The organism is Pseudoalteromonas sp. ABE4_541 (genome assembly GCF_056312285.1).
Map to the genome: position 1 here is coordinate 55,935 of NZ_JBSVEM010000015.1, position 57,671 is coordinate 113,605.

45 protein-coding genes and 1 tRNA gene (1 of these 46 only partly in view) are annotated in these 57,671 nt (G+C 42.3%); 42 read left to right on the plus strand and 4 right to left on the minus strand.

Annotated elements, in window-relative coordinates; genetic code table 11:
• Positions 1–188 precede the first annotated feature (188 nt).
• Positions 189–461, plus strand: a complete 273-nt coding sequence (locus ACW689_RS14815; RefSeq protein WP_476292710.1) for a RebB family R body protein — start codon at positions 189–191, stop codon at positions 459–461.
• Positions 462–547: 86 nt separating this feature from the next.
• The gene (locus ACW689_RS14820) at positions 548–1,108 is read left to right on the plus strand and encodes a hypothetical protein (RefSeq protein ID WP_476292712.1); all 561 of its coding nucleotides are present in this window, start codon (positions 548–550) and stop codon (positions 1,106–1,108) included.
• A 197-nt stretch (positions 1,109–1,305) separates the two neighbouring features.
• Here the strand turns inward: ACW689_RS14820 and ACW689_RS14825 are convergent, their stop codons facing one another.
• Complete coding sequence (locus ACW689_RS14825) at positions 1,306–3,852, minus strand: Ig-like domain-containing protein (protein ID WP_476292714.1); 2,547 nt, start codon at positions 3,850–3,852, stop codon at positions 1,306–1,308.
• Positions 3,853–4,163: 311 nt separating this feature from the next.
• Between ACW689_RS14825 and ACW689_RS14830 the strand changes: the two genes are divergently transcribed.
• The 3 genes from ACW689_RS14830 to ACW689_RS14840 all read left to right on the plus strand — a co-directional run bounded on the left by ACW689_RS14830 (position 4,164) and on the right by ACW689_RS14840 (position 8,767).
• On the plus strand, positions 4,164–5,546 hold the full coding sequence (locus ACW689_RS14830) for a DEAD/DEAH box helicase (protein ID WP_476292716.1): 1,383 nt from the start codon (positions 4,164–4,166) through the stop codon (positions 5,544–5,546).
• Between the two features lie 104 nt (positions 5,547–5,650).
• Positions 5,651–6,838 (plus strand): cation:proton antiporter, encoded by a 1,188-nt coding sequence (locus ACW689_RS14835; protein WP_476292718.1) that lies wholly within the window; start codon positions 5,651–5,653, stop codon positions 6,836–6,838.
• Between the two features lie 237 nt (positions 6,839–7,075).
• The gene (locus ACW689_RS14840; RefSeq protein WP_476292720.1) at positions 7,076–8,767 is read left to right on the plus strand and encodes an alkaline phosphatase; all 1,692 of its coding nucleotides are present in this window, start codon (positions 7,076–7,078) and stop codon (positions 8,765–8,767) included.
• 59 nt (positions 8,768–8,826) lie between these two features.
• On the opposite strand, the gene ACW689_RS14845 is transcribed toward ACW689_RS14840, so the two are convergent.
• Positions 8,827–11,796, minus strand: a complete 2,970-nt coding sequence (locus tag ACW689_RS14845; protein ID WP_476292722.1) for a bifunctional diguanylate cyclase/phosphodiesterase — start codon at positions 11,794–11,796, stop codon at positions 8,827–8,829.
• Between the two features lie 473 nt (positions 11,797–12,269).
• Here ACW689_RS14845 and mraZ point away from each other — a divergent pair, with 473 nt between their 5' ends.
• From mraZ to lpxC, 16 genes are all read left to right on the plus strand, one after another.
• Entirely contained in the window at positions 12,270–12,728 is a 459-nt protein-coding gene (mraZ, locus tag ACW689_RS14850) for a division/cell wall cluster transcriptional repressor MraZ (protein ID WP_476292724.1), read from the plus strand.
• 24 nt (positions 12,729–12,752) lie between these two features.
• Entirely contained in the window at positions 12,753–13,688 is a 936-nt protein-coding gene (gene rsmH, locus ACW689_RS14855) for a 16S rRNA (cytosine(1402)-N(4))-methyltransferase RsmH (RefSeq protein ID WP_476292726.1), read from the plus strand.
• Entirely contained in the window at positions 13,688–14,011 is a 324-nt protein-coding gene (gene ftsL / locus ACW689_RS14860; protein WP_476292728.1) for a cell division protein FtsL, read from the plus strand. The genes rsmH and ftsL overlap by 1 nt, the downstream gene beginning before the upstream one ends.
• Positions 14,008–15,819, plus strand: a complete 1,812-nt coding sequence (locus ACW689_RS14865) for a penicillin-binding transpeptidase domain-containing protein (RefSeq protein WP_476292730.1) — start codon at positions 14,008–14,010, stop codon at positions 15,817–15,819. The genes ftsL and ACW689_RS14865 overlap by 4 nt, the downstream gene beginning before the upstream one ends.
• Positions 15,809–17,275 carry a UDP-N-acetylmuramoyl-L-alanyl-D-glutamate--2,6-diaminopimelate ligase gene (gene murE, locus ACW689_RS14870; protein ID WP_476292732.1) on the plus strand — a complete coding sequence of 489 codons (1,467 nt, stop codon included), beginning with the start codon at positions 15,809–15,811 and terminating at the stop codon, positions 17,273–17,275. The genes ACW689_RS14865 and murE overlap by 11 nt, the downstream gene beginning before the upstream one ends.
• A complete protein-coding gene (locus tag ACW689_RS14875; RefSeq protein WP_476292734.1) occupies positions 17,272–18,663 on the plus strand; it encodes a UDP-N-acetylmuramoyl-tripeptide--D-alanyl-D-alanine ligase in 1,392 nt (463 codons plus the stop codon). Before murE ends, ACW689_RS14875 begins: the two co-directional genes overlap by 4 nt.
• Entirely contained in the window at positions 18,657–19,739 is a 1,083-nt protein-coding gene (gene mraY / locus ACW689_RS14880; protein WP_476292736.1) for a phospho-N-acetylmuramoyl-pentapeptide-transferase, read from the plus strand. The genes ACW689_RS14875 and mraY overlap by 7 nt, the downstream gene beginning before the upstream one ends.
• The gene (murD, locus tag ACW689_RS14885; RefSeq protein ID WP_476292738.1) at positions 19,740–21,065 is read left to right on the plus strand and encodes a UDP-N-acetylmuramoyl-L-alanine--D-glutamate ligase; all 1,326 of its coding nucleotides are present in this window, start codon (positions 19,740–19,742) and stop codon (positions 21,063–21,065) included.
• A complete protein-coding gene (ftsW, locus tag ACW689_RS14890; protein WP_476292740.1) occupies positions 21,065–22,237 on the plus strand; it encodes a cell division protein FtsW in 1,173 nt (390 codons plus the stop codon). Before murD ends, ftsW begins: the two co-directional genes overlap by 1 nt.
• Positions 22,234–23,304 (plus strand): undecaprenyldiphospho-muramoylpentapeptide beta-N-acetylglucosaminyltransferase, encoded by a 1,071-nt coding sequence (gene murG / locus ACW689_RS14895; RefSeq protein ID WP_476292741.1) that lies wholly within the window; start codon positions 22,234–22,236, stop codon positions 23,302–23,304. Before ftsW ends, murG begins: the two co-directional genes overlap by 4 nt.
• A 51-nt stretch (positions 23,305–23,355) precedes the next feature.
• A complete protein-coding gene (murC, locus tag ACW689_RS14900; RefSeq protein WP_476292784.1) occupies positions 23,356–24,765 on the plus strand; it encodes a UDP-N-acetylmuramate--L-alanine ligase in 1,410 nt (469 codons plus the stop codon).
• Entirely contained in the window at positions 24,762–25,670 is a 909-nt protein-coding gene (locus ACW689_RS14905) for a D-alanine--D-alanine ligase (protein WP_476292742.1), read from the plus strand. The genes murC and ACW689_RS14905 overlap by 4 nt, the downstream gene beginning before the upstream one ends.
• A 1-nt stretch (position 25,671) precedes the next feature.
• Complete coding sequence (locus tag ACW689_RS14910) at positions 25,672–26,451, plus strand: cell division protein FtsQ/DivIB (RefSeq protein ID WP_476292743.1); 780 nt, start codon at positions 25,672–25,674, stop codon at positions 26,449–26,451.
• Entirely contained in the window at positions 26,448–27,680 is a 1,233-nt protein-coding gene (gene ftsA / locus ACW689_RS14915) for a cell division protein FtsA (RefSeq protein WP_476292744.1), read from the plus strand. The genes ACW689_RS14910 and ftsA overlap by 4 nt, the downstream gene beginning before the upstream one ends.
• A gap of 20 nt (positions 27,681–27,700) precedes the next feature.
• Complete coding sequence (ftsZ, locus tag ACW689_RS14920; RefSeq protein ID WP_476292745.1) at positions 27,701–28,945, plus strand: cell division protein FtsZ; 1,245 nt, start codon at positions 27,701–27,703, stop codon at positions 28,943–28,945.
• Positions 28,946–29,029: 84 nt separating this feature from the next.
• On the plus strand, positions 29,030–29,941 hold the full coding sequence (gene lpxC, locus ACW689_RS14925) for a UDP-3-O-acyl-N-acetylglucosamine deacetylase (protein ID WP_476292746.1): 912 nt from the start codon (positions 29,030–29,032) through the stop codon (positions 29,939–29,941).
• A 29-nt stretch (positions 29,942–29,970) separates the two neighbouring features.
• Here lpxC and ACW689_RS14930 read toward each other — a convergent pair whose 3' ends face one another.
• Complete coding sequence (locus ACW689_RS14930) at positions 29,971–30,471, minus strand: DUF721 domain-containing protein (RefSeq protein WP_476292747.1); 501 nt, start codon at positions 30,469–30,471, stop codon at positions 29,971–29,973.
• Between the two features lie 394 nt (positions 30,472–30,865).
• Between ACW689_RS14930 and secA the strand changes: the two genes are divergently transcribed.
• The 5 genes from secA to nagP all read left to right on the plus strand — a co-directional run bounded on the left by secA (position 30,866) and on the right by nagP (position 40,526).
• On the plus strand, positions 30,866–33,574 hold the full coding sequence (gene secA / locus ACW689_RS14935) for a preprotein translocase subunit SecA (protein ID WP_476292748.1): 2,709 nt from the start codon (positions 30,866–30,868) through the stop codon (positions 33,572–33,574).
• A 61-nt stretch (positions 33,575–33,635) separates the two neighbouring features.
• A complete protein-coding gene (gene mutT, locus ACW689_RS14940) occupies positions 33,636–34,031 on the plus strand; it encodes an 8-oxo-dGTP diphosphatase MutT (RefSeq protein WP_476292749.1) in 396 nt (131 codons plus the stop codon).
• 112 nt (positions 34,032–34,143) lie between these two features.
• On the plus strand, positions 34,144–36,207 hold the full coding sequence (locus ACW689_RS14945) for a M13 family metallopeptidase (protein WP_476292750.1): 2,064 nt from the start codon (positions 34,144–34,146) through the stop codon (positions 36,205–36,207).
• A 206-nt stretch (positions 36,208–36,413) separates the two neighbouring features.
• A complete protein-coding gene (locus ACW689_RS14950; RefSeq protein ID WP_476292751.1) occupies positions 36,414–38,993 on the plus strand; it encodes a family 20 glycosylhydrolase in 2,580 nt (859 codons plus the stop codon).
• Between the two features lie 231 nt (positions 38,994–39,224).
• A complete protein-coding gene (gene nagP / locus ACW689_RS14955) occupies positions 39,225–40,526 on the plus strand; it encodes an N-acetylglucosamine MFS transporter NagP (RefSeq protein ID WP_476292752.1) in 1,302 nt (433 codons plus the stop codon).
• 395 nt (positions 40,527–40,921) lie between these two features.
• Here nagP and ACW689_RS14960 read toward each other — a convergent pair.
• Positions 40,922–40,997 (minus strand) — tRNA-His (locus ACW689_RS14960).
• Positions 40,998–41,178: 181 nt separating this feature from the next.
• On the opposite strand from ACW689_RS14960, the gene ACW689_RS14965 reads away from it, so the two are divergent.
• From ACW689_RS14965 to ACW689_RS15040, 16 genes are all read left to right on the plus strand, one after another.
• Positions 41,179–41,994, plus strand: a complete 816-nt coding sequence (locus tag ACW689_RS14965; protein WP_476292753.1) for a mechanosensitive ion channel family protein — start codon at positions 41,179–41,181, stop codon at positions 41,992–41,994.
• Between the two features lie 21 nt (positions 41,995–42,015).
• Positions 42,016–42,807, plus strand: coding sequence for a DUF481 domain-containing protein (locus ACW689_RS14970; protein ID WP_476292754.1), 792 nt, complete (start codon positions 42,016–42,018; stop codon positions 42,805–42,807).
• Between the two features lie 106 nt (positions 42,808–42,913).
• Positions 42,914–45,583 (plus strand): polysaccharide biosynthesis/export family protein, encoded by a 2,670-nt coding sequence (locus tag ACW689_RS14975; RefSeq protein WP_476292755.1) that lies wholly within the window; start codon positions 42,914–42,916, stop codon positions 45,581–45,583.
• 102 nt (positions 45,584–45,685) lie between these two features.
• A complete protein-coding gene (gene wecA, locus ACW689_RS14980; RefSeq protein WP_476292785.1) occupies positions 45,686–46,729 on the plus strand; it encodes a UDP-N-acetylglucosamine--undecaprenyl-phosphate N-acetylglucosaminephosphotransferase in 1,044 nt (347 codons plus the stop codon).
• Between the two features lie 16 nt (positions 46,730–46,745).
• Positions 46,746–47,153 carry a type II secretion system major pseudopilin GspG gene (gspG, locus tag ACW689_RS14985; protein WP_476292756.1) on the plus strand — a complete coding sequence of 136 codons (408 nt, stop codon included), beginning with the start codon at positions 46,746–46,748 and terminating at the stop codon, positions 47,151–47,153.
• Positions 47,153–48,790 (plus strand): GspE/PulE family protein, encoded by a 1,638-nt coding sequence (locus ACW689_RS14990; protein WP_476292786.1) that lies wholly within the window; start codon positions 47,153–47,155, stop codon positions 48,788–48,790. Before gspG ends, ACW689_RS14990 begins: the two co-directional genes overlap by 1 nt.
• On the plus strand, positions 48,790–49,989 hold the full coding sequence (locus tag ACW689_RS14995) for a type II secretion system F family protein (protein ID WP_476292757.1): 1,200 nt from the start codon (positions 48,790–48,792) through the stop codon (positions 49,987–49,989). The genes ACW689_RS14990 and ACW689_RS14995 overlap by 1 nt, the downstream gene beginning before the upstream one ends.
• Positions 49,973–50,383, plus strand: coding sequence for a pilus assembly FimT family protein (locus ACW689_RS15000; protein WP_476292758.1), 411 nt, complete (start codon positions 49,973–49,975; stop codon positions 50,381–50,383). Before ACW689_RS14995 ends, ACW689_RS15000 begins: the two co-directional genes overlap by 17 nt.
• Positions 50,373–50,798, plus strand: a complete 426-nt coding sequence (locus ACW689_RS15005) for a type II secretion system protein (RefSeq protein ID WP_476292759.1) — start codon at positions 50,373–50,375, stop codon at positions 50,796–50,798. The genes ACW689_RS15000 and ACW689_RS15005 overlap by 11 nt, the downstream gene beginning before the upstream one ends.
• Positions 50,791–51,462 (plus strand): prepilin-type N-terminal cleavage/methylation domain-containing protein, encoded by a 672-nt coding sequence (locus ACW689_RS15010; RefSeq protein ID WP_476292760.1) that lies wholly within the window; start codon positions 50,791–50,793, stop codon positions 51,460–51,462. Before ACW689_RS15005 ends, ACW689_RS15010 begins: the two co-directional genes overlap by 8 nt.
• A complete protein-coding gene (locus ACW689_RS15015) occupies positions 51,462–52,325 on the plus strand; it encodes a type II secretion system minor pseudopilin (protein ID WP_476292761.1) in 864 nt (287 codons plus the stop codon). The genes ACW689_RS15010 and ACW689_RS15015 overlap by 1 nt, the downstream gene beginning before the upstream one ends.
• On the plus strand, positions 52,322–53,440 hold the full coding sequence (locus tag ACW689_RS15020; protein WP_476292762.1) for a hypothetical protein: 1,119 nt from the start codon (positions 52,322–52,324) through the stop codon (positions 53,438–53,440). Before ACW689_RS15015 ends, ACW689_RS15020 begins: the two co-directional genes overlap by 4 nt.
• Positions 53,430–53,993 carry a hypothetical protein gene (locus ACW689_RS15025; RefSeq protein ID WP_476292763.1) on the plus strand — a complete coding sequence of 188 codons (564 nt, stop codon included), beginning with the start codon at positions 53,430–53,432 and terminating at the stop codon, positions 53,991–53,993. Before ACW689_RS15020 ends, ACW689_RS15025 begins: the two co-directional genes overlap by 11 nt.
• Positions 53,990–54,514 carry a hypothetical protein gene (locus ACW689_RS15030; protein WP_476292764.1) on the plus strand — a complete coding sequence of 175 codons (525 nt, stop codon included), beginning with the start codon at positions 53,990–53,992 and terminating at the stop codon, positions 54,512–54,514. The genes ACW689_RS15025 and ACW689_RS15030 overlap by 4 nt, the downstream gene beginning before the upstream one ends.
• Positions 54,514–56,562 (plus strand): secretin N-terminal domain-containing protein, encoded by a 2,049-nt coding sequence (locus ACW689_RS15035; RefSeq protein WP_476292765.1) that lies wholly within the window; start codon positions 54,514–54,516, stop codon positions 56,560–56,562. The genes ACW689_RS15030 and ACW689_RS15035 overlap by 1 nt, the downstream gene beginning before the upstream one ends.
• A 309-nt stretch (positions 56,563–56,871) precedes the next feature.
• Positions 56,872–57,671 carry the 5' portion of a hypothetical protein gene (locus ACW689_RS15040; RefSeq protein ID WP_476292766.1) on the plus strand. The gene runs 523 nt beyond the window's last position, so only the first 800 of its 1,323 coding nucleotides appear in the window; the start codon lies at positions 56,872–56,874; its stop codon lies off the right edge, out of view.

Genomic DNA, 57,671 nt, shown 5'->3' on the forward strand with positions numbered 1-57,671 from the left:
AACTTGAACTGAGTCCATCGAGTTTAAAGAGGTATTTGATATGTATGAACGTAATAACAGCTGTATTAGTGTAAAAACTATTAACAGTGAATTAAGTGAAGCCATAAACCAATGAGATCTTTTTCATCGGCTTTTGTAACTAACAACAAGCCAAGCTTTTGGTTTTTAAATTTAACAAGGAAAACATTATGCCAAGAACAGTTAATGGCGCAATCACTGACTCAGTGACGCAAGTAAATACTAAAGTTTTAGGTGAAATGCCGGCGACCGCAATGGGCAACTTGATGATGACAACGAGCCAAGCACTAGGTGTGAGCGCTCAAAACCTGACTATAGGTCAGCAACAAGCCAATGTGATGTGGCAAGCCGCAACAGTGCAAGGCATTAATGCTTTAATGAATACGGGTGATGCAGTGACTGGCAAGGTAACAACTCAAATACTTGATGTGCCTAATCGTTAGTACTGAGTACAACTCCAACCAATATGATGCCGAAGCAAAGGTGGAGGTATCATTTTAGATGATCAATTTCATGCAAGGGAAGTCAAATGTCTAAAAACAATAATGAAAACAATCAAACGCAAGCTATTGCTGATAAATCATTGGCACAAACGGGCGCATTAGCCGTGCAAGATGCGGCAACTAATATGCGCGATATGAATACGCTTTTATCCACGGCTTCAGGTGTGGCACTGGCAAAATTTATAGAGCAAGGTGACGTTAAGTACTTAAAAGCACTGGAAGATTTAAACCAACAGGCTAAAACCTCAGCGGACCATTTTATCGATTTATTCAATAGCGTTACAAGTTCACAAAAAAGACAATTAAGTGAAAAAAGTAATGAAAGCAATCAAGACAATCAAGAACAAGCTATTGCTGATAAATCATTAGCACAGACGGGCGCGTTAGTAGTTCAAGATGCAGCCAACAATATGCGTGATATGAATACACTTTTGTCGACGGCCTCAGGTGTGGCATTGGAAAAGTTTATAGAACAAGGTGATATTAAGTACTTAAAAGCATTGGAGGATTTAAATCAACAAGCTAAAATCTCAACGGATCACTTTATCGATTTATTTAATAGCGTCACAAACTCACAAAAAAGTTAGCTGATTAGCGTTGGCAGAACATCCAGGGCTGGATGAAACAAACACGACATCGAATGATGGATACGATCTTAGGGAAGAAACATGTTGGCTGTGAGAATAGCGCCTTATCATTTGTGAAGGTTTAAGGAGTGAGGAAGCTGGCTTGTATCTTTTAAAGTTGGCTTGGCAGCATGTGCCAAGCCGTGGTTTATAGAGTATTAGTTACCTTGGTTAAGCTGCGTTAACTTATCGCCAATTGGTTTGGAGAAGTTATAGCCGTCAAACTTATCCCAGTTAATTGACCAAGTCATCACCCCACCAAAATTAGGGTAGCGTTTAGTCGGTACAATAGAAGAGCACGTGATGCCTTTAATTAAGCAATCTAGCGCAGCTGTTATATTACCAATAGGTGCTTGACCAGAGTTGGCTGATTGGGGTCCTGATGGTAGGCCAATGGCTACTTGGTCATCACGCAGTGGCATAAAGCGTGAGCCGTCTGCTAAATCAAACCCTTCAACGAGCATTTTTGCATGGGCTACCATCATGTTGATAGAGCCTTCTGGTGCACTGCCTGGTTCATAGGGGTTAGGCAAACCGCCGTTGTTGTAAAGTTGAACATGTAGTAAGTCTAAGGTATCCCTTAGTTCATCAATCAGCGGAATATAAGCGCCCCAAATACCAGAGTAGGCTATCATGCCTCCGTGTACATAAGGATGCTCAGGCGCCATAGTGAGCACCATATCACCACCAATGTTTTGCTCAATTTGTTTTAATGCACGTGGTAAACGGGCTTGAATTTGTGAGCCATGTACTAGGTTAGAGCCACTTTCTAAGTCAATATCTAAACCATCAAATCCCCACTCTTTGATTATATCGGTCAGGCTTGATACAAAATTGACTTCGTCACTGTCTGTGTTGAGTGTGATTGTGCCTTCGGCACCACCTAAGCTCAGTACAAACACCTTACCTTGTGCTTGTAAGTTCCTCATATCTTGTTTGAATTGCGCAGGGTCTACTGGCGGACAATTAGAGTGAATGTCTTTTTCAAACAAGTTGAAATGTACAGTACCATTAGAGTTTCTGTCGTTGTCTGCAAAGGCGATATCTATAATGTCCCATGCATCGGAAATTTGGTTTAGTGGAATAGGACAGCCGGCTGGATTAACAAAATTATGCCAGTAACCAATCAGTTTATGAGTTTTACCCAGAGGCTTGTCGATAACTTTAACGCTGATACCTTCGCTTTGTGCTGTGTTGCCTAGGTTATCTGTAGCGGTTGCGATAATCGTCTTGTTCCCTAAGCTGGCAGGTTTGTAAGTAGCAGCATAAGGAGCACTGGTATCTGTCGAAATAACGATACCGTCAACTGCAAAGCTCACTTGCGTTACTTGCCCGAGCAAGGCTGAAGCGTCGGCTTTGATCTGCACTGCATTGCCCAAAGTCAACTGACTGCCAGCGCTTGGTGAAGTGATAGAAGTAACAAGCGGTTTATCCGTCACCGTGACAGTTTGTGCCTTGTTTGTGCTGTTTCCTTCATTGTCTGTCGCAATGGCTGTTAGCGAAATAGCTCCGAGTTGTTGCGCTTGCCAATTGACTGTGTAAGGTGCTTGTGTGAGGTTGGCGAGTAGGGTGTCATTGGCGTATAGCTCAACTTGGCTGATTTGCCCGTCGGCATCTTGTGCTTGCACGGTGATATCGTATTGGTTGCCTTTTAGTAAGGTACTGTTTGGCGCTGGCGTTACAAAGCTAACTTCTGGTGCAATGGCGCAAATACCTTGGTCGCTCCATGCATCCTGCCAGTGTTGCCCAACACCTGGCTCATACGCCCAAAGTGCCGATGAGCTGCACCAAGGGCCAACATCGCACAGGTATTTATGATTATTATGCGATACTAGATCGCCCGCGCTGTAGTTGCCGCCCGCTTGATAGGCAGGAATATTGGTACAGCCACCAGAGCTTGCTTCTATCACATCCACTGAAACGATAGCGCTGGCAGATGCGCCTTTATCATCGGTGGCAACGGCTTTTATTTGTTGCTTACCTACCGTAGCTTGCCAGAGATATTCATAAGGTGCCTGTTCGTCGGTGGCTAGCAGGGTATTGTTGAGCCAAAACTCAACAGACTTCACTTCGCCATCGCGGTCTTTTGCATCGGCACTAACGCGCACAGACTCACCTTTTTTGAATTGCGCATTGTTCGTAGGATTGAGCAGTTCCACGGTGGGTGGCAGATTTTCCATGCCATTGCGAACAGTCAGTTGTGCGAGGGTGCTAGTTTTTGTTGCTCCCTTATCATCGGTTGCTACCGCACTTACCATATACTGTCCTGCAACAGTTAGCCAGGTGACCTTGTATGGCGCTTGAGTAGACACGCCAATAGATTGTGAATCTAAAAAGAACTCCACTTGGCTAACTTGACCGTCTGGATCACTGGCTTGCGCACTAAAAACAGCGCTGTCATTTTCAGGTAAAACAGAACCATCTGCGGGGCTTGTTAGGGTAACTACGGGAGTTTGATTACCACCACAAGCTCCCAAATTTTTCCAAACTGAATAGGGCGCAGAGTTCTCAGATGGTAGTTCATTCAATGTCCACCATTGCGCTTCGAACGCCTCATTGTTTTGCGTTACTTTGTTGCCCTTAAGATAGACTGCACTGCTTGACCAAGCTGTTAAGCCGTCACAGTTATACGCCAGCGCTTGAAGCGGCAACATACTGGCGCCTAATAGGGCGTTCAGTAAGATTGTTTTCTTAGAGATTTTCATGATGTTTCCTTTACAGTTGTATTATTTTTGCACAAGGCAAATTTCAGCATATAGCCTAGGTACATGTTAATCAATTGTGATTTGGTTATAAGCGTCCGTCTTTTGGGCATAATGCGTTGTGGTATATCAGCGATAGGGAGATTGTGAGATATCTGTTATACTCACTAATCTTGTTCGTACAAAGCGCGGTTGTTTTGCTGCGGAATAAGCGCAGTTGGCTTAATAGAAACACCTGTGTTCTATTAGGGCTTATGCCTACTGTAGTTGTCCTATCTTTTGTTGACGATAAGCCCCAACACACGAGAGTTTAAATGACATTTTCTGACTTGGGATTATCACCCTCTATCGTTCAATGTATTACAGAAAAAGGCTACACAGAGCCAACACCTATCCAAGCAAAAGGCATTCCTGCGGTTTTAACTGGCCGTGATGTGATGGCTGCTGCACAAACTGGTACGGGTAAAACAGCAGCATTTACTTTACCGATTATTGAGCAATTACTGCATCATGAGCGGCCTAGGGCGAACCAAGCATTGGCTTTAGTACTCGCTCCCACCAGAGAACTGGCGTTACAAATTGCCGAGAATGTAGAAGCTTATAGTCAAGGCACTCGCTTACGTTCTGCAGTGGTTTACGGTGGTGTTAAAATTAACCCGCAGATGATGCAGTTACGCAAAGGTGTGGATATTCTAATTGCGACTCCTGGCCGTTTACTCGATTTATATAATCAAAATGCCGTTAAGTTTAACCAGTTGACGACTTTAGTGTTGGATGAAGCCGATCGTATGCTAGATATGGGCTTTATTCATGACATTAAAAAGATCATCAAGTTATTGCCTAAGAAACGTCAAAACTTGCTGTTTTCCGCCACCTTCTCGGATCCAATCCAAGAGCTGGCAAAAGGTTTGATTGTAGACCCACTTGAGGTGTCGGTCACTCCTAAAAATACCGCCTCTAAAACAGTCACTCAGTTTGCCTATGGAGTAGATAAATCAAGTAAAACCAAATTACTTAGCCATCTGATCCGCAGTAAAAAGTGGCAACAAGTTTTAGTCTTTTGCCGCACCAAACATGGCGCAAACCGATTAGTGACACAGTTAGAAAGAGACAAAATCTCTGGCGCGGCGATTCATGGTAATAAGTCCCAAGCAGCTCGAGTAAAAGCATTAAATGGTTTTAAATCGGGTGATATTTCGGTGTTGGTTGCCACCGACATTGTGGCGCGAGGTCTAGATATTGCGGAGCTGCCTTATGTGGTGAATTACGACTTACCGAACGTATACGAAGATTATGTACATCGAATTGGCCGAACAGGGCGGGCGGGGAGTGACGGACTCGCCGTGTCATTTGTAACCATTGATGATGCGAATGATCTCTACGGCATTGAACGTTTTATTGGTGCTTTGATCCCAAGGGCCCATGAAGCGGGTTTTGAGCCGACGCATCCAGTTCCTGAAAAAGAGTTGGATACACGGCCAATTAAAGCGAAAAAGCCAAAGAAACCGAAAAAACCAAAAGAAAATCATGATCACCAAGCGGTGGATCAAACTAAACGTCAGCAAAACCCTGCTGCGAAACGAGCAAAACCAAGTAATAGCAAGAGTAAGCCATCTCAGCGTGTACAAAATGCAATTGATAATCCAACCAATGCTAAACCTAAGCGTCGCCGTTTTAGGCCTAAAGCAAAAGCGTAAATAACCACTGCATATTCACCATCAGTTCGTGCTAGAGTAGTGTCAAAGCCGTGCGAATAGCGCGGCTTCACCATAAAAGCAATTTAAGTGAGCAAGGAAACGTCATGACGGACTATGCACTGGCATGTATTGGTATTGCGATTTTTGTTTACTCAATTAGCGTTCGACAACTCAAACGTGCTGAGCTGACGGGCCCCATCTGGTTTGTTTCACTGGGTGGCTTGCTTGGCTGGTGGTTTAATAGCTCGTTATATTTTCAAATCCATGATAGCGGCTTAGTTCTCCCAATCATTGAAGTAACTCTGGCTATTGTATTGTTCAGTGACGCAGCCAAAACACGCCTGCGTGTGTTGCTCCATTCATTTCAACTTCCCTTACTTTTGTTGATAGTTGCATTGCCGCTCACCATGCTACTGGGCACTTTGTTTGCACACTGGATCTTGGGGTTATCGTGGCTTTATGCCGCGTTGCTCGCGGTGATCATCACACCTACGGATGCCGCATTATGCAAAGGTTTTATCACGCAAAAAAAAGTGCCAGAGAAGCTCAGAGAAGCCATTAATATTGAGAGTGGTCTTAATGATGGCCTATGTATTCCCATTTTTATTTTTGTCTTAGCGGTGATAATGGGCAATGCGCAAGCAAGCTGGTTGGAACTGGCAGGCTTATTTAGTAAAGAAGTTGGCGTGGCTTTGGTTGTGAGTGGTTCGATGACATTTACTGCGATAAAGTTAATTAAGCTAGCTCACGCAAAACACTTGTTTGCGCTCAATTCTAGTCCATTTTTATTTGTTGGTATTGCCATTGCTATTTTTTCTTTGACGCAGGCATTACAGGGCAGTGGCTTTATCGCCGTTTTTATCAGCGGACTATTGTTTGATAGGTTTTATCAGCATGCTTTTAAAGATCAGCTGATTGAAGATAGTGAGCACATTGCCGATTTCGCGACTTTTTTGATTTGGATATTTTTTGGCATGGTCGTCAGTCAGATCATAATATTGAGTGATAGCTGGTTACCTTGGTTGTATGCGATGCTTGCGATGTCTGTGACTCGCATTATACCTGTGCTGATTAGTCTGGTAACAACACAACTAAGCCTTAGTGAAAAATTGACTCTGGCTTGGTTTGGGCCTAAAGGACTAGCGTCTGTTATTCTAACTTTAATGTTATTGCAAGCGGGTATTGATGGTACGCAATTGATAGCCGAAGTGGCAGCTTACACTATTTTATTAAGTGTATTTTTACACGGTGTGAGTACACGGCCAATTTCGTTGCGATTTAATCAAGGGTGAGTATTTTGAAATTGCTTTGGTTGTTTTGTTAATCTGAATTAAATTGTTACGATATAACATATTAAGCTGTTGAAATAAAAGGCCTTTAAAATTTCACTCAGAGAATGATTATTTTAGAGCCTGCACTCAAACTGTCATGTTGTTGAAATTAAAAAGTCATAATTCCTCCCTAGACTGTGCCGCGTTTAGTCAGTTGCGATTTTAGCAACTGAAAGTTCACGTTACAGGAAATTAACCATGAATAAGAAGTTGCTGGCTGTTGCCGTATCTGCTGTTTTACTATCAGCATGTAATGATGATGACACTAAAACCGTCCAAGTCATTAAAGAAGTAGAAGTTGTAAAAGAAGTTGAAGTCCCTGCCAAGCCAGTAACTTCAGTGAAAAATGTGATCTTAATGATCGGTGATGGTATGGGGGCTCAGCAGGTGGGCTTGCTTGAAGAGTATGCACGTCGTGCACCCAACTCAACTTACAACTCTCGTGGTAATCAAACGTCCTTATCGAAGTTAGCCAATGAAGGCCATTTAGGTTTGTCATTAAACGCACCTTTTGGTCCTAACGGTAGCCTAGTGACAGATTCAGCTTGTTCTGCCACTCAGCTTGCAACAGGTAAAGCCGCTGGCTCTGAAATGATTGGTTTAGACGAGCAAGGCTATATCGTAGAAACAATTTTAGAAAAAGCGAAAAAAGCGGGTAAAGCAACGGGGTTAGTGTCTGATACTCGTATCACACATGCAACTCCGGCTGCTTTTGCTGCACACCAACCACATCGTTCATACGAGCCTGAAATTGCAGAGCAATTAATTGAAGGGGGCATGGTTGACGTTCTTTTATCTGGTGGTGCACGTGTATTCATGCCTTCAGATATTAAGACAGATGAAGCCGATAGAAAAGTTATGGCTGATTTAGGTGCCCCTTCAAGCGTTTATAAAAAATCTAAACGTAGCGATGACCGTAATTTAGTCGTAGAAGCAAAGGAACAGCATGGTTATGCACTTGCTTTTGATAAAGCGCAATTAGCCAGTAGTGAAGCAACGAAAGTTCTAGGTTTATTTGCCAACTCTGGCATGGATGACGGTATTGCCTATAAAGCGTGTAAAGCGGATAACAGCTGTACACAACCTTCATTGAAAGAAATGACAGTGAAAGCGCTTGATATTTTGTCAAAAGATGAAGATGGTTTCTTCTTGATGATCGAAGGTGGCCAAATTGACTGGGCAGGTCACGCAAACGATGCTGGTTGGATGCTAAACGAACTATTAAAGTTTGATGAAGCGGTTGAAGCGGTATATGATTGGGTGAAAGATCGTAACGATACATTAGTGGTTGTCACTGCTGACCACGAAACGGGTAGTTTCGGCTTCAGTTACTCGCGTAAAAATATGCCTTCAACGGGTGAGCAATTACCAGGCGATGGCATGAATGGTAAAGATTATAAGCCTAATTTCAATTTTGGTTCATTATCTCATCTGGACAAGCTTTACAGCCAGTCTGGTACGTTCTTCGATATGATGGACGCTGCGAATGCCGATTGGGATTTTGCCGCTGCAACACCTGCAGATTGGATGGATGCGGTAAACAAATATAGTTCATACAAGGTTGATATCGATCAGGCTACTGAAATTGGTGAGCGTGAAGTGAATGAGTACTATCAAGCGGATCACAAATATCAAAGTGCTGAAATGGTACCTAAATTCAATGACTTCAAAGAGTTCTATGTATATGCAGATGAAGACTTTACAGCCAAAATTGGTCGTGCATTAGCGGCAGATCAAAACGTTGTTTGGGGTACAGGTACCCACACCGCGGCGCCGGTTCCTGTGTATGCATTTGGTCCTGAAGGGGTTACACAGCAATTTTCTACCATGCAGCACCACGTAGAGATTGGTCAGAAAATGATGAAAGCACTTGGCGTGGCTGAAGAGTAATTAATTTAGTAAGTAAGGTCCCCCAGACTTTATTTTCAAGCCACCCTCGGGTGGCTTTTTTAGTTTTCTAACAACGTTAAAAATTCATCTTTCGGCATTGGTTTGGCATAAAAATAACCTTGACCGAAGTCGCAACCAGCTTGTTTCAAAATTTGATGTTGTACTTCTGTTTCAATCCCTTCAGCAATCACTTGTAACCCCAACTGGTGGGCCATCATGATCATGGCTTCGCATAGGGCAAGATCATCACGGCTGTGGGCAATGCCATCTACAAAGCGCTTATCGATTTTGATGTAATCCGTATCCATCTGCTTTAAATAAGCCAGTGATGAATAGCCAGTACCAAAATCATCCAGTGCCAAAGAAAAACCCTGCTCAGTCAGCGCTTGCAGTCGTTTTTGCGTTCTGGACTGAGCATTCATCATTAAGCCTTCCGTGATCTCAATCACAATATGCTCTGGTGAGAGCTGATAATTTTGCATTTTCTTCTGCCAGCGACTGACATGGCATTGCTTTGAGGTAAACTGTACGGGTGACACGTTGATACTGAGCTGAACTTGTTTACCTAACGCATGTACATCGAGAAGTGTTTTACAAGAACTATCGAAGATAAAGTCACCAATTTTATGAATGAGCTGTGTCTCTTCCGCTAGAGGAATAAAATTATCTGGGCGGATCAACCCTTTGCTTGGATGGCTCCAGCGGATCAAAGCTTCCGCCTTAACGACCTTCTTGTCTTGCAAGCAAACAATAGGTTGGTAGTAAAGGCTAAACTGCCTTTGTTGTACAGCAATACGCAAATCTTTTAGCAAATTCATGCGAATTTCAGCTTGCTCGCGCATTTCACTGCTAAAGAAAGCATAGCCACTGCGGCCTTGTTGTTTGGCCAGATACATGGCTTGATCGGCCGCTTTAAGTAAGTGTTCACTACTCACTCCATCTTTAGGCGAGCGAGATATACCGATACTTGCGCTAATGTGACATTGCTCGTTATCCAGCTCAATGGCAGGTTGCAAATAAGCCAATACTTTGTCTGCTAACTCGCCTAGCGCATCATCATCGGTATGGCTGTCGGTAACCAATACAAATTCATCACCACCAATTCGAGAGATAAGAGTACATTCATCACCTAATCGGTTTAAGCGCGTAGCCACTTCGCTCAACAATTGATCGCCATAGTAATGCCCTAGCGTGTCGTTGATGTCTTTAAAATGATCGAGATCGAGCAACAAAATTGCGATAGGACGATCCGTTTCTTCTAGTTTATTTTGTAAGTGGCCTTTTAGCTGATTGCGGTTCGCCAGTTCCGTTAGCTGATCAAAATGGGCTTGATGCCAGATCAATTCATCTTGTTTTTTCTTTTCGGTGATGTCGGTAAAAATAGCCACTCGACGATAGGCATCGCCATTGGCATCGTAGACACTATTGATCGTGAGCCATTCGGTATAGAGCTCGCCACTTTTGCGGCGATTAATTATTTCACCTTGCCATTTTCCGACGCTTTCGAGTTGGTACCACATATTTTTATAAAAGGCTTGCTCATGTTTACCTGAACCGAGCACTGCGGTGGTTTTACCTATCACTTCCGCACGCTTATAACCGGTAACATGACTGAATGCTGGGTTGGTATCGAGAATGTAGCCATTTGCATCAGTGATCACCATGCCCTCGCTGCTGTTATTATAAACAAGGGCCGCGAGATTAATGGCTTCTTCTTGCTTTTTGCGTTGGCTAATATCCCGAATAACCAGTATTGCTTGTTGGTGATGTGCAATAGGACTAAGTCGGCACTCGAATACCCGTCGCAAATCGTTCTCAGTCATTGAAAACTCAAACTGGCAATGTGACTTTTCATCCAGTGTATTGAGCAGTTTTGCTAGGCGTTTAAAGGTATGCTCAGGAAACAAATCAGATAGAGCGTTGGCTCTTGACGCAAAATCGCCATGACGGGTCAGAATACTCCCTTGCTTATCAATTCGTAAATAACTATCGGGAAGTGAACTCAATAGTGCGCTTAGTTCCGCATGTTTGTGAGCGAGCGCTGACTCTACGCTCAATCGAATGTTCGCCATTTGTTCAAATCGGGCGGCAATTGCTTTAAATTCAGGAGTTTGAGAATGTGCAGACCAACTAACAGGTTGTCCTTGAGACAGGGCATTAATGGCTTCTACTAAGCGTTCAAGCGGCTTTAAAATGATCCTTTTTAGATTCCACTGTGCCTGCCATATTAACACTGCGATGGCCAACACAAATAGTGCAAGTATGATTGCTACTTCTCGGTTTGCATAGCTGATAGCGTGTTCGAAAGGCAACGAGATAAAGATAGTTAGCGTATTTTGCTGATTAACCCTCTCTAGTGGCAGTGAATAATAAAACCGCCTTTCATTTTTTTGATCAGGCAAGATATGTATTGTGTTTTTCGATATTTCTGGCCAACTTTGACTTTTGGAGGTGCCTAACAGTCCTGGGTGATAAGGTGAATGTGCAATAATATTATTATCGATATCACTGATCATCACTTGACTTCCCTTAGGTAAGTCCAGCTCATCCAGCGTTTTACTCCAATGATCAAGTGGCTTAACGGCAACGAGAACAAATTTAAGATTGCGATCTTGTGTAAAAACAGGCATCGCAAAATTGACTGTGGCACGATGTACAGAGCGATCTGTTTGAAATTGGCCAATTGAGAATTGCTGAGTTCTAATTACCGTTTGGAAATACTTTCGATCGCTTATGTTGATATCGTTTTGGTGATTACTCAATGAGCATAGAACGTTTCCATCCAAGGATACGATACCTATATTGGCTATGTTTTCAGAGAGTAAGCGCGCATGGTTTAGTAACGCAGGACAAGGTCCATTATTAAAATTGACAATATCTTGTTGTAATGTCAGCTTACTCAGCTGTTTTTTGGTGTTTTCAATGTCCATCAGTTGCACTGCGGCAACCTGCTTTGCCAATAAAACAGCATGATGTTCGCTTTGCTCTAAGATCTCTGAGCGCTCATCTAATAGCTGAATCAGGATCACGATTAAGCCAGGAAGACAAATAAGAAAAAGCAAACGGTAGAATCGTTGCGGTATTGATAAATTAGAAATAACCACACCCAAGCGCGTTAAATTGAAAGCATTACATAATACTAAACAGTGAGCTGTACCTACAAGTATTTGGGAGTTTTTTCGTAAATTTAACGTTTCTTATAGACGAATTTATATTCATTTTCTTGTGCCTAAATATGGAATTTATTATTTTATGGACTGCTAAATTCCTGTAATTTTTTTGTTAGTTGACATCATGGTTTTTGTCTTCCCACTTTTTTCCACCTAATTCATATACTTTGCGTAAAGCCGCATTTTTTCTGGCTTCAAAAGCCATATCCATGTCCATATTTGCTTGACAAAAAGTGCTGTCAAGCCCTAGACTGTACTATTGTGGTAAAAAGTGGTTTTTAGTGGATCAAATTGGATCTTGAGCGCTAGATGGAGTAAAGGTTGGTTTTTTAATGTTCAAAGGTGCAAGCTCGCTGAGCTTAGATGACAAAGGGCGTTTTGCGGTACCAACCAAGTACCGTCAGCAACTGCTGTCTGAAGAGCAGGGCGCACTGATCTGCACTATTGCTATAAATGAACCATGCTTGTGGTTGTACCCAATGAGCGAATGGTACGAAATCGAAGCTCGCTTACAAAAACTATCCAATATGAACCCAAGGGCAAGGCGGTTACAACGCATGCTTCTGGGCCACGCGACTGAATATCAATTAGACAAAAATGGCCGCATTTTATTAGCACCATCATTACGTACCCATGCTGGGTTGAGTAAAAAGATCATGCTAGTGGGGCTATTAAACAAATTTGAGATCTGGGATGAGGATCGTTGGCACCAACAAATGCAGCTTGATACTGAGCTGGAGCGCAGTGGTGACTTTGAATCGTCCGAGGAACTCGATAATTTTTCGTTGTAGTAAAAGAAAAGGCTAATTTTGAGCATGACTGCACAATTTCAACATGTGTCAGTGCTGATGGCAGAAACGCTAGACGCGCTCGCCATTAAAGAGCAAGGCATATACATAGATGGCACATTTGGCCGAGGTGGTCACTCAGGGCAGATTTTATCACGCTTAGGCGAAGAAGGTCGTTTGCAAGCAATTGACCAAGATCCGCAAGCAATTGAAGCTGCCAAAAAATTCGCTGATGATCAACGTTTTTCGATTGCGCATTCTCGCTTTTCAAACATCAAAGATGTAGCAACCCAAGCGGGTTTATTAGGTAAAGTAGACGGTATTTTGCTGGATATTGGTGTGTCTTCTCCTCAGCTAGATGATGCGCAGCGTGGCTTTAGTTTTATGCACGATGGCCCATTAGACATGCGTATGGACCCTACGTCTGGGCGCAGCGCAGCCGAGTGGTTAGCTGAGGCTGATTTAGAAGATATTACCTTTGTGATTAAAAAGTACGGAGAAGAAAAGTTTGGTCGCCGTATTGCACATAAAATCATTGAAACGCGAGTGCATACACCCATTACGACAACCAAACAATTGGCTGATTTAGTCGATGAGGCAGTACCTGTAAAGGATAAGCATAAACATCCAGCAACGCGCACCTTCCAAGCTATACGCATTTATATCAATAGCGAATTAGAAGAAATTCAAACAGCATTGCAAGCATCACTGGAGGTACTTAAACCTGGTGGTCGTTTGGTGGTGATCTCGTTTCACTCTTTAGAAGATAGAATCGTGAAACAGTTCATCAAAAAACAGAGTAAGGGAGAGGCGATACCCAGAGGTCTGCCTTTAACGGACGCACAACTTAAACAAAATCTGACGTTAAAGGCAGTGGGTAAAGCCATCAAACCTAGCGCTGAAGAAATCACTGAAAACCCAAGAGCAAGAAGCTCAGTACTCAGGGTGGCGCAAAAACTCTGATGAATAAGCCAGTAGATCGACAACCCAAATTATTTGTGGAAATTTTACAAGGTTTGCTTGCTAATAAGCTGACCTTGTTTTTGCTGTTGTTGATTTTTGGTTCCGCGCTGGCGGTTGTGCAGGTGACGCATTTAACAAGGCAGCAATTAATTGCGCAAGATGAGTTGCTACAGCAGCGAGATGAACTAGATCTCGAGTGGCGGTACTTGTTGGTGGAAGAAGAGTTTTACTCACAGCACTCTCGCATTGAAGAGATAGCAAAAACACAATTGAGTATGAAACGCCCAACGAGCAAAGATGAACAAGTGGTGGTGGTGCCATGAGCAAGGTCAAAACAGTAACTAGCTTAATCACTTGGCGTTTTGCTTTGGTATGTACGTTATTGGTGATGGTATTTATCACCTTAATGGCCAGAGCGGCGTATTTGCAAGTCATTGAACCTGATAAAGCGCGAGAAGAAAACGCCAAACGTACGGTGCGGGTAGAAAAGCTCAAAGTCCAGCGAGGGATGATCTTTGATCGAAATGGCAAAGAGTTAGCAGTAAGCGTCCCTGTGGTGAGTGTTTATGCTGATCCGCTTGCTTTGGATAAATCGATTGGCAAAAAAGTTATCAAAGCGGCCCGTAAAAATGGTGAAGATCATAAAACTTTAGCGCAAAACGAATCAGAAATGATCCGCCGTAAGCAAGCTTGGTACGACAACGAGCTACGTTGGCGAGAGCTTGCCGATGTGTTGCAAATAAAAAATGAAGAAGTTGACTCGCGTTTACGAGATGATACAACACGGCGCTTTGTCTATTTAAAACGCCAAGTCACGCCTGCAGTTGCAAATTATATTCGCCAGCTACGTTTGCCGGGAATTCATTTACTAGACGAGTCTAAGCGCTTTTACCCCAGCGGTGAAGTCACAGCACACATTCTTGGCTTTACCAATATTGATGGTCAGGGCATTGAAGGTGTTGAAAGGTTATTTGACAAAGCGCTGACCGGAACTGAAGGCAAACGTACCATCCGTAAAGATGCGCAAGGCCGTGAAATCCAAGTGTTATCAGAAGAGCAACGTGTTGAACCTGAGAATATAGAGCTGAGTATAGATCTGCGTATTCAGGCGATTGCTTATAAAGCACTTAAAAGTGCGGTACTCAGTTATAAAGCGACTTCTGGTTCTGCCATGGTGGTTGATGTCAAAACGGGTGAAGTATTGGCGATGGTCAATAGCCCAAGCTTTAATCCGAACGATATGAGTGATGCAGCGCCTTATAAACGCAGAAATCGAGCTATTACGGACTTGTTTGAGCCGGGATCGACTTTAAAACCATTGGCTGTTTTGGCTGGGCTCGACTTCGGCGCTATCAAGGCTGATGACGTTGTTGATACATATCCCGGTTGGATGCGCTTAGGTGGTAGTTTGGTGCAAGATACACGCAATCACGGTGAAATGAGCCTAAGAGAGATCCTGAAGGTTTCCAGTAATATGGGAGTGGCAAAAATCAGTCAAATGCTACCCAAAGACTATATGGTGGGGTTGTATCAAAAAGTGGGCTTTGGTGAAGAAACCGGCACCATGATGGTCGGTGAAAGTAGTGGCTTGTTTTATCCTAACCGCCGCTGGTCAGACTTTGAAATAGCGACTTTAGCCTATGGTTATGCTGTCTCAGCAAGCACAGCGCAAATTGCTCGCTTTTATGCAACCTTGGGTTCTGGTGGCGTTCAGCGTCCATTGACGATTTTAAAGCAAACATCTGTTCCAGAAGGTGAGCGAGTGTTCAAAGAGGAAGACGTTCGTGCTGTGGTTAAAATGATGGAATCCGTGTTTGAAAAAGGAGGAACCGCAGATAATGTCAAAGTTGATGGCTATCGTGCAGCGGGTAAGACGGGGACCTCCAAAAAAGCGGTCGCGGGTGGCTATGGTGATGAATATGTTGGGTATTTTGCTGGCGTCGCGCCCATAAGCAACCCTCGCTTAGCAGTTGTTGTAATGGTTAATGAACCCGGTGAAGATGTTTATTACGGCGGCCAAACATCGGGCCCTGCTTTTGCAGAAATTATGTCAAACGCACTACGTATTTTAAATGTTGCACCAGATAAAACACGCGTTGCTTATATCTCGGAGCAAAGTAATGACCTGTGATATTAGCCAAGTTTTGGGCAAATATGGCGTAATTTGTGATGCTTTAGAGGTATCAAATTTGCGCTTGGATAGCCGAGTTGTAATGCCTGGGGATGCTTTTGTCGCTTTGCAAGGTCATGTGCAAAATGGTGAGTTGTTTGCAACAAATGCAGCAGAAAAAGGGGCACAATGTATCTTAGTTGACGTTAATAGCACGGTAAGACTTGATTCAGTGCCTGTGATCAAAGTACCAAATTTACAGCAAAATATTGCCGCTATTGCGAATGATTTTTACCAACACCCGAGTGAAAAATTGTCTGTGATAGGCGTGACAGGCACCAATGGTAAGTCGACGACAACCGCAATGATCGCCAATCTAGCGCAGCTGTGCGATACGCCATCAGCGGTGATTGGCACATTGGGCTATGGCCAACCAGAACAGCTGACACCACTTGCCAACACCACACCTTCTAACGTGGATTTACAAAGGATCTTAGCTGAACTTGCGGGTAAAAATGAGCTAGTGGCGATGGAGGTGTCGTCGCATGGTCTGGTACAAGGTCGTTTACATGCGACCAAATTTGATGTTGGCGTATTCACTAACTTATCTCGCGATCACCTTGATTATCACGGTGATATGACTGAGTACGCAAAAGCTAAATTGAAACTGTTTACTGAGCACAAGCCTGCATTTAGCGTACTCAATGTCGATGATAAAGTGGCTCAGCAGTGGTTACAACAGCATGAATTTGATGGTCTAGTAGTGTATGGACAAAAACCAAATTCACACAAGTTCAAGCAATATGTTTGGTTTGATGAGGTACGCTTTGACGCGCAAGGTATTCAGGCCAATATTCTATCGAGCTGGGGGGAGGGGAAGTTAAAAGCACCGCTTTATGGCTTATTCAACCTTTATAATATTGCCGCGGCATTAGCGACCTTGCTTGCGCAAGGTTACTCCCTCTCACGTTTACTAGAGGCAATAGGTCAATTAAAGCCCGTTGCGGGACGCATGCAGCCTTTCAGTGCGCCCAATTTGCCGACTTGTATTGTTGATTATGCCCATACACCGGAAGCTCTGGAGTTGGCATTACAAGCCTTGCAGCAACACGTCCCCGGAAATGTGGTTTGTGTGTTTGGCTGTGGTGGTGACCGGGACAAAGGTAAGCGTCCTTTAATGGCAAGAGCAGCGGAGCAAAATGCCGATAAATTGGTTGTCACCAGTGATAACCCGCGTAGTGAAGATCCACAAGCAATAATCGATGACGTTAAGGCTGGACTCAGCAACCCTGAGTATGCTGTATGTAAAATTGATAGAGCCGATGCTATTCGTTATGCAATTGAGCACGCGCCAAAAAGTGGTGTTGTGCTGATTGCCGGCAAAGGGCACGAAGACTATCAAATAATTGGAGATAAACGTTTACCTTTTTGCGATAGGCAATGGGTTGAAAAAGTTTTGCAGGAGAAAAGTGCATGATCAAAGTAGATTTAGCTTGGCTTGCAGCAGTACTTGATACTCCTCTAAATGGGGAAAATTTGGCTGTCGCCAATATCAACACCGACACTCGAACAATAAAAAACAACGAGGTGTTTTTGGCGTTGAGAGGACCTAATTTTAACGGTCATGAGTTTGTTGAGCAGGCCAAAGAAAAAGGCGCGATTGCGGCGATTGTTGATACACCTGTTGCGTGTGATATTACACAATTTGTGGTGAAAGATACCCGTTTGGCGCTCGGCACATTAGGCAAAGCGGTGATGGATAAAGTAGCGCCTAAAACCATTGCCATCACAGGTAGCGTAGGTAAAACCACTGTTAAAGAAATGTGCGCTGCTATTTTAGCGCGCAAAGGTAAAGTACTGGCAACAAACGGTAACTTCAACAATGATATTGGCGTGCCGCTCACTTTACTTCGCCTGGCCGAAGACGATGAATATGCGGTGATTGAATTGGGAGCAAATCACATTGGTGAAATTGCTTATACCACAGCGCTAACTAGCCCCGATGTGGCTGTTGTGTGTAATGTAGCACCAGCGCATATTGAAGGTTTTGGCTCAATTGAAGGTGTCGGTCAAGCCAAAGGGGAGATTTTCTCTGGTTTGAAAAGTGGGGGGGTTGCAGTACTGAACTGCGACTGTGAATTTGTCGATATGTGGCGTACCAGTTTACATGATGTGCGCAGCAAGTGCTTTTCCATGTCATCAAAGCTCGATGTTTGGGCTGAAGATGTTCGTTTAAGCGAAACCGCACATGCAAACTTCACTTTATGTACAGCAAAAGAGCGAGTATTGGTAAACCTAGCTTTGCCAGGAGAGCACAATGTGACGAATGCGGTTATTGCCGCAGCTTTGACCTCAGAACTCGGCGCATCATTGCAAGATGTTGCGTTAGGCTTGGAAAACATGACTCCGGTCAAAGGGCGTGTGAATCTTGTCAAAGTCAACGCGTCTCTAAATGTCATCGATGATACATACAATGCGAATGTTCGATCGGTGAAGGCGGGTATTGACTTGTTAACGAACATGCCGGGGTATCGAATTTTAGCGTTAGGTGATATGGGCGAGCTGGGTGAACAGGCGAGAGAATATCACATTGAAGTAGGTGAATATGCCAAGCAAAAAGGTATAGATACACTTTTTTCTCTCGGTGTATTAAGCCGAGACGCCAGTGACGTGTTTGGACAAGCAAACAGACACTTTTCAACACGTGAGCATCTATTGAGTGAGCTTAAGCAAATGATTAAAGCGCAGAACGGGGTATGTACTGTGTTAGTAAAGGGCTCCCGCAGCTCACGTATGGAATTAATCGTTCAAGATTTAATAAGCAGTGGCCGTAACTCGGGCACTGATGAGGCCTCAGCATGTTAGTTTGGTTAGCGGAATACTTAACACAGTACTATAGCGGCTTTAATGTTTTTTCGTATCTCACACTCAGGGCGATATTGGGCATATTAACAGCACTGTTTATTTCATTATATTTTGGTCCCAAATTAATTTTGGCATTGCAGCGTATGCAGATAGGGCAAACAGTACGTGACGATGGACCACAATCGCATTTGTCTAAGTCGGGCACGCCAACGATGGGGGGATTATTGATTTTGGCATCAATTTTCACCAGCACACTCATGTGGGGCGACCTTGATAACAAATATGTTTGGGTGACTTTATTTGTTATTGGTAGCTTGGGCATTGTGGGGTTTGTGGATGATTACCGCAAAGTGATCCGTAAAGACAGTAAGGGCCTTATTGCCAGGTGGAAGTACTTTTGGCAATCTGTGATTGCAATCTCGGTTGCAAGCTTTATGTACTTTACTTCTCACTCCGCTGCTGAAACAACGCTTGTGGTGCCATTTTTGAAAGATGTTTTACCACAATTGGGATTATTTTACTTAGTGATGTGTTATTTCGTGATTGTGGGTACCTCAAATGCGGTTAATTTAACCGATGGTTTGGATGGACTCGCAATCGTGCCAACTATTTTGGTTGCATCCGCTTTAGCAATCATTGCTTACCTAACTGGTAACGTGAACTTTTCTAGCTACCTACATATTCCGCATTTACCTTTAGCCAGCGAGTTAGTGGTTGTTTGTACAGCAATAGTTGGTGCAGGACTTGGATTTTTATGGTTTAACACCTATCCAGCGCAAGTTTTCATGGGGGATGTGGGATCACTCGCATTGGGTGGTGCACTTGGCATCATCGCTATCCTTGTACGTCAAGAGCTCGTGCTGTTGATCATGGGTGGTGTCTTTGTGATGGAAGCCTTGTCAGTTATTTTACAAGTAGGTTCATATAAACTGCGTGGGCAGCGAATTTTCAGAATGGCGCCTATTCATCATCACTATGAACTTAAAGGTTGGCCGGAGCCGCGCGTGATTGTGCGTTTTTGGATTATCTCAATTGTCTTGGTGCTTGCAGGGCTCGCGACTTTGAAGATCAGATAAATGCAGTATTTAGATACGCTTAAAAACAAGAAAATAACAGTGCTTGGACTTGGGGTAACCGGTTTGGGCATTGTGCGTTTTTTACTGTCGCATAATATTGTCCCGCGTGTCGTGGATAGTCGCGTTGCGCCGCCGGGCGCACAGTGGCTCGCTGATAATGAACCAAACTGTGAGGCTGTCTTTGGTCCGCTTGCCCAAGCAAGCTTATCTAGCGCCGATATGATCATTATCAGCCCTGGTATTGCGTTGTATGAGGTAACGGTTGCTAAGGCCATTGCGGATGGGGTTGAAGTCATTGGTGACATTGAACTATTTGCCCGTTTAACCGACAAACCAATTGTGGCTGTAACGGGCTCCAACGGCAAGTCGACCGTGGTTACTTTAGCGGCCAACGTACTAAGCGAAGCAGGTATGAAAGTGGGGGTTGGAGGTAATATTGGTACGGCTGCATTGGATTTGCTTGAGCAGGACTATGATGTATTTGTACTTGAGCTATCTAGCTTTCAATTGGAGACGACACACAGTTTACACTGCACCAGCGCAATGATCCTTAATGTGACTGAAGATCATATGGATAGATATCCTGATTTTGCAGCTTACTGTGCTGCAAAGCAGCGTATTTATCGGCATACGGAGCATTTGGTTTATAACGCCCAAGATGAAAATACCTTTCATTGTGATAAAAAAGGCGTGAGCGTAGCGTTAAATAATGCAGATTATCAGTTATTGTCACACAAAGGTGAACACTATTTCAGCGCATTTGGCGTGCCAAAAGTACATGCCTCTTGTATGAGATTGCAAGGAACACATAACCAATTTAATGCGCTTGCGGTGATGGCGCTTTTAGCGCCATTTGACATTGCCAATGCTGTTTTTAAAAAGGCCTTTGAGCAATTTTCTGGTCTTGCGCATCGTTGTCAGCTTGTTGCTGATTATCATGGTATTAAATACTTTAATGACTCCAAAGCGACCAATGTGGGGGCAACGGTTGCTGCATTAGAAAGTTTAGCTTCCACATCAGGTAAAATTATTCTTATCGTCGGGGGGGATGCCAAAGGCGCAGACCTAACACCTCTTGCTGAGCCTATGCGCCAATACTGTAAAGCAATTTATGGCTTTGGTCAGGATGGCTCCCTGTTCTTGTCGCTACACCGTAATAGCCACCTGGTTGCCACGTTGGAAGACGCGTTGAAGCAAGCTCAAGCAATAGCAGATAACGGAGATTGCATTTTGCTTGCGCCAGCGTGTGCCAGTATTGATATGTACCCAAATTACATGGCCCGTGGAGAAGAGTTTTGCCGTTTAGTGAATGAGGTAACTCAGTAATGGCACTATCTCAGCTTCGTTTCAATTTTCGCTTAGAGCAATCAAACGCATTGTATGATGTACCTTTGTTATATGCGATGTTGTGCTTGTTGGGCGTTGGGTTTGTCATGGTGACAAGTGCCTCCATGCCGGTGGCGGAGCGTTTATTTAATAACCCGTACCATATCAGTATTCGACATGCTGCCTTTTTATGTATGGGGTTTGTACTTTTTTGGATAAGTACGAGTGCCCCTATGGCATGGTGGAAGCGTTGCAACCCTTATCTTTTATTACTTGGGCTTGGTTTATTGGTACTTGTACTGCTTATTGGTCGAGAGGTGAATGGTTCAAAGCGTTGGATCCCTGTAGGACCTGTTGGCATCCAAGCTGCTGAGCTAGCAAAGCTGTTTTTCTTTAGCTATATCGCAGGTTACTTGGTTCGAAAACGAGAAGAAGTACAAGAAAACTTGAAAGGCTTTGCTAAACCTATCGCGGTATTCGCGGTTTATGCATTTTTAATTTTAATGCAACCGGATTTAGGCACAGTGGTGGTGATGTTCGTTACTACCGTCGGCCTGTTATTTTTGGCTGGGGCGAAGCTTTGGCAGTTTTTTGCATTGATCTTAACTGGTGCTTTGTTAGTGGTTTTGTTGATTATTTTCGAGCCGTACCGCATGGCTCGGGTTGTGGGTTTTTTGGAGCCTTGGGATGATCCATTCGGCAAAGGCTACCAGCTAGTGCAATCACTGATGGCTTATGGACAAGGGGGTTGGCTAGGTCAAGGTTTGGGTAATAGTGTGCAAAAATTACAATATCTACCAGAAGCGCACAATGATTTTATTTTTGCCGTTATTGCTGAAGAGTTAGGTTTTATTGGTGTTGTGAGCATTATCGTGCTTCTTGCAACCTTGGTATTTAGAGCGTTATTGATTGGCCAAAAAGCACTAAAACATGGCAAAGAGTACGAAGGGTATTTTGCCTTAGCGATTGGTATTTGGTTTGCGTTTCAAACCATGGTTAATATTGGTGCCAGCGCAGGGATATTGCCGACAAAAGGCCTAACCCTCCCGTTTGTATCTTATGGTGGCTCAAGCTTATTGGTTATGGTTGTAGCAGCAGGTGTATTACAAAGGGTTGACTTTGAAACAAAAATGGCAACTAAACAAGCAACATCAAGAGGTGGAAAGCGATGAATAAGCGATTACTTGTGGTTGCTGGAGGCACTGGCGGACATATTTTCCCAGGTATTGCGGTAGCTAATGAGCTAAAAGCGCAAGGCTGGCAGGTTTCATGGGTTGGCACGTCTGACCGTATGGAAGCGCAAGTTGTACCTAAGCATGACATTGAAATCGACTATATCAATGTACAAGGCGTGCGAGGCAATGGCTTAAAGCGTTTATTAAAAGCCCCATTTATGGTGATCCAAGCCATTGTGGATGCGAGAAAGGTGATCAGAGAAAGGCGTCCTAATGTAGTACTTGCGATGGGGGGCTATGTAACTGGCCCCGTCGGCATCGCTGCAAAGTTGATGGGCGTACCTTTGGTGATCCATGAACAAAATGCTGTCGCGGGTTTAAGCAATAAATTATTGGCAAAAATCGCTAATCGCGTGTTGGCAGCATTTCCAAGCGCGTTTGACAATGACAGAGTGCAAGTCGTTGGTAACCCTATCAGGCATTCGGTTGCAGGTATTTTGCCAAAAGAAGCGACACAAACCATCAATTGTTTAGTGGTGGGAGGTTCGTTAGGGGCGAAAGTGCTCAATGACATACTGCCAACTGCTGTTGCTAGATTGCAGCAAGAAGCTGTATTGCCTTTGTTGGTAAAGCATCAAAGTGGAAAGGGACAAAGTGCCACTGTGCAAGAGAGCTATGAAAAGTTAGGGTTCAAAGCTGAAGTGACAGAGTTTATTGACAATATGGATGCGGCCTATGATTGGGCCGATATTGTTATTTGCAGAGCCGGTGCTTTAACTGTGAGTGAGATTGCCGCGGCCGGAAAAATGGCACTATTTGTACCTTATCCCCATGCTGTGGATGATCATCAAACAGCCAATGCGTCTTATTTGGTAGACACAAATGCGGCATTATTACTGGCACAAAACAACTTTAATGAGCAAAGTATTTGTGAACAACTTTTGCCTTATTTAAAGCAACCATCATTGATAAAAAACCTTGCTGAACGAGCAAAACAGAAGGCGAGGTTAGAGGCTACTTTTGAAGTAGCGAAAGTGTGTGAGCAAGTTTGTTCGCCAACATGAATTTGAAAGATGAAAGAGTAGCGTGTGAAAGAAACCAATAATCGTCGAGCCATGAGAAGAATTAACACAATTCACTTTATCGGAATTGGTGGCGCTGGTATGGGCGGCATTGCTGAAGTATTAGCATTTGAAGGTTATCGTATAACAGGATCTGATATTGCACAAAATGCGATGACAGAGCGTTTACTAAAAGCAGGCGCGGAAGTATTTATTGGTCATCATGAAAATAATATAAAAGATGCCAATGTGGTTGTAGTTTCAAGCGCTATTGATGAACAAAACCCTGAAATAAAGGCGGCTAAAGCGGCACGTATTCCCATCGTTCGTCGTGCCGAGATGTTAGCTGAATTGATGCGTTTTAGGCATGGAATTGCAATTGCTGGTACCCATGGGAAAACCACAACAACGAGTTTGATTGCGAGTATTTTTGCGCAAGCGAATTTAGACCCTACCTTTGTGATTGGCGGCCTTTTGAATAGTGCGGGTACAAACGCCAAGTTGGGCACAGGTGATGTATTGATTGCGGAAGCTGATGAGAGTGATGCATCGTTTTTGCATTTGCAGCCGATGGTTTCGGTGGTCACTAATATTGAAGCGGACCATATGGATACGTACGATGGTGATTTCGAAAAAATGAAAGACACTTACGTCGATTTTATTCATAACTTACCGTTTTACGGCCTTGCAGTGGTGTGTATTGATTCGCCTGTCGCTGCGGAGTTGATCCCTCGATTTGCTCGTCCAACAATCACTTACGGTGAGTCAGAGCAGGCGGATTATCGACTGCAAGATTTCAAACAGACTGTAAATAGCAGTGAGTTTACTGTGCTGCATAAATCTGGTGAAGCGATAAAAGTCAAACTCAACATGCCTGGCAAGCACAATGCTTTAAATGCAACCGCCGCAATCGCGGTCGCAAAGGATCACCATATTGATAATGCATCAATTTTAGCTGCATTAGAACAATTTGAAGGGATTGGCCGACGTTTTCAACATTATGGAGAGTTTGAAAATGAGCGCGGCAGTGTGATGTTGGTGGATGATTATGGTCATCATCCGTCAGAAGTGTCAGTCACCATTCAGGCGGCCCGTTCAGGCTGGCAAGATAAGCGCCTAGTCATGATATATCAGCCACATCGATATACGCGAACACGCGATTTGTATGAAGATTTTATTAAAGTGCTAGCAGAAGTTGATCAACTTATTTTATTAGATGTTTATAGTGCAGGTGAAACGCCAATTGTGGGGGCTGATAGTAAGAGCTTGTGTCGCAGCTTGAGAAAAAGAGGTATCGAACCCATTCATGTTGCGAACAATGATGAGCTATCAGCTGTGTTAGCTGAAACACTCCAAGACAATGATTTAGTGATTACCCAGGGCGCTGGCAACATTGGGCAAATTGTTAAACAACTGGCTGCAACGAAAATGTCGATAGCAGCTTTGCAACAAGGTGGCGTATGAGCACGTTTGGAAAAGTAGCAGTTTTACTTGGTGGCAGCTCTGCAGAGCGTGAAGTTTCACTGAAATCAGGGGCCGCCGTACTAAAAGGGTTATTGAAAGCAGGGGTTGATGCCATTGCTTTTGATCCCGCAGAGCGGAATTTGTGGGAGTTGAAAAGCTTAAATGTAGAGCGTGTATTTATTGCTTTACATGGTCGTGGTGGTGAAGATGGCACTATTCAAGGCGCGCTAGAGTATATGGGGCTGCCATATACCGGCAGTGGGGTGCTAGGTAGCGCCCTAGCGATGGACAAAGTACGTTGTAAGCATCTATTCCAAAGTGCCAAACTCAGTACGGCTGCTTATGCGGTCGTGAACGCGCATGCGGGTTTTAATGCCCATGCCATTATCAATGAACTTGGAAATGTGATGGTAAAACCTTCTCATGAAGGTTCAAGCATCGGGATGGCAAAAGCAACTAATGCTCAAGAACTTACAGAAGCGTTAAATGACGCGTTTAAGTTTGACGACCAAGTACTTGTTGAGCAGTGGATCACGGGAAGGGAGTTTACCGTTGCTATGTTGGGTGACGATGCGCTGCCTGTTATAGAAATGAAAACCCCACGTGGTTTTTATGATTATGAGGCTAAGTACCAAGTCAACAGTACACAGTATTTTTGTCCTGCCGATATTTCAGCGGTTTACACTGAGCAGCTACAAGTAATGGCTAAACATGCATTTGAGTTAGTTGGGGCTAAAGGTTGGGGTCGTGTAGATGCAATGCAAGATGAAAATGGTCAGTTTTATTTACTTGAAGTGAATACTGTCCCAGGCATGACAGAAAAATCCTTGGTGCCAATGGCCGCGAAAGCAAAAGGCATAAGTTTTGAACAATTAGTTGTTCGCATTTTGGAGCAAACCCTTTAAGATGCGTGCATTTTTTGAAAAGGCTCAACAATTAAACCAGCGTCTTAATTGGTCGCTGATTTTAGGTGTGAGTTTTTTCATTTGTGTTGTGCTGTCGTTAGTTAAAGGCGCATTTTGGGTGAGTGATTGGCTGGTTGAGCATAAAGATGCGCAAATTAAGCAGTTAACTGTGCTAGGCAAGCCTTACTACACCAAAGAAAAAGATATTATTGCGGCCATTAAAAAAGTTGACTTGAGCAGCTATTTTGAACTGGATGTGCAGTCGGTTCACGAAAAAGTATATGACTTGCCGTGGGTTGCACATGTTTCGGTACGCAAGCAATGGCCGGATCAGTTACAGGTTTATGTTGTAGAACATCAGCCTGTTGCGATCTGGAACAGTGATTTATTGCTAAACCAGCAAGGTCAAGTATTTCAGGCTCAAAGTGACCTGCTTCCCGAAGGGTTGCCACAGTTATATGGCCCAGAAGGCAGTGAGCGAGAAGCTTGGCAAACATTTTTGCAATTTAAAGACATGCTCGGCGTCAATCACTTTAAGTTAGTGAGTTTGGCATTGTCGGAGCGCTTTGCTTGGCAGCTATGGCTAGATAATGGTATTCGCCTTAATTTAGGTCGAGCCAAAATAGGCAAACGAGTACAGAGGTTTATTGATGTTTATCCAAAAATGGTGCGTCCTGATGGTGCCATCATTGATGTGATAGACCTGCGCTATGATACTGGCCTTGCGGTAAGCTGGAAGCAGCCGCAAGAACAAGAACAAAAAAGTAAGAGTGAAGCATGACTAAGTCAGCAGAAAGAAATTTAGTGATTGGATTAGATGTCGGCACCTCCAAAGTTGTGGCGACTGTCGGTGAGATCACCGCAGATAATCAGCTGAGTATTGTAGGTGTGGGTAATCAAGTTTCTCATGGTATGGATAAAGGTGGAGTAAATGACCTGAACCTTGTTTCAGAGTCGATCCGCCGTGCTGTAGATGAAGCGGAGCTTATGGCCGATTGCCGTATTAGTTCCGTGTACTTGGGGATTTCAGGTAAACATATTCAGTGCCAAAATGAAAGTGGTGTTGTCGCGATTAATAATGCTGAAGTCAGTGATGATGATATCGCCAATGTGATCCATATTGCTCGGTCGGTACCCATATCAGCAGAGCGCAAAATGTTGCACTCACTGCCTCAAGAATACAGCATCGACATGCAAGAAGGGATCAAGAACCCATTAGGCATGAGTGGTGTTCGCATGGAAGCTAAAGCACACATTATTACGTGCTCAAACGATATGGCAAAAAATATCGAAAAGTGTGTAGAGCGTTGTGGTCTGCAAGTCGATCAGCTGACATTCAGTGCGCTAGCATCTTGTTATTCGGTTTTGACTGAAGATGAAAAAGAGTTGGGGGTAGCGGTACTCGATATTGGTGGTGGCACCATGGATATTGCTATTTATCTTAATGGGGCGTTACGTCATTCGGCGGTCATACCTGTTGCAGGAAATCAAGTAACAGGCGATATTGCAAAAATTTTCAGAACGCCTATCTCTCATGCTGAATCGCTCAAGGTACAATATGCGTGTGCGAGCAGCCAAATGGCGAGTAATGAAGAGACAATTGAGGTGCCAAGTGTGGGTGGGCGTCCGGCACGGTTGATGTCGCGTCATACACTGTCTGAGGTTGTAGAGCCACGATTTAGAGAATTATTAGAGTTGGCACTTGAAGAGATTCGCCGCTCAGGTTTTGAAGACCAAATAGCTGCAGGGCTTGTGATCACAGGCGGCAGTGCGAAAATGACAGGGGCGCTAGAAGTTGCCGAAGATATTTGTCAAATGCCTGTGCGCATTGGTAAACCCATTGGTGTGACAGGTTTAACTGATTATGTTGACGATCCTGCATATGCAACTGCGGTAGGTTTGTTACAATATGGCCGAACTTTGCAATCGATGAATGCACAGAAGTCGAAAGTAGAGTCGGAAGGAAGTTGGTGGAGCCGAGTAACAAAGTGGTTCCAAGGTGAGTTTTAAGCTCAAGTCGGAGAGTGAAGATGTTTGATATTATGGAACAACACAGCGAAGAAGCTGTAATTAAAGTCATCGGTGTTGGTGGCGGTGGTGGTAATGCCGTTGAACACATGGTGAAACAAGAAATCGAAGGTGTTCGCTTTATTGCAGCAAACACTGATGCACAGGCTTTACGCAAGTCCTCTGCCGATGTCACGGTGCAACTCGGTACACAGATAACCTCTGGTTTAGGCGCTGGCGCTAACCCTGAGGTGGGTCGTAAATCGGCTGAAGAAGACATTGAGACTATAAAGACAGCACTTGATGGTGCTGATATGGTGTTTATTGCCGCAGGTATGGGCGGTGGAACCGGTACTGGTGCTGCTCCAGTGGTCGCTCGTGTTGCGAAAGAGTTAGGTATTTTGACCGTTGCGGTGGTAACACGCCCATTCGACCTTGAAGGTAAGAAGCGTATGGCTGCAGCGGATCAAGGGATCAGCGAATTGTCAGAAATTGTAGACTCATTGATCACGATTCCTAACAATAAATTACTTAAAGTTTTAGGCAAGGGGACTACACTGCTAGACGCGTTTGCTAAAGCGAATGATGTACTTTACGGGGCAGTGCAAGGTATTGCTGAATTGATCACGCGTTCAGGTTTGATCAACGTTGACTTTGCAGACGTAAGAACGGTTATGTCTGCGATGGGCACGGCAATGATGGGAACTGCATCAGCGTCTGGTCCTGACCGTGCTCAAGAAGCCGCGGAAGCCGCAATTTCCAGTCCGTTGTTAGAAGATGTCGATTTAACTGGTGCTAAAGGTATCCTAGTTAACATAACGGCTGGCATGGACATTACTATCGAAGAATTCGAAATCGTAGGTAACCATGTGAAGGCGTTAGCATCAGAAAATGCAACTGTTGTGGTTGGTGCGGTAATTGACCCAGAAATGAGTGACGAGCTACGTGTAACAGTGGTTGCAACTGGCTTGGGTGGAGAGCGTCGCCCGCAATTTGGTATTGTGGACAATGGCTTTAAGAAGGTGGTTGGTTCAGACACTGGCGCTACTGCAAGCACAGGCTCTACTCAGTCTCCAGGTATGTTTGTACCAAGCTTTACGCAGCCACAATCAGACTCTGGTGTAGAAGAGCCGAGCAGTGCACAAACCTCTTCAGCAAGTGAGCATAATAGCGCCGCTGAGAGCGCTAAAACAATGGGTAAAGATGCAGATAAAGAAAAAGACAATTATTTCGATATCCCAGCATTTTTGCGTAAGCAGTCAGATTAACACTGACTATAAAATAAACAATTGGCAGGTGGTCGTATCTGTGATACAATCCGCCGTCTATGTGTAATAAAAGTGGGCGAAGCTATGATTAGACAACGTACAATTGCCGAAGTTGTAAAAGCGACCGGTGTTGGGCTTCATAAAGGTGAAAAGGTCACAATCACTCTCCGACCAGCGAGTGAAAACACAGGTGTTGTGTTTCGTCGTGTAGATCTTGAACCTGTAGTTGATTTTGAAACTACACCAGAAGCTGTGGGTGATACCCAGTTGTGTACGTGTTTAACCAATAAAGACGGTATCCGTCTATCGACTACTGAGCACTTAATTGCGGCGGTTGCTGCGATGGGTATTGATAACTTAATTGTTGAGTTAGACAGTGCTGAGGTGCCAATTATGGATGGGAGTGCATTACCATTCATTTATTTATTACAAAAAGGCGGAATTAAAGAGCAAAACGTCGCAAAACGCTTTATTCGTATCAAAGAAAAAGTACGTGTTGAAGATGGTGACAAATGGGCGGAAATCGAGCCTTATGATGGTTTTCACATCGACTTTGAAATTGCTTTTGACCACCCTGCAATTAATGATAGCCGCCAACGTATTGGTTTAGACATTACAGCTCAGAGTTTTACTGAAGAGATCAGTCGTGCGCGCACCTTTGGTTTTATGAAAGACATCGAGTATATGCATGCCAATAACCTTGCTCTTGGCGGTAGCATGGACAATGCAGTTGTTTTAGATGACTACAAAGTACTGAATCCTAACGGTTTGCGTTATGATGACGAGTTTGTAAAACACAAAATTCTTGATTGTGTTGGCGACATGTTTATGGCTGGCCACAATATTTTGGGCAAGATCACATGCTACAAGTCAGGTCATGGCTTAAACAACAAGTTACTTCGCCAGATTATGGCGACAGAATCTGCATGGGAATGGGCTACATTTGATGAGCCTGTTGCGATGCCTGCTCCGGGTATGGCAATCGCTACAGCTTGAGAGAAAGAGAATAAAAAGAAATGACGCGATTATGCGTCATTTTTTTTGTCTTTGTTTTGTGCATGGGTAGCCAATTTAAGTAATTTTGCTTGCAAACTTGGGGGGGCATTTTTAGCGAGTTCTTGCAATTGGAGTGCTGTTTGAGTGCTCATCTGGCGTTTGTCGCTGGACGAGCTTTCTTTATTATTTATTACACTGGGTTTTGCTAGTCGTTGTTGTGCATCTGGGTTTGTGGTTATTTTAACCTGCGCGCAGTCAACCATTCCAGCTTGTCTAAACTGAGATAATATCTCCATTTTTAAATAATTTAAGCGTGTTGCTAGTGTGGCTGAGGCAGCTTCAATCACAAGAGTGCCATCTCTATAGTTGGCAACACGTGACTTTTTACTCAAAACAGGCCCGATGGCATTTTCTAAACACTGCTGTAGTTTGGCCATTTTTTGTGACTTTTCACCGTAAGCATTGAGTTTATCCGACCACTTCCCCATTAACTCATTGATCTGTTTTGGGTCATAACGGTTTTTTGCCATACATTCAAACCTATATTTGATTATTACCCAGATTATAGCGCTGTGATTAATACAACAGAAGTTTTATCACCTCCCTTGAATTTGTTCTGACAATACCCATATCTAATTCTAGCTTAGTACCTGCTAAAGGAAAGTGCATATCTGCAATTGAGTTAGAACTAGCAAAAATGTTTACGCTATGAAACTTAATTGACAGTAAAAACTGGTTGATTTCACTTCAATGGTTTGCACGCTCGCTGAGTCTGGTATGATAGGGCATTATTTTAAATTTAGGCATTTAGCAAGCGTTAGTTTGCGATTGTTGCCAATAGGAAGCAGTGCGACCTCAACAGCCAATGATAACAAATATGGATATGGTGAAGGTCAGCCATCACTAGAGTGAAACGGTTTTAACATGATAGCTAATTTATTTACCAAGATTTTTGGTAGTCGCAACGACCGCACTATTAAAAACTTAAGAAAGACGGTCGCCTTAATTAATGCCCTTGAAGAGCAATTTAGTGCACTTTCTGATGACGATTTAAAAGGCAAAACAGCTGAATTTAGACAGCGTTTTGAGCAAGGTACTAGTTTAGACGATATTTTACCAGAAGCCTTCGCAACGGTGCGTGAGGCTTCTAAGCGTGTATTCAACATGCGTCACTTCGATGTGCAAATGATCGGTGGTATGGTGCTACACGAAGGTCGTATCTCAGAAATGCGTACGGGTGAAGGTAAAACGTTAACAGCGACGCTACCTGCATACCTTAATGGTCTGACAGGTAAAGGCGTTCATGTTATTACGGTGAATGATTACCTGGCTAAACGTGATGCTGAAACTAACCGTCCATTATTTGAATTCTTAGGCTTAACTGTTGGTTGTAACGTGCCAGGCATGATGCCACAGCAGAAAAAAGAAGCGTATGCGGCTGACATTACGTACGGAACCAACAACGAATTTGGTTTTGACTACTTGCGTGACAACATGGCATTTAGTATTGAAGAGCGTGTGCAACGTCCTCTTTATTACGCCGTTGTAGACGAAGTTGACTCTATCTTAATCGATGAAGCGCGAACGCCTTTGATCATTTCGGGTCCAGCTGAAGATAGCTCTGAATTGTATACTAAAGTTAATACGCTTGTACCTTCGCTTATTCAGCAAGAAAAAGAAGATGAAGAAGGGGTGGAAGGTGACGGTGATTTCACGGTAGATGAAAAGTCAAAGCAGGTTCACTTAACAGAGCGCGGCCAACTAAAAGTTGAAGAGCTTCTTATTGAACAAGGCCTAATCGAGGAAGGGGACTCACTTTACTCTGCCGGTAACATCACACTATTGAGTCATGTTTATGCAGCACTTCGTGCACATAAATTGTATCAAAAAGATGTAGATTACGTGGTTAAAGACAATGAAGTTATCATTGTTGATGAGCACACAGGCCGTACTATGGAAGGTCGTCGTTGGTCAGAAGGTTTACACCAGGCAGTAGAAGCAAAAGAAGGTGTACGCATTCAAAATGAAAACCAAACATTAGCATCAATCACATTCCAGAATTATTTCCGCTTATACGATAAATTAGCGGGTATGACGGGGACGGCTGACACTGAAGCGTTTGAGTTCCAGTCAATTTATGGCTTGGATACCGTTGTTATCCCGACTAACAAGCCAATGATCCGTGATGACCGCGCAGACTTGGTTTACCTTACTCAAGATGAAAAATTCGAGGCTATCCTTGAGGACATTCGTGATTGCCAGAAGCGCGGTCAGCCAGTACTCGTGGGTACCATCTCAATTGAAAGTTCAGAGTACTTATCACAATTTTTACGTAAAGAAAAAATTGAGCATAACGTACTGAATGCGAAGTTCCACGCGCAAGAAGCGGATATTGTTGCGGATGCAGGTCTGCCTGGCAAAGTCACCATTGCAACTAATATGGCTGGTCGTGGTACGGATATCGTTTTAGGTGGTAACTGGCAATCAGAGGTTGCCAAGTTAGATAACCCGACTGAAGAACAAATCGCTGATATCAAAGCAAACTGGCAGAAAGTGCATGATGAAGTGCTTGCGGCAGGTGGTCTTCATATCATTGGTACTGAACGTCATGAATCACGCCGTATTGATAACCAGTTACGTGGTCGTTCAGGTCGTCAAGGTGATGCGGGTTCAAGCCGTTTCTACTTATCGATGGATGATGCTCTAATGCGTATCTTCGCTGGTGAGCGTATGACAAATATGATGCGTAAGCTAGGCATGCAACGAGGAGAGGCGATTGAGCACCCGTGGGTTAACCGCGCAATTGAAAATGCCCAGCGTAAAGTTGAGGCGCGTAACTTTGATATCCGTAAGCAATTACTTGAATACGATGACGTAGCAAATGACCAGCGTCGTGTGGTGTATGAGCAGCGTAATGAATTGCTAGAAGAAGGTGATATCTCAGAAACCATCACCGCTATTCGTAGTGATGTTCTCAATGGCATGATTGATCAGTACATTCCGCCACAAAGCTTGGCTGAAATGTGGGATATTCCGGGTCTTGAAGAGCGTATTAAAGCGGACTTTTTACTAGAGCTTCCGATTGCTCAGTGGCTAGAAGAAGATAATAAACTGTATGAAGAGAAGCTGCGCGATCGCATCAACGAGGAAGTTGATTCAGCTTACAAGCAAAAAGAGCTGATGGTTGGTCCTGATGTGCTTCGTCAATTCGAAAAAGCGGTGATGCTACAAAGCTTGGATCAGCATTGGAAAGATCATTTGGCTGCGATGGACCACCTTCGCCAGGGCATCCATTTACGTGGCTATGCACAAAAGAACCCTAAACAAGAATATAAGCGTGAGTCTTTCGAGCTATTCTCTGAAATGCTTGAGAATTTAAAAGCGGATGTAGTTGGCGTGCTCAGTAAAGTACAAGTGCGTGCGGAAGAAGATGTTGAAAAAGTGGAGCAGCAACACCGTCGAAGTGAGCAAGCGCCTCGTGAATATCAGCATGCTGAAGCAGAGCATGTCGGTGGTGAAGTGCCTGAAGGTGTAGCGGTTGCTGCGCGTGCTGAGCAAAAGGTGGGCCGTAACGAACCATGTCCTTGTCAGTCAGGTAAAAAGTTCAAACAGTGTTGTGGTAAATTAAAATAATTACAGCACGGTAAAGTTATTAAAAAAGCGACCGATGGTCGCTTTTTTTTCGGGGGTAAAGATGGATAAAAAAGTAGTCAGGGTGGCTGTTGGCGTTATAAAAAAAGGTCGTGACATTTTTGTTAGTAAGCGCAATGCCCAACAGCACCAAGGAGGGCTTTGGGAGTTCCCTGGTGGGAAAGTTGAAGCGAATGAAAGTGTACTTGACGCTTTGAAAAGAGAATTGCAAGAAGAAGTCAACATAACGGTCAATACCGCACAGGAGATAATGCGCATTGAGCACGATTATGGTGACAAACAGGTGTGCTTGGAAATTTATCTCGTTGACGACTTTAGCGGCGAAGCTGAAGGACTTGAAGGGCAACCTTGTCAGTGGGTGAATATTGCAAAGCTCCATGAACTCGCATTTCCTGAAGCAAATAAAGAAATCGTCAGCTTTTTACAATCCACATTTTAATGTGTCAGACATCATTTGTTACTATTATTCGTCATTTATTAAACTAGGAAATTTGTTTTTAAGGGACAAGCCAGTTTAAGATGCTTAGGGTAAATATTATGGGAAAATACCAATGAATAAAATTACTTTAGCTGCTGCCGGTGTTGCGATGACACTGGGTTTAATTGGGTGTAGCGAGCCAAGCAATACGCAATCGGTAGAATCACAAGCTACTGCACCGGTGGTTTTAGCGTCGGGTATCGACTTGAACAATATCGACCGCACAGTGAAAGCGCAAGATGATTTTTATTACCATGTAAACGGTAAATGGCTAGAAAAAACAAAAATTCCTGCTGATAAATCAAATTACGGTTCGTTCACGCAGTTGTACGAGCAATCACAAAAGGCACTTAAAGAAGTTTTAGAGTCTGCTAAAAATAATAACGCAGCAAAAGCGGGCAGTGATGAATATAAGCTTGGTGCTTTTTACGCCAGCTATATGGATGAAACAGCGCGTGAGGAGCTAGGTTTAGCACCATTAAAGCCGCACCTTGATGAACTGAATGCATTGGAGAGTAAGGCTGACTTACCTGCTGCAATGGCAAGTATGCTGACCAAAGGTGGGGCAAGCCCGCTTGCTTGGTATGTTAACAACGATGCAAAAAACTCAAGCGTTAATGCGCTTTATCTATATCAAACTGGTTTAGGTTTACCTGATAGAGATTATTACTTAAACGACTCAGAAAAATTTATAAAAATACGTGAGCAGTATGCTGATTATATTGAGCAAGTGTTCACACGCTTAGGCAACAAAGATGCGAAACAAGCTGCTGCAAATATTGTTGCTTTAGAAACGGCGATTGCAGATGCACAATGGACGCGTGTAGATAGTCGTGATGCAACAAAAACGTATAATAAGATGAGTTTAGAGCAAGCAAATAAATTGATGCCTGACTTTGACTTGGCCGCTTATTTCACTGCTCTTGGTATTGACTTGGAAGAGCTTATCGTTAGGCAGCCTTCTTTCTATGAAGGATTGTCTAATGTAGTCGCTCAAACTAGCTTAGAAGCTTGGCAGCAATATTTAACGCTGCATTTTGTGACCAACCATGCAGGCTTGCTAAATAAGGACATGGTCACTCTTAAGTTTAATTTCTTTGGTAAGACGCTGAAGGGGCTTGAAGAGCAAGCGCCTACATGGAAGAAAGCGGTAGATTCAAGTAATGATGTATTGGGTGAGCTTCTGGGCAAAATTTATGTGAAGCAGTACTTCCCACCTGAAGCCAAAGAAAAAATGACTCACTTAGTCGATAATTTGATTAAAGGCTTTGAGCAAGCAATTGATGGCTTAGAGTGGATGAGCGCAGAAACTAAGGTTGCTGCAAAAGAAAAGCTCAGTAAGTTTACGCCGAAGATTGGTTATCCGGACAAGTGGAAAGATTATTCTGATTTAGAAATCAAGCGTGACGATTTACTTGGCAACTATGTGCGTTACAATCAATGGGCATATCAAGATATGATCGATAAGATTGGTAAGCCAGTTGATCGTTCAGAGTGGTTTATGACACCGCAAACAGTGAACGCTTACTATAATCCGGTTAATAACGAAATTGTATTCCCTGCTGCGATTCTACAACCTCCTTTCTTTGACCTAGCAGCAGATGATGCTGTAAATTACGGTGCGATTGGTGCCGTGATTGGCCACGAGCTAGGACACGGCTTTGATGACCAAGGTGCTAAGTACGACGGTGATGGTAACTTGCGCAACTGGTGGAGTGAGTCGGATTTGGCACAATTTGAAGCTCGTGGTAAGAAGTTGGTTGAGCAGTTCGACCAGTTTAAACCATTTGAGGATGCCAATGTAAACGGACAGTTTACCCTTGGCGAAAACATAGGTGATTTAGGCGGTTTAACCGTAGCATATAAAGCATATCAATTATCTCTAGGTGAACATAAAGCGCCTGTGATTGATGGCTATACGGGTGAACAACGCTTCTTTATGGGGTGGGCGCAAATTTGGCGTAGAAAGTACCGTGATGAGGAGTTACGAAACCGCCTTGTAACTGACCCTCATGCACCAAGCCACTATCGTGTAATTGGTGTACTACCAAACATGCCTGAGTTCTATAAGGCATTTGACGTCAAAGAAGGTGATAAAATGTATCTATCACCTGAGCAACGTGTAAAAATTTGGTAAGTTATCAAAAAGTCATAAAAGCCCGCCATTGAGCGGGCTTTTTGTTATGTTCAGCTCAAAAATATCGAATATGAAAAAATAGTGATAGCGCTGTCATTTTTGTTTTTATATGATGAAAAGGAACAAATTAGCTATTAATTACACAATTCGCACCAATAAAAACAGCTATTAAGCGAATGCAAAGCCGCTTTACTAAGGAGCCTCGGATGAATTTTAAGCAAACCTTATTAGCCACAGCCCTGCTCGCTGCGCCACTGATCGCCAATGCATCTTTTTCTAAACCGCAGTTGCAGCAGTTTACTAAGGGCACAAAACTGATCTTTGCAGTCGAAGATAACTTTCACCAAGGTGCTGGTCGCTTTATTGCTTCAATGACACTAAAAAATGACTCAGGTGTTGCACTGCCAAAAGGAGAAAGTGATTGGCAAATATATATACACTCGGTACGTAAAATTCATACATCCTCTGTGCTAGGCTTGAAAATTGAACATGTGAATGGTGACTTACATCGTTTTAGTCCAACCAATGAATTTTCAGGGCTTGAAAATGGTGCAAGTTTAAAACTAGAGTTTGAAGCGGCTGCTTGGATCTCTGCATATAGTGATTTTATGCCCCGTGCGTTTATGACATTAGGTAATCAAGATCCCGCTATATTCGCCAATACGAACACAGAGGACTTTAGTCAATTTATCGCCCCAATTGAAAGAGAGAACCAGCTAAAGCGTTATAACGAGCCAAAAGACTACACAAAAATCGCAACTGCAGCACTTCGCTATGAGCGTAATTCAGAGCTCGGTGATGTTAATAAAGAAGAAGCACTAAAGCGCATTATTCCAAAGCCGCTAAAGGTGGATTTTAATCGTGGCAGTGCAACTATCAATAATGATTGGCAAATTCGTTATGCTGGCCGACTTAAATCAGAAGTAGAGGTGTTTCAACAAGATTTAGCTGCATTCGGGATTAAGGTAGACGCGCAACCAGATCATATCGGTTTAGGCAAAAAAGCAACCATTCAACTGAAAGTAGATAACTCACTTTTGGATGCCAAGGCACAAAGTTATCGACTTGTAATTGGTGACGATAAAATCGAAATAACTGGCACTGATAACGCTGGTGTGTTTTATGGCTTGCAAAGCCTATTAGCTTTATTCCCGGCGGATACAAAAAGCACAGTCACCGTTCAAAATGTAGAAATAGAAGATAGTCCTCGTTTTGCTTGGCGTGGTATGCATTATGACAATGCTCGAAACTTTCATGGCAAAGATGCGATGTTTAAACTCGTAGAGCAAATGGCCCGCTATAAAATGAATGTGTTGCACTGGCACTTTTCAGATGATGAAGGGTGGCGATTAGATATTCCAGAGCTACCGGAATTGGCACAAATAGGCGGAACCCGCTGTTTTGATTTAACAGAGCAGTCTTGTTTGTTAACGCAACTAGGTACTGGACCATTTAAATCGGGATCAGGTAATGGTTTTTTAACACGAGATGAGTTTATTGAGTTATTAAAGTTTGCCACTGCGCGACATATCAAGATAATTCCAGAAATTGAAAGCCCCGGTCACGCTCGCGCTTCTATCAAATCAATGGAAGCTAGATACAACAAATTGGTCGCTGAGAATAAAAAAGAAGAAGCAGAAGCTTTTTTACTCAGTGAACCGGGTGATACTTCGCAGTACATGACGGTGCAAAACTACACCGACAACTCTATTAATGTTTGTTTAGATTCAAGTTATGCCTTTATTGAAAAAGTAACCTACGAATTACAAAGCATGTATCGTGAAGCGGGTACACGCTTAACTAATCTTCACTTTGGTGGTGATGAGGTCGGAAATGGTTCCTGGAGTGGCTCTAAAGCATGCCAAGCATTGTTTGCGGATGCGAGTAATGGCGTAGCTGGAGTTGCTGATCTAAAGCCATATTTTACTAAACGCGTTACGGATATTCTGCATAAACGCGGCATTACGCCAGGAGCTTGGGAAGATGGCTTGATGTATGACAAAGTAAACCCTTTCAACCGCCAAGCTTTTGCAAACAAAACCTTTACTGCGAATGTATGGGATAATATTTGGGAGTGGGGAGTGGCGGATAGAGCGTATCGCTTAGCGAATGAAGGTTATCAAGTCGTGTTATCCCATGGCACACATTTGTATTTTGATCACCCATATGAAGCACACCCGCAAGAACGCGGTTATTACTGGGCGACGCGCTATATTGATACCAAAAAAGCGTTTAGCTATATGCCTGATGACGTGTATGGCAATGCGGATTTTACGCGTAACCGAGAGCCTATCGATAATTTAGAAGCTTTGGTTGGGCGTGAACTCCCTAAGTTGGAAAAACCTGAAAATATTTTAGGTGTGCAAGGGCAGGTATGGAGCGAAACTATTCGCACCGAAGAGCAGGTGCTAGCGATGATTTTCCCCCGCATTATATCAGTGGCAGAGCGTGCTTGGCATAAAGCGGCTTGGGAAAAATCAGGCATAAATGGCAAAGCTTATACAAAAGATTGGCACAACTTTGCGGCTGCAGTGTCACTTAAAGAGCTCGGAAAGTTACAAAAATCGGGCGTCCATGCAAATTTACCTGTACCCGGTGCTAAAGTGACAGATGGTAAGTTATATGCCAATAGCGCTTTTCCATACTTAGCTATTGAGTACAGCACGGATGGTGGAAGCAGCTGGCAATCTTATCGTTCACCAGTTGACGTATCCGGCAATGAGAAAATACAACTTAGATCACGTTTAGGTGAAGGAAATACGAGTCGTATCACAGAGTTAAACTAGACATAGTTTTACTAACTCACAGAATGTAGCTAGAACCTTAATAAGGTGGTTTCCGTTTTAGTTACATTTGTGTTTAAAATCTAACTAGTAAAATGTAATATTTTAACGTAAAGTTAAATGTCAGCGCTGTCATTTATTGTTTTTTGAGACGTATGCGGTCATCGTTTAATAAACCTTATTAATGTACAGCCACTAAAACAACGATATTAACTAGCAACAAGAAGAAACTTTATGGAAGCAATCGTGGATATTGAAAGTAAAGACAGGCAGAGTATCTGGTTGCCGATGGTACTTGCCGGTTCAATGTTTTTCATTTTGGGCTGTATTACGTGGTTAAATGGCGCAATCACACCATTCTTGCAGCAAATGCTTGAACTAACCCCATTACAAGCCTCTTTTATCATCTCGTCATTTTACATAGCGGTAACTGTTGCAGGTATTCCCTCAGCAATGTTGATTAAACGGGTGGGGTATAAAAACGGTATGGCAATTGGCTGCGTCATCATGGCGGCATCTGCTTTGATGTATATTCCCGCTGCTAAGATGCAAATGATAGAAATTTTCTTATTTGCACAGTTGATGATTGGCGTTGGACAGACGGTGTTACAAACGGCGGTTAATCCTTATGTAGTAAAAATGGGCCCTGAAAAGTCGGCTGCGGTGCGCGTGTGCATTATGGGGTTACTAAATAAATCTGCTGGTGTAATAGTACCGATCGTATTTGCTGCAGTCGTAGTGAGTGGTTTAGTAGAAGGTGGCGCTAAGCTGACCCAAGAGCAAAAAGATATCATGGCAAATAGCTTAATTGCACCATATATGGCGATTGCGGGTCTTATTTTTATGTTTGCATTATTTGCCAAGTTCTCGCCTTTACCAGATCTGGTGTTTCACGAAGAAAGTGAAACTGGCAAAGGTGAGTTAAAAGAAACCTTATCTCATCCTCATCTTGTGCTTGGTGTTATCGGTATTGCATTATATGTTGCTGTTGAGGTGATTGCGGCGGATACAATTGGCTCGTACGCGCTGCAGTTAGGCATCGCGGATTATTCAGTTATGACTTCTTATACGATGGGTTGTATGTTAATTGGCTATGCGATAGGTATTGCACTAATCCCTCGCTTTATGTCACAACAAAGTGCCTTGATGATGTCAGGAATTGCAGGTATTGTAACGGTGTTAGCCGTTGTGTTGGGGAGCAATGATTCGTTTGCTATTGCGGATCTGTTACTCGTCCCATTTGGTGGACCTCAGCTACCTGATCCGCTATTGTGCATTGCATTATTAGGATTTGCCAATGCCATGGTATGGCCTGCGATTTGGCCTCTAGCCCTAGATGGGTTAGGTAGATTGACTGGTACGGCTTCTGGCTTACTGATTATGGGTATTGCAGGTGGTGCTTTAGGGCCACTGCTCATTGGTATCGGTAATGCTGCAGGCTTAGGCGCACAAGGCGCTTATAGTTTAATGATCCCCAGCTACTTATTTATTCTATTTTATGCCCTTAAAGGTCATAAAATGAGAAGCTGGAAGTAAAGAATTTCTATCTATACGTAGAAATAATCCCGTGTGTGATGCCACCGAAAGGTGGCATTTTTTTGCCTGTAAAAAAAAGCAATCGCAATCCGTAATAATACTTAATCATTTTGAGGGGTTGTACCTGATGATAGCGACGTTGAGAATTTTTCACTTAGAGCAACGACCAAATCACGAACTTTTTGCTTTGCCTACATGGACATAGGTACTTTGGCGATAGTAGGACAAGCGATGGGGGGTTCTTGCTTCAAAATAGAGTACTTAGTTTAAGAAGAGCGGTACAACTACACAACTAATCGAGTAGCACTGAAAGTATATTTAAAATGAGGATATTGTCGTGTGAAAAGAGATAATCTGACAAAAAGACGCTAAAAATTTCTAGCGTAAGAAAAGAGTGGGGCGACTGATGGGACTTGAACCCACGACAACCGGAATCACAATCCAGGGCTCTACCAACTGAGCTACAGCCGCCGCAATAACAACACCTCGTTGGTGTGTGGCGCGCATAATACATAAATATCTGGCACTTGCAAAGTAAAATTTCAATTTTTTATCAAAAAAATGCTGAAATAAAAAATCCTACCATACAGTCAATATTCATATAATCTATGTATGATCCGCGACAAATTAAGAATTGAGCCTAGGAGGCCTAATGGATAATGCGTTAAATTGGTTAAATGACAACTCTGACATGTTGATGCACTTTGCAATTCAGGCTGTGCTAGCACTCGTTGTTTTATTAATTGGCCTCAAAGTGGCTAAAGCGTTTGAAAAGCTGACAGTAAAAGCATTCGAAAAGCGAAAAATAGATAAAGCAGTAGGAGGCTTTGTTGCCAACATCGTTTATGCCGCCGTGTTTGCTGCAACGATTCTTATGGCACTATCGCAAGTTGGTATAGAGACAACGTCATTCATTGCTATATTGGGTGCTGCAGGTTTGGCGATAGGTTTGGCGCTTCAGGGGTCTTTATCTAACTTTGCATCCGGTGTGTTGATCATTATCTTGCGCCCATTCAAGGCGGGAGATTACATCGAAGCTGGTGGAAAGGCGGGAAGTGTGCAAAAAATTGAAATCTTCTCAACTGAATTAAAGACGCCAGATAACAAGGTTATCATTATGCCAAACTCGGCCATCATGTCGGGTGCTATTGTTAACTTCTCTAGAGAGAAAACACGCCGTATAGATTTAGTGATTGGTGTGGGTTATGACGCTGACTTAAAACAAGCTAAACAAGTGTTAAAATCAGTGCTGGATAAAGAAGAACGAATTTTAAAAGACCCAGCATATAATGTCGCGGTATTAGAATTAGCCGACTCAAGTGTTAACTTTGTTGTTCGCCCTTGGGTCAAAACATCAGATTATTGGCCAGTTTATTTTGAATTGGTTGAAAATATAAAGATCTCCCTTGATGAGGCAGGTATAACCATTCCATTCCCGCAAATGGATGTTCATCTTCATAAAGATTAATTATTGAAAGGCTGTTGAGTAATGAAATTTAAACTATTGTCGCTATGTGTAATGGCTAGTATTGCAAGCACTGCGCACGCAAGTAATGCGGATGCTAAAACCAAGAAAACCTGGGATGTGAGCAGTGAAGTGGGTGCGATTATCACCAGTGGTAACACCAAAACAACCACATTGAAAGGTGGTCTAAAAGCCAAACACAATCTAGAAAACTGGCACAACGAATATAAGCTGAGCGCAATTTATAAAGAAGATGAAATAGAAAATGATGCGGGGGAGCGTGTTACTGAGCGCACCAACGAAAAGTATTCAATTTCAACACAGGGTAACTACAAGCTTCAAGAAGATCATAGTCACTTATTTATTTATGGCTCATATGTCTCAGATTATTTTGGTGCTTATAGAAATGAAACCGTTTTATCTGTTGGTTACGGTTTAAGACTACTAAATAGTGAAGATATGTATTTGAATGCTGAAGTGGGTCCGGGTATCAAACGTTTTGAACATCAAAATTCAAGTTCTGCTTTGGATGAAAACGGCAACCCGCTAGCTGGCACATCTGAGAATGAAACTATCGGTGTTGCTAAACTAGACTTTAATTGGCAAATTTCTGAGAACGCGAGATTTACGCAATTATTAGCAATGGAATACGGTGAGAGTAATACGAAAACCACATCTGAATCGGCCTTGATGACCAAAATTAACGGCTCTTTGCAGATGAAAGTGGCTTACAACGTTATTCATAACTCAGATGTTGCCGCGGAAAAGGATAACACGGATACGGAAACGTCACTGACTTTAGTCTATAGCTTTTAAGCGTTAACAATTTTAAACATAAATGGGGCCTAGTGTCCCATTTTTTTTAGGGTAGAAATACTGTATCATTCGTCGGTCTAGTCGCGTATTCAATAAGGGTATATTCGTGAAGTTCAGTAAATTAGCTGTCTTTTCTCTTCTTTTGTCAGTCTTTTTTTTCAGCATAGGGAATGTTGTTCAAGCTGCATCTCCTAGTCCTAAGCAAATAGAGCAGTTTAAAAAGTTGCCTAAGGCACAGCAAGAAGCACTGGCTAAGCGATATGGGATATCCTTAAATGAGCTAGAGGGTAAAGAAGGTGATAACGAAACTCAAGACGTATCAAAAGGAACGATTCTACCACGCGACAAAGATGGTGAACTAGAAGAGCTTGAAGAAGATAAGTTTAAACCAAAGCTGGAAGAATTAGAGCCATTTGGTTACGAATTATTTGCGGGAGAGCCTACGACCTTTTCTCCTACTGAGTTAGCAGCTATTCCAGATAGTTATTTACTCGGGGTGGGGGACACGGTCAAAATAAACTTGTATGGCAAGGAAAATGAGGAGCATGAAGTTCAAATAGATCGTGAAGGTCGCCTAGCTATACCTCAGTTATCTCCCGTCCATGTAATTGGCTTGACTTTTAAAGAGCTCAAGCAGCTTGTTTCGCAAAAAATTTCAGAGGAAATGATTGGAGTCCAAGCGTTCATTTCGATGGGTGAATTAAATCCGATCAGAATTATGGTTGTGGGTGAATCATATAAACCAGGTAGCTATACAGTGTCACCATTAGCGACTGTAACCCATGCCTTATTTGTCTCGGGAGGTGTAAGCGATAAAGGCTCTTTAAGAAAAATACAAGTGAAAAGAGCTGGGCAGCTTGTTACAACATTTGATCTATATGATTTACTTCTGTTCGGTGATAGCTCTAATGATATACCGTTGAAGTCCGGTGACGTTGTTTTCATTCCACCGGCAACTAAAAAAATATCTGTAAAAGGAGAGGTAAACCGTTCCGCAATATTTGAACTAAAAGACTCCGATACACTGGATAGTGTACTTGCCATGTCTGGTGGCTTAAAAGCGAGCGCGAATAAATCAAAGTTCGTTGTTTCTCGATACAACGGGACAGGGAAAAGAATCACTCTGAATTTCAATTTGCTGGAACAAACAGATTACTCGCCTAAAAATGGTGATGAAATATCAATACATGCAGCGTCTACAAGGCTGCAAAATACAATTACGGTGATTGGTGCGGTTACTTCTCCAGGACACTATGAGTGGCATGAAGGGAAGACTGTGAAAGACTTATTTGGTTCTCCAAGAGAGGACTTATTATCCATAGCCGACTATGACTATTCAATCATCATACGTGAAGTTAATCTTGAAGGTGATATTGAGATCTTGCAATTTTCTTTCAAAGATATGTACCAAGATGAAGCGTCAAACTTGGAGTTAAAATCTAATGATACAATTGTAGTATTTAGTCGTTATCAGCTAGAAAAAGAAGAGTCTGTTTTGTTTGAAAGCTTAGCTTACAACGAAGAGCAGCTTAAGCTACGTGAAAATATTAAACTTTGGGAACAATACGAGCGAGATGAGTTCTTAAAGTATATAGGTTTAAAAGAAGATAATTTATTTGAACTAGAAGAAGAAATAAAAGTTATTACCAGTATTGATGCGTTGTTCCAAGAGCCAGAAGAAGTAAAAGATGAAGACTATGCGACTTTTAGCCGTTATAAGCTCTTAGCGCCTGTGCTAGCTAAACTTCAAAGGCAAGCAAAGCCGATGGAGCCTGCACAATTGTTTGCAATCAATGGTCAAGTTAAATTCCCAGGTGTTTATCCCTTGACTAAAAATGCAAACTTTAGGAATTCTGTAAAAGCTGCCGGTGGCTTGTTAGAGTCAGCTTACCTTGAAAAAGTTGAGTTAACACGAGTCAATGATACTGATCATACGCAAGTAGAGCATATCCAGTTTAATGGTCTTGAGGAATGGAAAAAACCTGTAAAAAGCATTGAGAGTAAAGATACTCTAAACATTTTCCCCAAACCTAGCTGGCAAGAGCGATTGCAAGTTAAAGTAGTCGGAGAAGTAAATTTTCCAGGCACTTATACTATTAGACGCGGTGAAACGCTCGAAAATCTGCTTGAAAGAGTTGGTGGTTTTAACGAGTTTGCTCACAAAGAAGCTGCTATTTTTACTCGAGAGTCGATTAGACGAAAAGAGACGTCTCAAATACAAAGGCTTACTCGTGACCTTCGCCGTGAAATTATCACCAATAGCTTTAATAAAAGTTCAACCTCTAATACTTCGCTGCCTTACGAAGACATGGATAAAATTCTCAAAGATTTATCCAAAGTTGAAGCTCTGGGCCGTTTAGTCGTAAACATCGATAAAAAAGCAACGCTAGATATGCAGCTTGAAGATGGAGACGCATTATATATTCCAGCACTTCAAGACTCTGTTAGTGTAATTGGTGAAGTTAATTTGACCGCCACGCACTTGTTTGACCCAGCAAAGTCAGTAGACGACTACATCAAAGCTAGCGGTGGACTTAAACAAAAAGCAGATGAAGAGCGTATTTATATTATCAAAGCGAATGGCTCAGTCGAAATCCCGAACTTGAGCTTATCTTGGTTTGCCGTTAATAATAATGATGCTCAGCTAGCGCCAGGGGATACGGTGGTTGTGCCACTAAATGCACAGCACCTTGATGGCCTAACGCTGTGGAGTACAGTAACACAGATTATGTCACAATTGGCTATCACAGCGGCTTCTATTGCAAGAATCGACTAGTAGGTTGAGTGGAGAATCGTAGCCTTTCATGTGTATTAGCGTTGGGCTATAATACTCTGCTTAGTCAAATTTCTAAAAGTGGGATTGTATTATAACATGGTGATGATTTTTGCCTTCTTGGCGTCATATTGTTCAATATTCATGATGAAACCGATGGCGCAAAAGTTAGGGTTAGTGGACATACCAACGGAAAGAAAAAAGCACGTGGGTTCAATTCCGCTGATAGGTGGTTTGTCTATATTTTTGGCCGTGTTTATATCAGTCCTAATTTTTATACCTCTAGAGAAAAAGCTAGTTGTTTACTTATTATGTGCTGCCGCTATCGTGGTTTTAGGGGTGATAGATGATTATAAACAGCTTGGGGTTAAAGTAAGGCTTTGTGTTCAAACACTTGTCGCGCTTATTATGATGTGGGGTTCTGATATATATATCCACAACTTGGGCAATTTATTTGGTTTTGGCGATATAGATTTAGGCTTGTTTGGGATTCCATTTACCATTGTTGCAGTAATAGCTGCGATAAATGCGTTTAATATGATTGACGGAATTGATGGTTTAGCTGGTGCAATAAGTATCATTACTTTTTTAGCTATTTTTGTGCTTACCGCAATTAATGGCGTTGAATTAAGTATATTACCACTTATTATAATTGCGACCATAGTGCCTTATTTAGCGTTCAATTTAGGAATAATGGGGCATCGTAACAAAAAGATATTTATGGGGGATGCTGGATCCATGTTCATTGGGTTAAGCGTAGTGTGGCTGTTGGCAATTTCAACTCAATCAAGTACACAAAATGCCCTAAGTCCGGTTACAGCGTTGTGGGTGATAGCGCTACCATTAATGGATATGGTCGCAATTATTATTCGCAGACTTCGAAAAGGCCAATCTCCTTTCAAAGCGGATCGCGATCATCTACATCATGTTTTTATGCGTATAGGCTTCAGTTCACGCAATGCACTTATTAGTATTTGTCTATTTTCTATAGCGCTCACCTTGGTCGGTGTGATTGGTGAGATAATGGGTATTCAAGACTGGATTATGTTAACGCTATTTTGTATTGTGTTTGCATGTTATTCCACTTGCATTCAACACGCTTGGAAAGTGGCTCGATTCGTGCGTAAGCATGTGTTAGTAAAAAAATAATTCTTTGGACTTTTTAATGAAAAATATACGTCGTACTCAAACAGGCTTCACCATGATGGAGCTTTTGATAGTTATTGTAATTTTGGGTCTATTGATGTCTTTGGTGGCACCTAATTTTTTAAAGAAATTAAGCTCATCGGAGCGTAAAATTGCGGCTGCTCAAATGGCGTCGTTAGAGACCGCTTTAGATACTTATCGTTTAGATGTAGGCCGGTACCCCGAAAAACTGAGTGAATTAATGGAGAGTGATGACCCGCGCTGGGATGGCCCTTATTTAGCTAAAGAGCTTCCTGTAGACCCTTGGGGGAATGCGTATTTCTATAGTTCGAATGCAAAGGTCGATAAGCCTTATGAATTAAAATCTTTTGGTGCTGATGGGAAGCTCGGTGGTGAAGGCAATAACGAAGATATAACGCCCGAATGATGGAACAGATTCTACAAACACAATTTAGTGTTTCAAACGATGATTTGATTTCTGCCAAAAATTACCAGCAAAAAATTGGTGGTAGAATCGAGCATATATTAGTGAATATGGGTGTTCTTACAGAAGATCAGCTGCCACTTTTGTTAAGCCGTGCTTTTGATATCCCACTGTTTAGTGAATCAGATTTTGACAGCAGCTACCTACCACTTGATCTTATCAAAACAGTCCCTTTCCAAGCTGAACAATGTCAGTTGTTTAAAGTTAAAGACAATGTGTTACACCTTGCTGTTAATGATCCTTTCAACTTACAAGTAAACGATTGGATTGCAGAACAACCGCAAAGTGTAAAGCTGTATATCGCATCAGTAGATGATTTAAATTGGCTCACTGAACAACTCGGCGGTGAAGCTCCTCCTCCTGCTTTGCAAACGTTTACCAGTGAAGAGGAAAAGCTAAAAGAGTTGGCTTCTGAGACGCCAGTCGTAAATTTATTAAACTCTTTGATAAGCAAGGCGCTTAGGCAAGGAGCATCGGATATGCACTTGGAACCGTTGGAGGGGAATTATCGAGCGCGTTTTCGAGTAGATGGCGTACTACATGAGGCTGAGCGTATTTCTAAAGGTATGCAGTTGCCTCTGATTACCAGACTGAAAATCCTTTCTGGTATGGATATCGCGGAGAAAAGGCGGCCACAGGATGGCAAAATCGAAATGAAAATTGCCAACGAAGAATTAGATATTAGGGTTTCAGCATTGCCGCTAAATGACGGTGAGTCGGTCGTGATGCGTTTCCTAAGAAAGGAAAGTATACAGTATGACATGAAAGTACTTGGGCTTTCTGAAGATGTTGAGCGATCAATTCAGACTGACATCAAAAAAACGGCAGGCGTTATTCTTCTTACAGGTCCAACAGGTTCTGGTAAAACGACGACCCTATATACATTCTTGAATGCGTTGAACAATGATGATGTAAAGATTGTTACATTGGAAGACCCCGTTGAGTATCAATTAGCGGGTGTGAACCAGGTGCAAGTAAATAAAAATATTGGATTTGATTTTGCTTCAGGACTTAGATCTATTGTTCGCCAAGATCCAGACATCATCATGTTAGGTGAAATACGGGACAAAGAAACAGCGAGGATCGCGCTTCAGTCTGCTTTAACTGGCCACTTAGTTTTTTCAACTGTTCACACCAACGATGCTGCAAGTGCTTATACACGCTTATTAGATTTAGGTGTGGATGAATTTTTGCTTAATGCTGCGCTGATCTCAGTTATCGCACAGCGTCTGGCACGAAAGTTATGCAATTGTGCGCAACCGCATCCAAATTCTCACGAAGTTATTGAGAAGTATTCGCTTGCATCGCTAGCTAAGAGTGCGGGGCTAGATAAGTTAGACTTGCGTGTTGCTAAAGGTTGTGAGGGATGCGCATATACTGGCTATAAAGGAAGAATCGCAATCACTGAGTATTTGGCGTGCGATGATACAATTAGAGCGTTACCAAAAGATAGTGACTTCATTTATGAAGCTCATAAACATAATGCTTCACAAGGTCGTAGAACGTTAATGGAAGATGGCTTATATAAAGTCATTCAAGGTGCCACGACAATAGATGAAGTGATTCGGGTTGCAGGTTAATGAAAACGTTTACCTATAAAGCTTTTGATAAGTCAGGGGCAAAAATTGAAGGTGAAATAGATGCGCAAGATGAGCATGCGGTACTTGCTGAATTGTCTCGCGAAAACCTAATTCCTTATGAAGTATCAGCTTATAGGGAAAGTACGTTTTCCAGTTTTCAAAGTCAGAAGGTTTCACTCGCAGATATCGAGTTTTTTACCTCTGAATTAAGCTTACTTTTAAAAACTGGCGTCAGGGTTGATAAAGGGCTGGAAATTATATCAAAGACAAAAGCCAAACCCTCACTTGCAAATATACTAAAAACGATTAGTAAAGACATAAAAGAAGGGCAAAACTTGTCTGGTGCCTTGAGAGCACACCCAAAAGTCTTTGATGACTTGTATTGTAATTTAGTTGAACTGGGAGAATCATCTGGGGATTTAGCTACAGTTTTTAGTGGCTTGGCACAGGATTTAAAGTTTAGGCGGGAGCTTAGAGGAAAAGTTATCAGTGCGTTGACTTATCCTAGTGTGATATTTTTTGTTTGCTTGATGAGCATTGTTTTCATATTTAATGTCATTATTCCTAAAATGGCTGATATGTTTTCTCAAGCTAAAGAGTTACCTTGGTATACATCTGCCATGCTAGATATGAGTAGTTTTATGCAAAGCTACCAACTTTTCGTTTTCGGTGCATTTATTGTAATACCACTTGCAACTGTCTCTACTTTCAAGTCGCCTTCCGCTAAAAAGTATAGAGATAAGCTGTTATTGCGACTGCCGTTAGTAAAAAATGCGGTGGTTACGCTCGAAAGAATACGCTTTAATAGTGGTCTAGCATTGATGATCAAATCTGGTCTTGCAATAGATAGAGCTCTGGAGTTGGCGAATGGAAATATTAAAAACTCGCTAATTTTACCTGAAATGCAAGTAGCACGAAAAAAAGTATATGAAGGCGAAAAGCTTTCAACCACTTTGAGTCAAACACAATTATACCCTCCATTTTTCGTATCACTACTTGAAGTTGGTGAAGAATCTGGAGAGCTTGCCATCGTTTTTGATGAAATATCTCAGCGCTCTAGAGCTGATTTTGAGTCATGGGCCGAAAAGTTGACCACTTTACTTGAGCCTCTGATGATACTGTTCATGGGGGGGGTTGTCGGCGGTGTTGTTGTCACTATGCTAATGAGTATGGTCTCTTTGAATGATGTCGCTTTTTAAAAATAAATACGAGCGCTTTGATAAAGTTCGCGGCTATACACTTATTGAGTTGCTGATCGTTATGAGTCTAATGGCACTCATTCTTTCTTTAGTCGCGCCACTATCTTTTCACGCAATTGAAAAATCTAACGCTAAGTCTGAATATCTTGAATTAGTCACGTACTTGAGTAATGTTGGAAATAAAGCTTTTTTAGAGGGACAAGAGTATCACTTAAAGATCACGGATGATAGAAGCATACTCTCCACAGCTCAGAGTTCGGTTTCAAAGACATACCAATACTTAAAATTGGAGCCTGTAAATATTCGAATTAATCGTCAGGGCTACGCTGTACCAGGAAAAATTAAAGTGTACTTCAAGGGCCAAAACAGAGAGATAGAGCTAAATGCGTACTAAGGGGTTTACGCTTATCGAGCTGCTTGTTGCTGTGGTTATTTTTCTTAGTGCCGTGACCGCTATTTCTCTAGTTTACCGGGGCGCTCTACTTAGCAGTCAAAGAGCTTCTGAACATGTTGTCATTTCAAGTTACGTTCCTTCCATATTAAAAGTCGTGCGCGCTTCACTAAGAGCGCAGCCTTTTACTTTAAGTGAGCTCTCGGGTGAGGGAGAATTTGAGCAGTTAGAGTATCGTTGGACGGCACAAGCATTAGAAAGTAAAAGCGTTTCCAATTCTCCCGTAAGCGGCTCATTAACAACGACGCTTGCAGTTCAATCCAACAGTTATAAGTTGTGGCAGGTTTCACTGAAAATTAAGTTAAGCAAAGTGAATGAAGAGTTTTCTTTTTATGAGGTGAGCTGGCGAGATGGGTAAAGTGAAAGGTTTTACACTCATAGAAATGCTGATCGCCACGACTTTACTGATGGTTTTGTTGGCAACCGCTAATTTTGTATATTTTCAATTAGTTTCTCGTTGGGATAAAGAACTCGGTAATTTTATGGACGCTGCGAAGTTTTCTAAAGTTAGTATGCAGCTAGAAAGTGTATTGTCGGGCATTCAACCTTATATTGTCAGGTCTAAAGTGGGGGCGCCGGTTATGTTTTTTGAAGGCGGAGAACACGCTTTATTGGCAACAAGTACAAATGGTATCGTTTATGATCAGGAGCCGGTGATTTTTCGCCTTAGCTTGCAAAATCAAGATGGTAAAAGCCAGTTGTTATATCAGTCTTTACCCCTATCATCGCTTATTTTACAAACCACTGAGCAAGAGATTGTATTCACTCATTCACTTGTACTACTTGATGATATGCAAAAAGTGCAATTCCGATATTTTGGCTGGGATAACTTGTCTAAAAAGTCTTCTCGAGTGGGACAAGAGGTTTGGCATAAGTTGTATTCAGGTGCTGATTCAGCGCTGATACCAAGTAAAATTGAATTTTCCTTTACGGCAGATTCATTGAGTAACACCTTGTATTCAGAACTGACTAAAGAGCCAAATTCTTGGTATAGGCACTATTTTGATTCAGGTAATATTTGATGAATAATAAAGGCATTGCACTTATCCAAGTTTTAATCCTCTTGGCGATTTTGTCAGTGATGGCATTATTTTTTGCCAAAAGTGCAAAGCAGCAAGTCGAGTTTGCGCACAGCTTTAATTATAAGAGCAAAGCAATCGTTGCAAATCATTCTGCCGAATCGTTAATTTTGTATAACTTACTTACAAAGTCTAAAGGGCCAAATGACCTTATATCGAAAGAAGAACTCAGATTTGATGATAAGTGGAACTTTCACAGTCAATCATTTCGTTTGGACGAATTTAATGAAGTTAAGCTTCAGGACTTAAGAGGGCTACTAAACTTAAATTATCCAGAAAAAGATAGGGTACAACGGGTATTGACTAACTATGGTCTTTCTAATTATGATGCTCAGCTACTTTACGGTAAAATAGTGGACTATCAGGATTTAGATACCATTAATCAGTATTTCGACCAAGAATACGCATATAAAAATGGAGTAATACAGCATACGGCTGAGTTAAATGCACTGATAGATGATACAGAGTTGTTAGGTATGTTGGAGAGAAACTCTACCGTATTTAAAACAAGCAAATTTAACCCCATGACTTCACCTAATGAATTACTTTCGCTTTTGTTTCATGGTGAGATTGCTCGTGCTGTAATCTCTCTTAGAAATAGCAACGCTTTAACAGATAGAAAGTTTTCAGATTTATCGGGAGTAATGGAAAGTGAAAGTGTTATTTTGTACCCCTCAAATCGCTTTCGAGTCACAATTGCAACAAAAATAGAAAACGTTCGCTATGTTCGAACACTTTATTATTTGTTAAATCCCAGTAAAGCAAGTCCTGTAGACCTAGTCTCAGTAGAAGTAAAAGAGATATGAATCAAATACTAGAAAAAATAAAAAAGTGGCTCTTTGTGCGTTTCGTGGGGTACTACAGTCAGGGCCATTATAAGTTTGTACTAGATGGTAGCAACTTACTTTTGAAGCGCAGTGAAAAGCAGGTCGGTATTATTACTATTTATGATAAACAGTACTATTCGGAGACCGTTAATAAAATTCCTGTAAAAGAAGCTTCAGCCGTAAAAAAAGTGCTTGAAACACAGCGAAAAATGTCTTTGCCAAAGGTGAGTTTTTATTCAGTAGGTAGCGATAATACAGACTTTACTTATTACAACTCCTGGGTTTTCCGTGAGGAGGTGAGCCGTAGTTGGATTATGCTTCCGGAAAGCTATGTGTTAGCCAAAACGCTCGAACCGTTAGAAGTCGCGCTTGACTCAACTCGAAATTACTTCTGTGCACAAGGACTGGGTCTGACATACTCAGGGTACAAAACACCGCTCGTAAATAGCTCTGAACGCTTTGCTCATGCCGTGGGAATTGCCAGTGATAAGCACAAAGAAATTGCGACTGAACAGCAAAAAGTTCAATTGCTTTTCAATGGTATAAATAAATCTCTTCTCACATTGGTAAAACACTTTTTTAATGTATCATTTTTTAAAACATATAAAGCACAAGCACAACGAACCGCGTCTGTTTGTGCTCTAATTTTTGTGACTTATTCACTTCTATCCAGCGCCTATATTTATATAAACATGCTGAATGTTGAATCGACCTTAGAAAGCAAGCGCTCAGAAGTAGATAACGCACTTGATACATTTAACATGCTTGATACAAAGCTAGCAAAATTGAATGCGCAAAAAGGTATTTTTATCAATACGCCGATTGTGAGTCCTTACTTTTTTGCGATAGAACCTTTATCTAAAATAGCTCATTTAAATAGTGTTGAACTTAGTAACGAGAGGTTCGTTGTTCGCGGAGATGCGAGCAATGCACTCTCAGCACTTGAGGCTCTAAAAAGCGTGGAGCGGGTGTCAGATGCTCGATTTGATTTTCCTGTCAGAAAGAATCGTGAGCGAGAACAATTTGTGATTAGTTTTGTGCTAGACCTCGCCGTTGATAGAGTAAAAATAGAGGGCGAGACTGATGAAAAGTGAGCTTTTACAAAAAAAGGCGTTGCTAGGCATTTTACTAATACTGTTAATCGCCAAGTTTGTTTTTGTACCGTTATTTACATGGCAGAAAGAGCAAGTTGATGTACTACAAAAAAATCAACAAAGATTAGCTAAATCATCCGCTGTCATTGCCAATGAATCACAATTGCACAATGCTCTTCAAGTTGTAGAAAGACAACTCAAGGAGTTCAATGAGTTAGTTTGGTCTTATGCTGAAGAAGCTGACTTTCGCTTTTCAAGTCAAAAGAAGCTCACCGCTTTGACAGAGCAATTTCAATTAGAGGTCGATAATATTGGATGGCTGACAAGGCTAGAAATACCAGAAGCAGGTTTAACTAGGCATCAACTCAATATTACTGTTTCTGGCAATACGGTTAATATTCAGAAGTTCTTGAATAATCTAGAAGCACAACAGAGCAAAATTTCAATCCGTCAATTTAAGGTGTCTTACCTGTCCCAAGACGAGGCATCTTTGGGGCGTTCTCAATGCAATTTGCTGCTTTCGCTGTATATGCACCAACAAGAGGTTGAATGATGGGCCGCTTATCGTATTTGATGATTTTCATTTTTTGCATATTTTTATCGTTAAAAGGCGTAGCCTTGTTTGATGGCGAAAGCTCCCCTTCACAAGTGCAAAGTTTGCAACCGAAAGTAGAATCCTTTCTGATGCCGATAATTACTGAGCAAACATTCACGCAATTAAATGAGCTTGTTGGGCGCCATGAAGAGACACCGCAGGCTAATGATAGCTCGCTGATGAATGCACAACAGCAAGCACAGCAAAGCGGTGAGCTATTCGATTTTTTCATTGGCGAGCAAAAATTGCAGCTCAAAGCCATTATTGACAACTCAGGTAAACGTTTTGCATTAATTGCAGTAAAAGATTTGAAGTCAGGCGAAGAAGTCGTTGAGCGTTATGTTCACGGTCAAAATACGCATGGTTATGACGTAGAAATTACAGAGGCGAAAAGCGTTAACTTTAAAAAATCGTCACAAGAAGTAACGCTATTAATGTATGAAAGTAAAAGAGACATCAAAATGAGAGCGGATAAATAATGATGCCATCAAAGAATTTAATACTCGTTAGTGCGTTGACTGCTGCATTAACCGCTTGTAGCACGTCTCCTAAAACGGTATCTGTAAAAGATTCCTATTTGAGCATTAAAAATGCAAATAGTCGGCAAGCTGACAGCGAAGAAAAAGTGCCAGCAAGCAAAGACAGAGGATCGAAACAAAGCGGATTTGTTTATCTGTCAGCCGTGGAAGTGAATGAAGAAATTAGCGATTCGCAAGATTTACTGGCTGGCTACTTTAGTGATTCTGAAAAAGTGAAATTAGCGCTCGACACGTTGAAAGTGAGAGATTTTCTCCACTATGTATATGGAGAGCTTTTATCGGTTAATTATGTGCTTGGCGAGGCGTTGAGCACCAGTAATGATCAGGTGACCCTTAATTTTCAAAAAGAACTAACAAAAAGAGAGTTGTTTGATGTTAGTCGAGAGTTATTGGAAGAGAGGGGAATAACATTCCGTTTTAAAGACGATGTTCTATATATCCATAAAAATGCGGATGGTACTGCGGGTAATTTAGTTTATGGGTATGGAAACCGAAAAGAGGATGTCCCTAATACAAGCGATGAAATCATACAGCTTGTGCCATTTAGAAGTGGCACGCAGGTTTCTTTAGCGGGCACAATTAAAGAACTGACGCGTATTGATGTCAGGCAGCTGTTTGAACAAAAAGCGATGCTAATCAAAGGAAAACGCCGAGATGTAATAAAGGCGCTTGAATTTATTCAGCTGTTGGACCAGCCTACTTTTAGAAATAGACAAGTGGCGATGTTTAAGGCTGAGTTTGTTCCTTCTGAAGAGTTGAGTAAAGATTTACTGAATTTACTTAAACAGGATGGCATTAGCGCAAGCGATCAAACCTCTATTGAACAAGCCGTATCCATAGTACCAATAGAGAGAACTAACACGCTGGTCTTTTTTGCGAATGAGAGAAAGTATTTACAACGTGTTTCTTTTTGGGCTGAGCGGTTAGACAAGCCTGCCGATGGTAATGAAACGCAGTTTTTTATTTTTGAACCAGAATTTGCGAGAGCAATAGATTTGGGTCAGAGCTTGCAGCGTTTATTTGGCCAAAACACTGGGGAAATAGGCGCTTCAACTTCAAGTTCGCAGCAAAAAGAGGCGAACCAGTCATCTTCGCAAAGCAATACTAGAAGCGGCCTTTTTGTTAGCCAAAATGGCTTGCGGATGGTGGTAGACGAACGCTCGAATTCACTGATTTTTGAAACTACGGGTGATAAGTACCGCTCACTCAAGCCTTTAATTAAGCGATTAGATGTATTGCCTAAGCAAGTTGTGCTAGAAGTATTAATAGCTGAAGTAAAGCTTACTGATATATTTAAACAAGGTGTCACATTCGCTTTATCTAATTTAGGTGCAGATATTACCGGTGGCTTTGAGTTTACCTCTGCCGCAGATACAGGGTTAACCTATAAGTTAAAAGGTGCATCTGGCAATCTTGCTTTGAACTTACTAGAGACAAACACAAATGTGAATGTATTGTCTCGGCCAACGCTTGCGGTACGAGATGGTGTTTCGGCCAATATTAATGTGGGGGATAAAATTCCCGTGGTAGGTGAATTAGTGACTTCACCTGATGTTGGTACCCAAACGTCGGTTAATTACTTGGATACGGGCATCAACCTGACCGTCACACCGACTGTTAATGCACAAGGCGTTGTATTGATGGAGATTGAGCAAAAGATTAGCTCTCAGTCATCCGGTGGTGCCGGTGCTGGTGGTAACCCTATTATTTTAGATAGAGCACTCAAAACAGAAGTGATTGCAGCAGATGGTCAAACTATTATGCTCGGTGGTTTGATCGATGAAAAGTCAACCTATAACGACAAGCGGGTGCCTTTTTTCTCATCTATTCCTGTATTCGGAAAATTATTTGATGGCACCGATAATAATGTTGTTAAAACAGAGCTTGTCGTGTTTGTAACGCCAAAAATTGTACACACAGCTGACAATTGGAATGCAATATTGCGTGAATTTAGACAAACACTCACTAAGTTAGAGGTGACAAATTAATTAAATTTGTAATATATTAAGCGTAAAATAATAACATGTTCTATTTCAGGCTTCTTTGGTTAACGACATAAGCTGCTATGAAGAAAGATAATTGTATATATTTTGCTCTCAATGTTTTTTTTCTTTCTTTTTGTATAGAAAAATGACTTTTAGCAGTGTTAACTGCTTGACAATAGACCGACTTTGTTTAGACTGAGACCTTGTTTGACTGTTAGTCACTTAGGTGACGGCCTAATTGAAAGTCAAAAAACTAAAAAAATTGGAACTTATTAAAATGTTCCTGTTTCATGAAACTTTGGAGAATGGATAATGTTCAAAAAATCTCTACTAGCGCTTGCTTTTGCAGGTGTTTCAGTTGCTGCTAACGCAGGCACAGTAGCCGTAGGTGCACCTGGTGCTATCAACATCTCGCTTGAAGGTAACAAGCAGTTAGGTTCATCTGTAATTGCTGCAGCTGATCTTAACACAATTACTATCGATACCGGTGCAGAGTACATTGTAAACGACGTATTCGTAGTAACTCTTTCTGGTGCTGAGTTCGATACGACTGTAACTCCTACAGCAGCAACTGGTGCTGCGTCTACATTCGCATTCGTAGATTACCCAGATTCATCAACTGCACGTTTCCGTGTAAGTACTGCTAACAACCCAGCTGACGCTACTGGTGTAATCACTTTCGGTGGTTTCTCACTAAAAACAGGTTCTGCTGCTGACAAAGGTACTATCCAGTTCGGTGCAAAAGCTGTCTCTGTGAACCCTTCAATCGGTGATTACGACGCTTCTAAAGCAGTTACTGTAGCTACATTTGCTTCTCAGTTTTCTTCTGCTTTAACTAAGTTAGACGGTGAAGTTTCTACTGCGAAAGGTCGTAAAGAGTTCACAAACACAGGTTCTACACTGAAAGATATCCTTACAGTGGACCTAACTGATAATGCAGGCCACCACGATGGCATTACTTTCTCTAAAGTAACTCACGTGCTTAAAGGTGACTTCTCTTACGCTATCGACTACGATGCGGATAAGAGCGGTAAACTTTCTGCAGCTGAACTAGCTACAGCGTTCACTCTACCTACTGGTGGTGACACATTTGCACTAGCTATCAATGATGC

What these genes read in the sequence shown, in the direction of transcription:
- ACW689_RS14815 (WP_476292710.1), top strand. Translation starts at nt 189, where the DNA reads ATGCCAAGAACAGTTAATGGCGCAATCACTGACTCAGTGACGCAAGTA.
- ACW689_RS14820 (WP_476292712.1), top strand. Translation starts at nt 548, where the DNA reads ATGTCTAAAAACAATAATGAAAACAATCAAACGCAAGCTATTGCTGAT.
- ACW689_RS14825 (WP_476292714.1), bottom strand. Translation starts at nt 3,852, where the DNA reads ATGAAAATCTCTAAGAAAACAATCTTACTGAACGCCCTATTAGGCGCC.
- ACW689_RS14830 (WP_476292716.1), top strand. Translation starts at nt 4,164, where the DNA reads ATGACATTTTCTGACTTGGGATTATCACCCTCTATCGTTCAATGTATT.
- ACW689_RS14835 (WP_476292718.1), top strand. Translation starts at nt 5,651, where the DNA reads ATGACGGACTATGCACTGGCATGTATTGGTATTGCGATTTTTGTTTAC.
- ACW689_RS14840 (WP_476292720.1), top strand. Translation starts at nt 7,076, where the DNA reads ATGAATAAGAAGTTGCTGGCTGTTGCCGTATCTGCTGTTTTACTATCA.
- mraZ (WP_476292724.1), top strand. Translation starts at nt 12,270, where the DNA reads ATGTTCAAAGGTGCAAGCTCGCTGAGCTTAGATGACAAAGGGCGTTTT.
- rsmH (WP_476292726.1), top strand. Translation starts at nt 12,753, where the DNA reads ATGACTGCACAATTTCAACATGTGTCAGTGCTGATGGCAGAAACGCTA.
- ftsL (WP_476292728.1), top strand. Translation starts at nt 13,688, where the DNA reads ATGAATAAGCCAGTAGATCGACAACCCAAATTATTTGTGGAAATTTTA.
- ACW689_RS14865 (WP_476292730.1), top strand. Translation starts at nt 14,008, where the DNA reads ATGAGCAAGGTCAAAACAGTAACTAGCTTAATCACTTGGCGTTTTGCT.
- murE (WP_476292732.1), top strand. Translation starts at nt 15,809, where the DNA reads ATGACCTGTGATATTAGCCAAGTTTTGGGCAAATATGGCGTAATTTGT.
- ACW689_RS14875 (WP_476292734.1), top strand. Translation starts at nt 17,272, where the DNA reads ATGATCAAAGTAGATTTAGCTTGGCTTGCAGCAGTACTTGATACTCCT.
- mraY (WP_476292736.1), top strand. Translation starts at nt 18,657, where the DNA reads ATGTTAGTTTGGTTAGCGGAATACTTAACACAGTACTATAGCGGCTTT.
- murD (WP_476292738.1), top strand. Translation starts at nt 19,740, where the DNA reads ATGCAGTATTTAGATACGCTTAAAAACAAGAAAATAACAGTGCTTGGA.
- ftsW (WP_476292740.1), top strand. Translation starts at nt 21,065, where the DNA reads ATGGCACTATCTCAGCTTCGTTTCAATTTTCGCTTAGAGCAATCAAAC.
- murG (WP_476292741.1), top strand. Translation starts at nt 22,234, where the DNA reads ATGAATAAGCGATTACTTGTGGTTGCTGGAGGCACTGGCGGACATATT.
- murC (WP_476292784.1), top strand. Translation starts at nt 23,356, where the DNA reads ATGAGAAGAATTAACACAATTCACTTTATCGGAATTGGTGGCGCTGGT.
- ACW689_RS14905 (WP_476292742.1), top strand. Translation starts at nt 24,762, where the DNA reads ATGAGCACGTTTGGAAAAGTAGCAGTTTTACTTGGTGGCAGCTCTGCA.
- ACW689_RS14910 (WP_476292743.1), top strand. Translation starts at nt 25,672, where the DNA reads ATGCGTGCATTTTTTGAAAAGGCTCAACAATTAAACCAGCGTCTTAAT.
- ftsA (WP_476292744.1), top strand. Translation starts at nt 26,448, where the DNA reads ATGACTAAGTCAGCAGAAAGAAATTTAGTGATTGGATTAGATGTCGGC.
- ftsZ (WP_476292745.1), top strand. Translation starts at nt 27,701, where the DNA reads ATGTTTGATATTATGGAACAACACAGCGAAGAAGCTGTAATTAAAGTC.
- lpxC (WP_476292746.1), top strand. Translation starts at nt 29,030, where the DNA reads ATGATTAGACAACGTACAATTGCCGAAGTTGTAAAAGCGACCGGTGTT.
- ACW689_RS14930 (WP_476292747.1), bottom strand. Translation starts at nt 30,471, where the DNA reads ATGGCAAAAAACCGTTATGACCCAAAACAGATCAATGAGTTAATGGGG.
- secA (WP_476292748.1), top strand. Translation starts at nt 30,866, where the DNA reads ATGATAGCTAATTTATTTACCAAGATTTTTGGTAGTCGCAACGACCGC.
- mutT (WP_476292749.1), top strand. Translation starts at nt 33,636, where the DNA reads ATGGATAAAAAAGTAGTCAGGGTGGCTGTTGGCGTTATAAAAAAAGGT.
- ACW689_RS14945 (WP_476292750.1), top strand. Translation starts at nt 34,144, where the DNA reads ATGAATAAAATTACTTTAGCTGCTGCCGGTGTTGCGATGACACTGGGT.
- ACW689_RS14950 (WP_476292751.1), top strand. Translation starts at nt 36,414, where the DNA reads ATGAATTTTAAGCAAACCTTATTAGCCACAGCCCTGCTCGCTGCGCCA.
- nagP (WP_476292752.1), top strand. Translation starts at nt 39,225, where the DNA reads ATGGAAGCAATCGTGGATATTGAAAGTAAAGACAGGCAGAGTATCTGG.
- ACW689_RS14965 (WP_476292753.1), top strand. Translation starts at nt 41,179, where the DNA reads ATGGATAATGCGTTAAATTGGTTAAATGACAACTCTGACATGTTGATG.
- ACW689_RS14970 (WP_476292754.1), top strand. Translation starts at nt 42,016, where the DNA reads ATGAAATTTAAACTATTGTCGCTATGTGTAATGGCTAGTATTGCAAGC.
- wecA (WP_476292785.1), top strand. Translation starts at nt 45,686, where the DNA reads ATGATTTTTGCCTTCTTGGCGTCATATTGTTCAATATTCATGATGAAA.
- gspG (WP_476292756.1), top strand. Translation starts at nt 46,746, where the DNA reads ATGAAAAATATACGTCGTACTCAAACAGGCTTCACCATGATGGAGCTT.
- ACW689_RS14990 (WP_476292786.1), top strand. Translation starts at nt 47,153, where the DNA reads ATGGAACAGATTCTACAAACACAATTTAGTGTTTCAAACGATGATTTG.
- ACW689_RS14995 (WP_476292757.1), top strand. Translation starts at nt 48,790, where the DNA reads ATGAAAACGTTTACCTATAAAGCTTTTGATAAGTCAGGGGCAAAAATT.
- ACW689_RS15000 (WP_476292758.1), top strand. Translation starts at nt 49,973, where the DNA reads ATGATGTCGCTTTTTAAAAATAAATACGAGCGCTTTGATAAAGTTCGC.
- ACW689_RS15005 (WP_476292759.1), top strand. Translation starts at nt 50,373, where the DNA reads ATGCGTACTAAGGGGTTTACGCTTATCGAGCTGCTTGTTGCTGTGGTT.
- ACW689_RS15010 (WP_476292760.1), top strand. Translation starts at nt 50,791, where the DNA reads ATGGGTAAAGTGAAAGGTTTTACACTCATAGAAATGCTGATCGCCACG.
- ACW689_RS15015 (WP_476292761.1), top strand. Translation starts at nt 51,462, where the DNA reads ATGAATAATAAAGGCATTGCACTTATCCAAGTTTTAATCCTCTTGGCG.
- ACW689_RS15020 (WP_476292762.1), top strand. Translation starts at nt 52,322, where the DNA reads ATGAATCAAATACTAGAAAAAATAAAAAAGTGGCTCTTTGTGCGTTTC.
- ACW689_RS15025 (WP_476292763.1), top strand. Translation starts at nt 53,430, where the DNA reads ATGAAAAGTGAGCTTTTACAAAAAAAGGCGTTGCTAGGCATTTTACTA.
- ACW689_RS15030 (WP_476292764.1), top strand. Translation starts at nt 53,990, where the DNA reads ATGATGGGCCGCTTATCGTATTTGATGATTTTCATTTTTTGCATATTT.
- ACW689_RS15035 (WP_476292765.1), top strand. Translation starts at nt 54,514, where the DNA reads ATGATGCCATCAAAGAATTTAATACTCGTTAGTGCGTTGACTGCTGCA.